61 protein-coding genes are annotated in these 56800 nt (G+C 51.1%); 37 read left to right on the plus strand and 24 right to left on the minus strand.

The window, feature by feature from the left end; genetic code table 11:
- Positions 1-698 precede the first annotated feature (698 nt).
- The 3 genes from DWB84_RS05165 to sppA are packed head-to-tail and all read left to right on the plus strand — an operon-like array spanning position 699 to position 3285.
- A complete protein-coding gene (locus DWB84_RS05165) occupies positions 699-1640 on the plus strand; it encodes an RluA family pseudouridine synthase (RefSeq protein WP_187408648.1) in 942 nt (313 codons plus the stop codon).
- 9 nt (positions 1641-1649) lie between these two features.
- The gene (locus tag DWB84_RS05170) at positions 1650-2279 is read left to right on the plus strand and encodes an HAD-IA family hydrolase (protein ID WP_187408649.1); all 630 of its coding nucleotides are present in this window, start codon (positions 1650-1652) and stop codon (positions 2277-2279) included.
- 22 nt (positions 2280-2301) lie between these two features.
- Positions 2302-3285: a signal peptide peptidase SppA gene (gene sppA, locus DWB84_RS05175; protein WP_187408650.1), complete on the plus strand. Its 984-nt coding sequence runs from the start codon at positions 2302-2304 to the stop codon at positions 3283-3285.
- Positions 3286-3302: 17 nt separating this feature from the next.
- On the opposite strand, the gene DWB84_RS05180 is transcribed toward sppA, so the two are convergent.
- Positions 3303-3887: a nucleoside triphosphate pyrophosphatase gene (locus DWB84_RS05180; protein WP_187408651.1), complete on the minus strand. Its 585-nt coding sequence runs from the start codon at positions 3885-3887 to the stop codon at positions 3303-3305.
- Positions 3888-4052: 165 nt separating this feature from the next.
- Between DWB84_RS05180 and DWB84_RS05185 the strand changes: the two genes are divergently transcribed.
- The 10 genes from DWB84_RS05185 (at position 4053) to tmk (ending at position 11998) form a co-directional block, all read left to right on the plus strand.
- Positions 4053-4514 carry a YceD family protein gene (locus DWB84_RS05185; protein WP_187408652.1) on the plus strand — a complete coding sequence of 154 codons (462 nt, stop codon included), beginning with the start codon at positions 4053-4055 and terminating at the stop codon, positions 4512-4514.
- A 42-nt stretch (positions 4515-4556) separates the two neighbouring features.
- Entirely contained in the window at positions 4557-4739 is a 183-nt protein-coding gene (rpmF, locus tag DWB84_RS05190) for a 50S ribosomal protein L32 (RefSeq protein ID WP_187408653.1), read from the plus strand.
- Between the two features lie 8 nt (positions 4740-4747).
- Positions 4748-5761 (plus strand): phosphate acyltransferase PlsX, encoded by a 1014-nt coding sequence (gene plsX / locus DWB84_RS05195; protein WP_187408654.1) that lies wholly within the window; start codon positions 4748-4750, stop codon positions 5759-5761.
- 2 nt (positions 5762-5763) lie between these two features.
- Positions 5764-6708, plus strand: coding sequence for an ACP S-malonyltransferase (gene fabD / locus DWB84_RS05200; protein ID WP_187408655.1), 945 nt, complete (start codon positions 5764-5766; stop codon positions 6706-6708).
- A gap of 17 nt (positions 6709-6725) precedes the next feature.
- Entirely contained in the window at positions 6726-7466 is a 741-nt protein-coding gene (gene fabG / locus DWB84_RS05205; RefSeq protein WP_187408656.1) for a 3-oxoacyl-ACP reductase FabG, read from the plus strand.
- Between the two features lie 294 nt (positions 7467-7760).
- Entirely contained in the window at positions 7761-8000 is a 240-nt protein-coding gene (gene acpP, locus DWB84_RS05210) for an acyl carrier protein (protein ID WP_187408657.1), read from the plus strand.
- 166 nt (positions 8001-8166) lie between these two features.
- Entirely contained in the window at positions 8167-9405 is a 1239-nt protein-coding gene (gene fabF / locus DWB84_RS05215; protein WP_187408658.1) for a beta-ketoacyl-ACP synthase II, read from the plus strand.
- 3 nt (positions 9406-9408) lie between these two features.
- On the plus strand, positions 9409-10269 hold the full coding sequence (pabC, locus tag DWB84_RS05220; protein ID WP_187408659.1) for an aminodeoxychorismate lyase: 861 nt from the start codon (positions 9409-9411) through the stop codon (positions 10267-10269).
- Positions 10270-10277: 8 nt separating this feature from the next.
- Positions 10278-11330, plus strand: coding sequence for an endolytic transglycosylase MltG (mltG, locus tag DWB84_RS05225; RefSeq protein WP_187408660.1), 1053 nt, complete (start codon positions 10278-10280; stop codon positions 11328-11330).
- The gene (gene tmk / locus DWB84_RS05230) at positions 11327-11998 is read left to right on the plus strand and encodes a dTMP kinase (RefSeq protein WP_187408661.1); all 672 of its coding nucleotides are present in this window, start codon (positions 11327-11329) and stop codon (positions 11996-11998) included. The genes mltG and tmk overlap by 4 nt, the downstream gene beginning before the upstream one ends.
- Here tmk and DWB84_RS05235 read toward each other — a convergent pair.
- Positions 11926-12582 carry an RluA family pseudouridine synthase gene (locus DWB84_RS05235; protein ID WP_370589671.1) on the minus strand — a complete coding sequence of 219 codons (657 nt, stop codon included), beginning with the start codon at positions 12580-12582 and terminating at the stop codon, positions 11926-11928. The genes tmk and DWB84_RS05235 overlap by 73 nt on opposite strands.
- 70 nt (positions 12583-12652) lie before the next feature.
- Between DWB84_RS05235 and DWB84_RS05240 the strand changes: the two genes are divergently transcribed.
- The 12 genes from DWB84_RS05240 to cysB all read left to right on the plus strand — a co-directional run bounded on the left by DWB84_RS05240 (position 12653) and on the right by cysB (position 23640).
- Positions 12653-13639, plus strand: coding sequence for a DNA polymerase III subunit delta' (locus DWB84_RS05240; protein WP_187408663.1), 987 nt, complete (start codon positions 12653-12655; stop codon positions 13637-13639).
- Between the two features lie 96 nt (positions 13640-13735).
- Positions 13736-14086 (plus strand): PilZ domain-containing protein, encoded by a 351-nt coding sequence (locus DWB84_RS05245; protein ID WP_187408664.1) that lies wholly within the window; start codon positions 13736-13738, stop codon positions 14084-14086.
- A gap of 2 nt (positions 14087-14088) precedes the next feature.
- Entirely contained in the window at positions 14089-14877 is a 789-nt protein-coding gene (locus DWB84_RS05250) for a TatD family hydrolase (protein WP_187408665.1), read from the plus strand.
- A 210-nt stretch (positions 14878-15087) separates the two neighbouring features.
- The gene (locus DWB84_RS05255) at positions 15088-15702 is read left to right on the plus strand and encodes a dUTP diphosphatase (RefSeq protein ID WP_187408666.1); all 615 of its coding nucleotides are present in this window, start codon (positions 15088-15090) and stop codon (positions 15700-15702) included.
- A 181-nt stretch (positions 15703-15883) separates the two neighbouring features.
- Positions 15884-16867 carry a malate dehydrogenase gene (locus DWB84_RS05260; protein ID WP_187408667.1) on the plus strand — a complete coding sequence of 328 codons (984 nt, stop codon included), beginning with the start codon at positions 15884-15886 and terminating at the stop codon, positions 16865-16867.
- A gap of 78 nt (positions 16868-16945) precedes the next feature.
- Positions 16946-17419, plus strand: coding sequence for a thioredoxin-dependent thiol peroxidase (gene bcp / locus DWB84_RS05265; protein ID WP_187408668.1), 474 nt, complete (start codon positions 16946-16948; stop codon positions 17417-17419).
- 390 nt (positions 17420-17809) lie between these two features.
- Positions 17810-18817: a helix-turn-helix domain-containing protein gene (locus DWB84_RS05270; RefSeq protein WP_370589672.1), complete on the plus strand. Its 1008-nt coding sequence runs from the start codon at positions 17810-17812 to the stop codon at positions 18815-18817.
- 136 nt (positions 18818-18953) lie between these two features.
- On the plus strand, positions 18954-19286 hold the full coding sequence (yajC, locus tag DWB84_RS05275; protein WP_187408669.1) for a preprotein translocase subunit YajC: 333 nt from the start codon (positions 18954-18956) through the stop codon (positions 19284-19286).
- Positions 19287-19433: 147 nt separating this feature from the next.
- Positions 19434-20789, plus strand: coding sequence for a sodium:alanine symporter family protein (locus DWB84_RS05280; protein WP_187408670.1), 1356 nt, complete (start codon positions 19434-19436; stop codon positions 20787-20789).
- A complete protein-coding gene (locus DWB84_RS05285; protein ID WP_187408671.1) occupies positions 20789-21700 on the plus strand; it encodes a 5'-nucleotidase in 912 nt (303 codons plus the stop codon). The genes DWB84_RS05280 and DWB84_RS05285 overlap by 1 nt, the downstream gene beginning before the upstream one ends.
- Positions 21701-21881: 181 nt before the next feature.
- The gene (locus DWB84_RS05290; RefSeq protein ID WP_187408672.1) at positions 21882-22412 is read left to right on the plus strand and encodes a universal stress protein; all 531 of its coding nucleotides are present in this window, start codon (positions 21882-21884) and stop codon (positions 22410-22412) included.
- Between the two features lie 253 nt (positions 22413-22665).
- Complete coding sequence (gene cysB, locus DWB84_RS05295) at positions 22666-23640, plus strand: HTH-type transcriptional regulator CysB (protein ID WP_187408673.1); 975 nt, start codon at positions 22666-22668, stop codon at positions 23638-23640.
- Positions 23641-23693: 53 nt separating this feature from the next.
- On the opposite strand, the gene DWB84_RS05300 is transcribed toward cysB, so the two are convergent.
- A complete protein-coding gene (locus tag DWB84_RS05300) occupies positions 23694-24029 on the minus strand; it encodes a hypothetical protein (RefSeq protein WP_187408674.1) in 336 nt (111 codons plus the stop codon).
- Positions 24030-24074: 45 nt separating this feature from the next.
- Positions 24075-24800: a phosphoadenylyl-sulfate reductase gene (locus tag DWB84_RS05305; protein ID WP_187408675.1), complete on the minus strand. Its 726-nt coding sequence runs from the start codon at positions 24798-24800 to the stop codon at positions 24075-24077.
- Positions 24801-25066: 266 nt separating this feature from the next.
- Here DWB84_RS05305 and thrH point away from each other — a divergent pair, with 266 nt between their 5' ends.
- Positions 25067-25684, plus strand: coding sequence for a bifunctional phosphoserine phosphatase/homoserine phosphotransferase ThrH (gene thrH, locus DWB84_RS05310; protein ID WP_187408676.1), 618 nt, complete (start codon positions 25067-25069; stop codon positions 25682-25684).
- 36 nt (positions 25685-25720) lie between these two features.
- Here thrH and pabB read toward each other — a convergent pair whose 3' ends face one another.
- Positions 25721-27037, minus strand: a complete 1317-nt coding sequence (pabB, locus tag DWB84_RS05315; protein ID WP_187408677.1) for an aminodeoxychorismate synthase component I — start codon at positions 27035-27037, stop codon at positions 25721-25723.
- A 107-nt stretch (positions 27038-27144) separates the two neighbouring features.
- Here pabB and DWB84_RS05320 point away from each other — a divergent pair, with 107 nt between their 5' ends.
- Positions 27145-27456 carry a Rieske 2Fe-2S domain-containing protein gene (locus tag DWB84_RS05320; protein WP_187408678.1) on the plus strand — a complete coding sequence of 104 codons (312 nt, stop codon included), beginning with the start codon at positions 27145-27147 and terminating at the stop codon, positions 27454-27456.
- A gap of 75 nt (positions 27457-27531) precedes the next feature.
- Here the strand turns inward: DWB84_RS05320 and DWB84_RS05325 are convergent, their stop codons facing one another.
- The 9 genes from DWB84_RS05325 to cspD form a co-directional block, all read right to left on the minus strand.
- Positions 27532-27957, minus strand: a complete 426-nt coding sequence (locus tag DWB84_RS05325) for a hypothetical protein (protein ID WP_187408679.1) — start codon at positions 27955-27957, stop codon at positions 27532-27534.
- A gap of 1 nt (position 27958) precedes the next feature.
- On the minus strand, positions 27959-28387 hold the full coding sequence (locus DWB84_RS05330) for a GNAT family N-acetyltransferase (protein ID WP_187408680.1): 429 nt from the start codon (positions 28385-28387) through the stop codon (positions 27959-27961).
- The gene (locus tag DWB84_RS05335; protein ID WP_187408681.1) at positions 28384-29490 is read right to left on the minus strand and encodes a cupin domain-containing protein; all 1107 of its coding nucleotides are present in this window, start codon (positions 29488-29490) and stop codon (positions 28384-28386) included. Before DWB84_RS05335 ends, DWB84_RS05330 begins: the two co-directional genes overlap by 4 nt.
- 16 nt (positions 29491-29506) lie before the next feature.
- Positions 29507-30889: an adenylosuccinate lyase gene (purB, locus tag DWB84_RS05340; protein ID WP_187408682.1), complete on the minus strand. Its 1383-nt coding sequence runs from the start codon at positions 30887-30889 to the stop codon at positions 29507-29509.
- Between the two features lie 92 nt (positions 30890-30981).
- Complete coding sequence (gene hflD / locus DWB84_RS05345) at positions 30982-31632, minus strand: high frequency lysogenization protein HflD (protein WP_187408683.1); 651 nt, start codon at positions 31630-31632, stop codon at positions 30982-30984.
- Positions 31633-31689: 57 nt separating this feature from the next.
- Positions 31690-32793, minus strand: coding sequence for a tRNA 2-thiouridine(34) synthase MnmA (gene mnmA / locus DWB84_RS05350; RefSeq protein WP_187408684.1), 1104 nt, complete (start codon positions 32791-32793; stop codon positions 31690-31692).
- 9 nt (positions 32794-32802) lie between these two features.
- Complete coding sequence (locus DWB84_RS05355) at positions 32803-33255, minus strand: NUDIX hydrolase (RefSeq protein ID WP_187408685.1); 453 nt, start codon at positions 33253-33255, stop codon at positions 32803-32805.
- Entirely contained in the window at positions 33252-33875 is a 624-nt protein-coding gene (locus DWB84_RS05360) for a pseudouridine synthase (protein ID WP_187408686.1), read from the minus strand. Before DWB84_RS05360 ends, DWB84_RS05355 begins: the two co-directional genes overlap by 4 nt.
- 144 nt (positions 33876-34019) lie before the next feature.
- Positions 34020-34307, minus strand: coding sequence for a cold shock domain-containing protein CspD (gene cspD / locus DWB84_RS05365; RefSeq protein WP_187408687.1), 288 nt, complete (start codon positions 34305-34307; stop codon positions 34020-34022).
- A gap of 219 nt (positions 34308-34526) precedes the next feature.
- Here cspD and clpS point away from each other — a divergent pair, with 219 nt between their 5' ends.
- The gene (clpS, locus tag DWB84_RS05370) at positions 34527-34922 is read left to right on the plus strand and encodes an ATP-dependent Clp protease adapter ClpS (RefSeq protein ID WP_187408688.1); all 396 of its coding nucleotides are present in this window, start codon (positions 34527-34529) and stop codon (positions 34920-34922) included.
- A gap of 24 nt (positions 34923-34946) precedes the next feature.
- A complete protein-coding gene (gene clpA, locus DWB84_RS05375; protein WP_187408689.1) occupies positions 34947-37217 on the plus strand; it encodes an ATP-dependent Clp protease ATP-binding subunit ClpA in 2271 nt (756 codons plus the stop codon).
- 70 nt (positions 37218-37287) lie between these two features.
- On the opposite strand, the gene infA is transcribed toward clpA, so the two are convergent.
- The 4 genes from infA to trxB all read right to left on the minus strand — a co-directional run bounded on the left by infA (position 37288) and on the right by trxB (position 40011).
- Complete coding sequence (infA, locus tag DWB84_RS05380) at positions 37288-37506, minus strand: translation initiation factor IF-1 (RefSeq protein ID WP_187408690.1); 219 nt, start codon at positions 37504-37506, stop codon at positions 37288-37290.
- Between the two features lie 131 nt (positions 37507-37637).
- Positions 37638-38342: an arginyltransferase gene (locus DWB84_RS05385; protein WP_187408691.1), complete on the minus strand. Its 705-nt coding sequence runs from the start codon at positions 38340-38342 to the stop codon at positions 37638-37640.
- The gene (gene aat, locus DWB84_RS05390) at positions 38323-39045 is read right to left on the minus strand and encodes a leucyl/phenylalanyl-tRNA--protein transferase (protein WP_255428840.1); all 723 of its coding nucleotides are present in this window, start codon (positions 39043-39045) and stop codon (positions 38323-38325) included. The genes DWB84_RS05385 and aat overlap by 20 nt, the downstream gene beginning before the upstream one ends.
- A 15-nt stretch (positions 39046-39060) precedes the next feature.
- Positions 39061-40011, minus strand: a complete 951-nt coding sequence (gene trxB, locus DWB84_RS05395; RefSeq protein WP_187408692.1) for a thioredoxin-disulfide reductase — start codon at positions 40009-40011, stop codon at positions 39061-39063.
- Between the two features lie 264 nt (positions 40012-40275).
- Here trxB and DWB84_RS05400 point away from each other — a divergent pair, with 264 nt between their 5' ends.
- The 6 genes from DWB84_RS05400 to cysG are packed head-to-tail and all read left to right on the plus strand — an operon-like array spanning position 40276 to position 47678.
- A complete protein-coding gene (locus DWB84_RS05400; protein WP_187408693.1) occupies positions 40276-42615 on the plus strand; it encodes a DNA translocase FtsK in 2340 nt (779 codons plus the stop codon).
- Positions 42616-42635: 20 nt separating this feature from the next.
- Positions 42636-43244, plus strand: a complete 609-nt coding sequence (lolA, locus tag DWB84_RS05405; RefSeq protein WP_187408694.1) for an outer membrane lipoprotein chaperone LolA — start codon at positions 42636-42638, stop codon at positions 43242-43244.
- Complete coding sequence (locus DWB84_RS05410) at positions 43237-44589, plus strand: replication-associated recombination protein A (RefSeq protein ID WP_187408695.1); 1353 nt, start codon at positions 43237-43239, stop codon at positions 44587-44589. Before lolA ends, DWB84_RS05410 begins: the two co-directional genes overlap by 8 nt.
- A complete protein-coding gene (crcB, locus tag DWB84_RS05415; protein ID WP_187408696.1) occupies positions 44586-44963 on the plus strand; it encodes a fluoride efflux transporter CrcB in 378 nt (125 codons plus the stop codon). Before DWB84_RS05410 ends, crcB begins: the two co-directional genes overlap by 4 nt.
- 18 nt (positions 44964-44981) lie before the next feature.
- Positions 44982-46262 (plus strand): serine--tRNA ligase, encoded by a 1281-nt coding sequence (gene serS / locus DWB84_RS05420; RefSeq protein ID WP_187408697.1) that lies wholly within the window; start codon positions 44982-44984, stop codon positions 46260-46262.
- Between the two features lie 3 nt (positions 46263-46265).
- A complete protein-coding gene (gene cysG / locus DWB84_RS05425; protein WP_187408698.1) occupies positions 46266-47678 on the plus strand; it encodes a siroheme synthase CysG in 1413 nt (470 codons plus the stop codon).
- Between the two features lie 326 nt (positions 47679-48004).
- Here the strand turns inward: cysG and DWB84_RS05430 are convergent, their stop codons facing one another.
- The 5 genes from DWB84_RS05430 to DWB84_RS05450 form a co-directional block, all read right to left on the minus strand.
- Positions 48005-49078, minus strand: a complete 1074-nt coding sequence (locus DWB84_RS05430) for a hybrid sensor histidine kinase/response regulator (protein ID WP_187408699.1) — start codon at positions 49076-49078, stop codon at positions 48005-48007.
- 15 nt (positions 49079-49093) lie between these two features.
- A complete protein-coding gene (locus DWB84_RS05435) occupies positions 49094-49513 on the minus strand; it encodes a response regulator (protein ID WP_187408700.1) in 420 nt (139 codons plus the stop codon).
- Positions 49514-49518: 5 nt separating this feature from the next.
- A complete protein-coding gene (locus DWB84_RS05440) occupies positions 49519-51372 on the minus strand; it encodes a PAS domain S-box protein (RefSeq protein WP_187408701.1) in 1854 nt (617 codons plus the stop codon).
- 1 nt (position 51373) lies between these two features.
- Complete coding sequence (locus tag DWB84_RS05445) at positions 51374-51931, minus strand: hypothetical protein (protein ID WP_187408702.1); 558 nt, start codon at positions 51929-51931, stop codon at positions 51374-51376.
- Between the two features lie 125 nt (positions 51932-52056).
- Positions 52057-52839 carry a PP2C family serine/threonine-protein phosphatase gene (locus tag DWB84_RS05450; protein ID WP_187408703.1) on the minus strand — a complete coding sequence of 261 codons (783 nt, stop codon included), beginning with the start codon at positions 52837-52839 and terminating at the stop codon, positions 52057-52059.
- Positions 52840-53061: 222 nt separating this feature from the next.
- Here DWB84_RS05450 and DWB84_RS05455 point away from each other — a divergent pair, with 222 nt between their 5' ends.
- Entirely contained in the window at positions 53062-54345 is a 1284-nt protein-coding gene (locus DWB84_RS05455) for a DUF5610 domain-containing protein (RefSeq protein WP_187408704.1), read from the plus strand.
- Positions 54346-54402: 57 nt separating this feature from the next.
- The gene (locus DWB84_RS05460) at positions 54403-54651 is read left to right on the plus strand and encodes a glutaredoxin family protein (RefSeq protein WP_187408705.1); all 249 of its coding nucleotides are present in this window, start codon (positions 54403-54405) and stop codon (positions 54649-54651) included.
- Positions 54652-54670: 19 nt separating this feature from the next.
- On the opposite strand, the gene DWB84_RS05465 is transcribed toward DWB84_RS05460, so the two are convergent.
- Complete coding sequence (locus DWB84_RS05465; RefSeq protein WP_187408706.1) at positions 54671-56605, minus strand: transglycosylase SLT domain-containing protein; 1935 nt, start codon at positions 56603-56605, stop codon at positions 54671-54673.
- Positions 56606-56800 lie beyond the last annotated feature (195 nt).

A 56800-nucleotide genomic window follows, 5' to 3' on the forward strand; every position in this document is an offset into this window, starting at 1 on the left:
GTGATACGCCTTAGAGCACGCACGCCAAACCGGCAGCGTCTTGGAAGCTGCAAAGTATGGGTGAGATATCAGCAAGCTAACGGCTCGCTGGATGAATCCTAGGGGATTCAAAAGGTGGCTTAAGGTCTGGTCTGCTGTCAGTCTTTTCAAACTATTGTCTTCAGTAGGCGGGAGATGCTGGCGTTACGCTGTGCGCAAGTCCTCGGTAGCGTTTCGTTGTGTTTGCAAGACGTAATCGACGAAATTTGCATTCACAAGTTGTGCCGGGCTTGGTTTTTATATTGCGGTGCTATTCGCGGAATCTAACCAATACAACTGTGATGATTGCCCAGGCTCAAGATCTGCTACTCAGATCTCCTTATTCTTCTTGATTTTCTCTTACAGGTGCGCCCTCTAAAGCGCTGATTTCGATCTTTGTTAGTTTTGTCCGGCCGGATTGCCAGACGCCTTCAACGTTCTTAAGTTGGCCTTTAACAGCGGCCATACGCAGGCTGGAAGTTTCCTCGGAGACGCTTCAGGTTTCGCCAGGTTATCTTGTGGCAGAAGCGGTGGAGTTCCAGGACCCACGTTTCTGGAATATAGCAGCTCCCTACTTGCGTTTCAATTTGAGATGCGCTGAAGAGAAGTCAAGACGGAAGTATTCTGCAGGCTTAATGGGCAAGAGCTGGTAAGATGCCGCTTTTTGTTTAGAGGTCACCATGTCGTCCCAGGTCCAACTGTTTACCGTAGAAGCTGATGAAGAAGGGCAGCGGTTGGACAACTATTTGCTGTCGCGCCTGAAAGGGATGCCCAAGTCCGCCTTGTACCGTGTCATTCGCAAAGGGGAAGTACGTGTCAACAAGGGCAGGGCTAAGCCGGACAGGCGTCTGCAGGCGGGCGATCTTATTCGTGTGCCGCCATTGAGGTTAAGTGAGCCGCGGGCAGTAGCAGCTCCGGGCCATTCGCTGGTGCAGTATCTGGAGCAGGCCATTCTCTACGATCAGGACGGATTGCTGATTATTAACAAGCCTGCCGGGCTGGCTGTGCATGGCGGCAGCGGAGTCAGCATTGGGTTGATTGAAGCGCTGCGGCAAATGCCCGGCAACCACGGTTTCCTCGAATTGATTCACCGCCTTGACCGGGAAACCTCCGGTTGCGTAATGGTCGCCAGAAAGCGCTCCGTGCTGAAGTATTTTCAGGAGGCGCTGCGCGAGCGGGAAGGAGTGAAAAAGTCCTATCTTGCCTTGGTTCAGGGGCGCTGGCCGAAAAACACACCAGTTGTCGACGTCCCGCTAAAGCGCTTTCTGCAGAACAATGGTGAACGCATTGTGCGGGTCAATGACGAGGGCAAACCTTCGCAGACGCGCTTCGATGTATTGGAAAGCTTCCCTCAGGCAACCTTGGTCAGAGCTTTTCCCATTACGGGGCGCACCCATCAAATTCGTGTGCACGCGCTTTACAAAGGTTGTCCGCTGGTGGGTGACGAAAAATACGGTGATACGCCGTTAAACGATCAATTCCGGGCGCTGGGTAGCCGCCGGTTGTTTCTACATGCGGAGCGGTTAGATGTTGTATTGCCGGACGGCAACTCACTATCGGTGGAAGCGCAGCTTCCAGACGAACTGCAAAACCTGCTACTAGAATTACGCAAATCCCCTTGAGTGTAATTTATGTTGTTTATCTTCGATTGGGACGGCACTTTGTGTGATTCCACGGGCAAGATTGTGCGTTGCATGCAGCTTGCTGCTCACAAGCTAGGTCTGCCAGATTTGCATGACGTGCAGGTCTTGGAAATTATCGGTTTAGGATTGCCAGAGGCGGTCAATCGATTGTTTCCAGGGATTTCCGCGGCGACGGCGGAAGCACTGAAGCAGGAGTATTCTGAGTTTTTCCTCGAAGATACCACTCCGATGCCGTTTTTTAATGGTGTTGAAGAAACCTTGCACCGATTGCGTGGCTCTGGCTATCAGCTGGCGATTGCAACTGGCAAAAGTCGCCGAGGGCTGAATCGAATTTTGGAAGACATGGGACTGCAAAACTTTTTTCACGCAAGTCGCTGCGCCGATGAGACCTGCTCCAAGCCGGATCCCAAAATGTTGCTGGAGTTGTTAACCGAATTCCGGCGACCCGCTGATCAGGCGGTGATGGTCGGTGATACCGAGTTTGATATGGAGATGGCGCGCCGCGCCGATATGCCGCGCGTTGCGGTAAGTTACGGCGCGCATGCGATTGACCGATTGCGCGCTTACGAGCCGCGACTCTGCATAGATTACTTCCCTGACATCATGAGCCTTTGTTGAATCGGAGCTTTAGGAGAACCACATGTGGAGCTCGAATAAAAAATCTCCAATTGATGCCAGTGATCCCAACAGGGATTGGCGCCTGCTAGAGGATCTGTTGCGAGATACGTTTAGTGAGCAGAAAAAAACTCGCCGCTGGGGCGTGGTGTTTAAGCTGCTGACCTTTGTGTACCTCTTTATTTTGCTGGCCATGTTTTTCTCGGCGCGATCCGGCACCGGTATGGCGGTCCCCTATGCCAAGCCACATGTTGCCGTTGTTCGACTGGAAGGTGTTATTGCTGCTGATAAAGAGGCGAGCGGTGGGCGAATCAATGAAGCATTGCGCAACGCTTTCAAAAGTGAACACTCCAAAGCTGTTGTTCTTGCCATCAATAGCCCGGGTGGCAGCCCTGTTCAGTCAGGTTATATCTATGACGAAATCCGCCGCTTGAGAACTCTTCACCCTGATAAAAAAGTGTATGCCGTGATCGCGGATATAGGCGCGTCTGGCGGATATTACGTGGCGTCTGCTGCCGACGAAATTTATGCCGATAAATCGAGTTTGGTTGGCTCAATTGGTGTGACGGCGTCTGGATTTGGATTTGTGGATGCCATGGAAAAACTCGGCATCGAGCGGCGCCATTTTACGTCGGGTGCACATAAAGCCTTTTTGGACCCGTTTTCTCCCGTCAAAGAAGATGAGCGACTTTTTTGGCAGGAAGTGTTGCACAACACTCATCAGCAATTTATTGCCGCAGTAAAAGCTGGGCGGGGTGATCGTTTGGAAATAACGGATGAAATTACTAGTGGTCTTATTTGGAATGGAGAGCAGGCTTTGTCTCTTGGTTTGATCGATGGTTTAGGTAGTGTGCGGTCTGTCGCACGAGAAATTGTCGGTCAGGAAGAATTACGGGATTACACCATCAAAAATTCGCCGCTGAAAATGTTGTTGGAAGATTTAGGGGTGTCGATTGGGCGCGGGTTGGCGATGGTTTTGAAAGAAGATTCTTTCTTGCGCCTGAATTAAGCGATAAGTGCTGAGTTTTAAAGGCTCAGCACATCCAATCCTTCGTCGTTCAGCATCTGCGTTAAAACAATCAGTGGTAATCCAATCAAAGCCGATGGATCTGTGCTTTGTATGGATTCAAACAGGGCAATGCCCAAGCTTTCGCATTTAAAACTGCCGGCGCAATAGAGAGGTTCTTCCTTCCTTATATATGCGCGAATTTGCGAGTCACTCAATTGGCGAAAGCGAACCTCTGTATCAATCACTTCAACACGTTGCGTTTGTCCGGAGATCAGGGCCGCCGCGGTCCAAAAGTGTACGGTTTTGCCAGAGCAGGCTGTCAGCTGCGCTATGGCGCGCTCCTCGGTCATGGGTTTACCGAGAAATGTGCCGTTGAGATCGGCTGTTTGATCAGAGCCGATCACCAGACTGTCCGGATGTTGGAGAAAAATCTTTTTTGCCTTGGCTAATGCCAAGCGACAAGCCAGCTCTTTCGCTGATTCTCCGGGAAGTGGCGTTTCGTCCACGTCGGGAGAGGCGGTCGTAAAAGTCAACCCCAGCTGCCGCAATTGTTGCTGTCGGTAAGCGGAACTGGAGGCAAGAACCAGAGATGGGGCAGGCATCGGTATTATTCCGGCACTAAAAACGCTAAAAAGACGAAAATTTATCAGGTTTTCTTTGACACTGACTAGGCAAGTCAATATGATTGCGCGCCTATGTCAGACGGCTCATCCAAAAGTATGCTTCCGCGTTATATCGACCCCCGTAGGTTTTGCCAGCAGGGCGTCGTGCTACGTGGCTTTGCTGCGACTGGAGAGATGCCCAGACTGACGGAACACAATGTAATTGTTGAAAGCGTTCAGGCCGAATTGGCTTTCGCTATCGACGAGCAGCGTGAAAGATCGGTCAAAGGTAAGTTGGCCGTCAAGACCCAGCTGCAATGTCAGCGTTGTCTGGAGTTGATGCCGGTAGATCTGGATTGTGATGTCAGTCTTGCTATCGTCCGCGACGAAGAAGGCTCGCGCAATCTGCCCGGAATCTACGATCCCTGGATTGTGGATGGCGAGGAGACGGATCTGTACGCGCTGATTGAAGAAGAGGTTTTGCTCAATCTTCCGTTTGTGGTCTATCACGAAGACCCCTGTGGCGAATCTGTTGGAAATCCCGACGCTTTCGCGGAAGAGGGTGAAACGAACAAACAAAATCCCTTTCAGGTGCTTAAACAGCTGAAAGATAAGACGAAAATTTAGGGTCGGGAAGTCCGTTCCCGATAATTTCCAGGAGAAATTGCCATGGCAGTTCAACAAGACCGTAAAACTCGTTCACGTCGCGGAATGCGCCGCTCGCACGACGCGCTGACTGCAAAAACCCTTTCTGTTGATTCCACCAGCGGCGAGAAGCATCTGCGTCATCACGTGACTCCCGATGGCTTTTATCGCGGTCGCAAAGTGATCGAGAGCAAAGACGAAGAGTAAGGTAGTCGTTGTCATCGCTGGTACATATCGCGATTGATGCTATGGGCGGGGATTCAGGTCCCCGCCTTTGTATTTCTGCAGCACTGAAATTTGCTGAGCTGAACCCTTCGGTCCAATTGACTTTGGTGGGTGATCGGCAGCAGCTCACGTCTATTCAATCCTCATTGCCTCACCAAATCCAGATTATTCCCGTGGATGAGCAGGTCAAAATGACTGACCGGCCCAGCAGCGCATTGCGCCACAAGCGCAACTCATCCATGGCGGTTGCCGTGCAAATGGTTGCCGATGGAAAAGCTCACGCCTGTGTCAGTGCGGGAAATACTGGCGCGTTGATGGCATTCGGACTTCACTTGGTCGGCACTATGCCCGGCATCGAACGGCCAGCCATCTGCAAAGCGGTGCCGACAAAAACTGGCTCTTGCTGGATTTTGGATCTGGGGGCCAATCTGGAGTGTCATGCGGAAAACCTACGTCAGTTTGCGGTGATGGGGGATGCTTTGGCGCGAGTGGCAGGCGTGACTGCGCCGCGCGTTGCCCTTTTGAACGTTGGAATCGAGGCGCAAAAAGGCAAAAGCCTGCAACAGGAAGCGGCACATCTCTTGGAGGGCCAGGACAATTTGAATTTCACCGGGTTTATTGAGGCCGGAGATATTTACCGTGGCGGCGCAGACGTTGTGGTCTGCGATGGATTTACCGGCAATGTCCTGCTCAAAGCCAGTGAAGGTGTCGCGGATTTGTTGCGCGACTCTCTCAAACAGGCTTTTGTCGGTCATTTGGGTTTTAAGCTGGCGGCGTGGTTTGCGCGCCCTGTATTGAAAAAATGGGCGGGTCGATACGATCCCGCGCGTTTGAATGGAGCGTCGTTATTGGGATTGAAGGGGATTGTTGTAAAAAGCCACGGAACGACAACAGAGGAAGGTTTCCTGGCGGCGTTAAACGTCGCCTATGAGCAAGCCTTGAATGGTATCGTCGACCGCATCGCGGCTGCGGTGGGTCGCAATAACAACACAGAAATGAGGTGATCATGGCAACCAATTCACAGCTGGCGTTTGTGTTTCCTGGACAGGGTTCACAGCAGATCGGCATGTTGGCGGACATAGTCGAAAAGTGGCCAGCCAGCTCAGCGACTTTTGCTGAGGCTAGTGATGCGCTCGGTTACGACTTGTGGAAGCTGATTCAAAGCGGTACGCAAGAAGAACTGAATTTAACGGAGAACTCACAGCCTGCGCTGCTCGCGTGCAGCGTGGCCATCTGGCGCATCTTTTGTGCGGAAACATCTGTGCGCCCTGCGCTTTTATCCGGCCACAGTCTCGGTGAGTGGTCCGCTCTCGTAGCTGGCGGAGTGCTCGACTTTCAAGACGCTATACGTTTGGTGCGCTTGCGCGGCCGCTACATGCAAGAGGCTGTTCCAGTTGGCGTTGGCTCCATGGCGGCCATTATTGGCCTTGCAGATGAAGAGATCGAACGTTGCTGTAATGAAGCTCAAGAGTCTCAGGTAGTTAGCGCGGTAAATTACAACTCGCCGGGTCAGGTCGTTATTGCGGGCCATGTGGACGCGGTCAATCGAGCTATCGAATTGTGCAAGGCTGCGGGCGCCAAGCGTGCCTTGCCATTGCCAGTCAGCGCGCCATTTCACACCAGTCTGATGCGTCCTGCGGCAGAGCGTCTGGCTTCTCATTTAGCGGAAACCACCTTTAATGCGCCTGCCATCCCGGTCGTACACAATGTAACGGCTAAAACCGAGCAGGATCCTGCCATTATTCGCAATCTCATGGTGGAGCAGATCTATTCGCCCGTTGGTTGGGTTGCCTGTGTCAACTCACTCAAAGCGAGTGGAGTTACCAGCGTAGTGGAGTGCGGTCCTGGAAAAGTTCTTTCCGGATTGGTGAAACGAATTGATAAAGAGCTTTCTACCGACTCTACGGACAGCGTCGACGCGTTGACTCAAGTCATCCAGAAGCTTTCATAACTCTTTGGAGCACAGATATGTCAGATAAAAAAATCGCTTTGGTAACAGGGGCGAGCAGGGGAATAGGTGCGGCAATTGCGTCGCGTTTAAGCAAGGCGGGTATGGTTGTCATAGGGACAGCCACTACAGAAAGTGGTGCCCAGCAGATCGATGAAAGACTGAAAGCCGAAGGCAATGCTGGACGTGGCATGGTCCTCAACGTGACCGATGCGGATTCAGTCAGTCAGCTTATCGAAACGGTAACCAAGGAATATGGCGTAATCACAGTGCTGGTGAATAACGCGGGTATTACTAAAGACAATTTGCTGATGCGCATGTCAGATGAAGAGTGGTTTGACGTGATCAACACCAACCTCAGCGCAGTTTACCGCCTGAGCAAAGCTTGTTTGCGCGGTATGCTGAAGGCGCGTTGGGGAAGAATCGTCAACATCAGCTCCATCGTTGGCGCCATGGGTAATGCCGGTCAAACCAACTATTCTGCGACCAAAGCCGGTGTTATGGGCTTTACCCGTTCGTTGGCAAAAGAAATCGGGTCTCGCAATATTACGGTCAATGCGGTGGCGCCTGGATTCATTGATACGGATATGACTCGCGCACTGCCGGAAGAGCAGCGCCAGGCTCTGGTTCAAGGGATCGCTTTGGCGCGTTTGGGGCAGCCGGATGAAATTGCCAGTGTTGTTGAGTTTTTGTGCAGCGATGGCGCCGCTTATATCACTGGGGAAACCATCCACGTAAACGGTGGATTGTACATGTCATGACCGGGGATTTCCCTGGTCAAAACGGCAGTAAACCTGTATTCGGGGTGTATTTAAGTATTTAATTTACTTAAAAAACCTGGTGCAAGTTACTGTTACGCTTGAAGTTTTATGTCATTGCCAAAGAATTTTCCGGCCATGGATTACAAGTCCAGAAAAATAGCGTTAAAATGCGCGCTTTAGTTGGACCCGTGACCTAGCTGAGCTGCGGGGCATGCAAGGCGGATACGATCTGCCAAGACTGCTAAATGACATACTGCTGATTTTAATAGAGGCTATTAGGAGCTAATAAACGTTATGAGCAGCATTGAAGAAAGAGTAAAAAAGATCGTTGCCGAGCAACTCGGTGTGAAAGAAGAGGAAGTTAAGAACGAAGCCTCTTTTGTCGAAGATCTGGGTGCAGACTCTTTGGATACTGTGGAACTGGTAATGGCTTTGGAAGAGGAATTTGAAACTGAAATTCCTGATGAAGAAGCAGAGAAGATTACTACTGTTCAATTGGCGATCGACTACATCAACGAGCACTTGGCGTCGTAGTTCGCGCGACATCTTAGTTCCTCAATAAAAGCCGTAACTATGAAAATAGTACGGCTTTTATTTTTCCCCTGAGTGAGCCTGATCTACTTGATGACAATTCGTCATCGTCGCCTGCTGAATTTGCTTCAGTATTCCTGTTGCGTCTGGTTAAGTTTGGAGGAGTAACGTGCGCCGAAACCGTGTGGTGGTGACTGGCATGGGCATGGTCAGTCCGTTAGGTCACAATGTTGCTGATACTTGGGCTGCTGTTCTCGCTGGAAAAAGTGGGGCTGCACCCATCGACACTTTCGATGCGTCCGCCTTCGCGACTCAGTTCAGTGCATCTGTGCGGAATTTTGATCTTTCTCCGTATCTGTCGGAAAAAGAGGCCCGCAAAGTCGACCCATTTATCCAATATGGAATGGCCGCCAGTATTCAAGCGATTGAAGATTCTGGTCTGGTCGTAACCCCCGAAAACGCCGAACGTATCGGTTGTGTCATAGGTTCAGGGATCGGTGGTTTGGGTTCCATCGAAGAAACCTCTATTACGATCAAAGAGCGCGGTCCGCGCAGGGTTTCACCATTTTTTGTTCCCGGCTCCATCATTAATATGATCGCGGGCAACCTGTCCATTCGATATGGGTTCAAAGGAACCAATATTGCGGTTACTACTGCATGTACAACCGGAACTCATTCTATTGGCTTGGCAGCGCGTGAAATCATGTTCGGATATGCGGATGTGATGATTTGCGGTGGTTCAGAAATGGCGACAACACCAGTTGGTATCGGCGGTTTCGCAGCGGCGCGTGCGCTTTCCACGCGCAATGACGAGCCCACCAAAGCCAGCCGTCCCTGGGATCGCGATAGAGACGGTTTTGTGCTCGGAGATGGTGCCGGTGTACTCGTCTTGGAAGAGTACGAACACGCAGTTGCACGCGGCGCCAAGATCTATGCGGAAGTTGTTGGATTTGGCACCAGTGCTGATGCGTACCATATGACTTCGCCGCCGGACAATGGGGAAGGTGCTGCGCGTTCGATGCTCAATGCATTAAAGGATGCGGGCTTATCTCCGACTGATGTCCAGCATATCAACGCGCACGGCACCTCGACTCCAGCCGGAGATTTGGCTGAGTGTAGAGCGGTGAAATCCGTATTTGGCGAGCACGCCTATAACTTGACGGTAAGTTCCACCAAATCCATGACAGGCCATTTGTTGGGAGCTGCGGGCGCGATCGAGTCCATTTTTGCGGTGCTTGCTATCCGAGATCAGGTGGCTCCGCCGACCATCAACCTGGACAATCCTGATGAAGGGTGCGACTTGAACTTTGTCGCTCATAAGCCCCAGAAACAGGCAATCAACGTCGCTCTTAACAACTCATTTGGATTTGGCGGAACCAACGGCACTCTCGTTTTTCGCAAAGTCTGAACTATGACGGGCCAAATTCAGCAGCTGACAATGGTTAATGGTGAATTCACCGACCTGGTGTCAGTAAAAGATCGCGGTTTGGCCTATGGGGACGGGGTATTTGAAACCATGCGTATCAGCTGGGGGCAAATACCCTTACTCCAATATCATCTGGAAAGGCTTGAGCTGGGGTGTCAGCGGTTGAACATCCCGTATGCTTCAGACTTCGTGCGCGACTCTCTCAAGCGTTTTTTGAACGCAAAACCCGCAGAAGACCATGCCTCTCTTAAATTGGTGATGACCCGTGGTATCGGTGGCCAGGGGTACTATCCGCCAGAGGGTGGCATTACCCAGCCGACATTGATTCTCCAGTCTTCTTCTTTCTCAACCCAAGATCCTCTTGCTGAACGTGGCATCATCTTGCACAGATGTTCTTTCGCGATTTCCGGCAATACTTATCTGGCGGGGATTAAACACCTCAATCGTTTGGAATATGTGTTGGCAGCGCGGGAAGTTCCGAATACCCCGGAAACCCAGGGTTTACTGCTGGATGACACGGGGCATGTGGTCGAATCTGTGCATCACAATATCTTTGTGGTGCGTGACGGCACCTTGATCACTCCACAGCTTGAGCGGGTAGGGGTTAAAGGTGTGATGCGACGCTTCATTCTCGATGACCTGGCGCCGAAATTAGGGCTGTGTGTGGTTGAGGAAAATTTGACCGCTGATTCTCTCAAGCAGGCGGCTGAAATTTTCGTCTGCAACAGCCTTCGTGGCATTTGGCCGGTGCGCGAGTTTGAAGAAACAAGCTGGCAGGTGCCAAGTCCGGTGACGCAGCGTTTACAAGATATGGTTCAAACCCTATGGATTAAGGCCAGCGCCTAGACGAGCCTATGAAGATCAGTAAAGGAAGAGTATTGATATCGGTTGTGCTTTGGTTGCTGTTAATGGCAGGGCTGGGCACTTTGTTTATGTGGCAATGGCTGCATCGAGAGCATCCCATCCCGGATGAGCACCGTTATCTTCAGGTTGCCAAAGGGGAAAGCCTGCACAGCGTCGCGCGGCGACTGCATCAGCAGGGATTACTGCGCTGGCCGATGGTATGGCGGCTTTATAGCCGGTTTGTACAACCGGGCTCCATTAAGGTCGGAGAATATCAACTGGCGGAGAAAGAGTCGCCGATCACAATTCTTGCACTTCTTCAGTCGGGCTCCGTGATCACCTATAACGTCACTTTGGTGGAGGGGAAAACCTTCGCCGAATGGGTCGATTTGCTGTCCTTGCAGCCTAAACTTCAAGCCTCTTTAGCTTCCAAACCTGTGGAAGAACAGTTGGTGCTGCTGGGGTTGGACATTGAGCACCCGGAAGGTTGGTTTTTCCCAGACACTTACAAATTTGTCGCTGGCGACACCGATATTTCCATTTTGCGTCGCGCCCATGCGCGTATGCGGGAATTGCTGAACACTGAATGGCCGCTGCGCCAGCCGGACTTGCCTTATGAATCGCCATACGAAGCGCTGATCATGGCCTCCATTATCGAAAAAGAAACAGGCTTGCGATCCGAGCGCGGTGAAATTGCCGGGGTGTTTATCAGAAGGCTTCGACTCGGCATGCGCTTGCAGACAGATCCGACGGTGATTTATGGATTGGGGCAAGAATTCAAGGGTAACCTCACACGCAAACACTTGGCGCAGCTAACCCCTTACAACACTTACCAAATCAAAGGCTTGCCCCCGACGCCCATTGCCATGCCTGGGGCGGAGGCAGTACATGCCGCGCTTCATCCCGAGCCTGGAACGACTTTATATTTTGTTGCAAAAGGGGATGGCTCCCATCACTTTTCGACCACTCTTGCGGAGCATAATGAAGCGGTTTCCCGCTATCAGCGCAAACGCATCGAAAACTATAGGTCCGCTCCCGGACCGCAAAAAGGCGCAGAACCATGACGTCAGGCGTTCGTCCCGGGCTTTTCCTTACGGTAGAAGGTGTTGAGGGGGTCGGCAAGACCACCAACATGATGTTTATTCGCGAGTGGCTGGAAGCGGTAGGCGTGCCCTTGTTGTGTACTCGGGAGCCCGGCGGAACTCCGCTTGCCGAAGAGCTAAGAGGACTTTTGCTGGCAAATCGGCAGGAGCCGGTCGACCCTCATGCTGAGCTATTGATGATTTTTGCTGCGCGGGCGCAGCACCTCAATCGTGTCATTTTGCCTGCGCTGGCATCTGGTACGTGGGTCCTGTGCGACCGGTTTACTGATGCAACCTACGCCTATCAAGGTGGCGGGCGGAAGTTGCCTGTGGCTGTCATTGAGCAGCTGGAAAACATAGTGCAGCAAGGTCGCCATCCGGATAGAACGTTGCTGCTCGATCTTGATGTGGAAACCGGATTGGCAAGGGCGCGCAACCGTGGCGGGCTGGATCGCTTTGAGCAAGAACAACGATCTTTTTTTGAAGACGTTCGCCGTGCCTATCAGCAGCGGGTTAAAGCAGACCCTGAGCGCTTTATCGTGATAGACGCCAGTCGTTCTCTGGATGAAGTGCAAAGTCAGATTGCGGCGGAGCTGACCAAATTGCTCGCGGATTTCAAATCCGCAAATGAAAATGGAGCGGGACAATAAATCGACAGTTTCTTGCCGGTTATGGGGTGATTGAGCTCCAGTAATTCCGCGTGCAGCATCAGGCGCTCTTCCTGGGTGTCCGGGTCGTAAAGAGCGTCGCCGAGGATAGGGTGGCCCAACGCCAGGCAGTGCACGCGCAGTTGGTGAGATCTGCCGGTGATGGGAATCAGATGCAGCAAACTGGCAAATGGCCGCCTCTCTACTACACGGAAAATCGTGTGGGCCGGCTTGCCAATGTGCCAATCGACTTTTTGTTTTGGGCGATTGGGCCAGTCGCAAATCATGGGGAGAGAAATTTCGCCCGAGTTGGATTGGACCTCGTGCTTTACCAATGCGGCATATCGCTTATGAATTTGGCGTCGCTCAAATTGGTGCCCGAGGTTCTTTTGGCTGGCATGGCTGAGCGGAAATAACACTATACCGGACGTCGCCATATCCAGACGGTGTACGATTCGAGCATTGGGGTAGAGGGTTCGAACCTGATCAAAAAGATTCTCGTCCGAGCATAACCCTGGTACGCACAGGAGATTTGCCGGCTTGGCAACGGCGACCAGATGTTCATCGGTATATAAAACTTGCAGCACTGGCAAACTCGGACTGTGAATGCTGGGCGCGCCATTCTACGCTAGATCAGTGATTTAACGGAGTCGCTTTATGTCTTTGGTGGGCTTGCTGCCTCAGCCTCCATACCCATGGTTTTCATCCATATGGGATGGTTTCGCGCGTCAGGTGGAGCAGGACAGGCTGCCGCACGCGCTGCTGCTGGTTGGTCAAAGTGGCACCGGAGCTTTGGATCTTGCCCGAGCTATGGCGCAATACTTGTTGTGCTCGGCGCCGCAGCTCGGCCGCTCATGCGGGCAGTGTCGTTCGTGCAATATGTTGCGGGCGGAAAGCCATCCGGATCTTCATTGGGTGCTGCCGGAAGAGGGCAGTCAGTCCATTAAAATCGCCCAAATCCGGGAAATGACAGACTTTATCTTCAATACGGCGCAGCAAGGCGGTCGCAAGCTGGTCATTCTATCTCCCGCTGAAGCCATGAATGCCAACGCTGCCAATGCGCTTTTGAAGAGTTTGGAGGAGCCGAGCGGTAACTGTGTGTTTCTGTTGGTATCCGAGCAACCGGCGTTTTTGATGGCCACCATTCGCAGCCGCTGCGCCCGGGTTCAGATTCATACCCCCAATTTCCAGGAAGCCTTGCAATGGCTGGAGCGCAACCGGGTTGCAAATGCCGAGCAGCTCCTGGTATCGGCAGGCGGGCGACCGCTGCGGGTGATGGAGTGGTTGGCCAGCGATGTGTGGGGGCAGAAGGATCAATTGCGCCAGGAGCTGCTCAAGCTGCTGCATGGTGAAGCTAATTTTTTGGATGTGGCCAAAAATATTATGGCGTACGGACCTGTCTGGGCATTGGAACAGATACAGCAGTGGCTGGTCGATTCTGTTAAGAAGGGGTTCTCGGACGGGGTTGTGGCTGATCCACTGGTGAATGACCTGGGTCGGGTGACCAAGGCAAGTCTGGTGCGGTGTTATGATCTGATAACCGCAAAAAAGCGCCTGCTGCTGAGCAGTGCCAACCCTAATCCGCAGTTGCTTTTGGAGGAAATCATGATGGAAATAAAGGATCTTCAGCGGAAAAGCAGCTAGATTGAAAAGTGGCAGATTGGAGCAATCACCATCTGTAGCTTTCTTTTAAGTTTGAAAGTGCGTAAATTTTGACGTCACATTTTTAGAGGTTCACCTATGGCCGGACTCGGTGGTCCACGCAATGGTATCTTGTCCCTGACGATTCGAGACAAAGCAGTGCTCTACGCTGCTTACATGCCGTTTATTCAAAATGGCGGTCTCTTTATCCCGACTAACAAGTCTTACAACCTGGGCGATGAAGTCTTTATGTTGCTCAACTTGATGGACGAGCCGGAAAAAATCCCGGTCGCAGGAAAAGTTGTCTGGATTACTCCCCGAGGAGCCCAGGGTAACCGCGCTGCCGGTATCGGCGTGCAGTTCAGTGGTGAAGATGACTCCGCCTCCAAGAAAATCGAAACCTATCTGGCCGGTTCGCTCGACTCGGACCGCCCGACTCATACGATGTAGCCATGCTTGTTGACTCTCACTGCCATCTGGATCGTCTCAACCTGGAACAATGCGGCGGTTCTCTTGCAGCTGCGTTAGACGGAGCAAGGGCGGATGGCATATCCCATATGCTGTGTGTCTGTATCAGCGCCGAAAACCGTCAAGCGGTGCTGGATATCGCACGCGGTAATCATGGGGTCTGGGCATCAGCGGGTGTACACCCGTCGGATGTCGGTGACGAAGTTGTTTCGGTGGAGACATTGCTAAGCTGGTGCGACCATCCCAAGGTTGTTGCTTTGGGCGAAACCGGCTTGGACTATCACTACACGGTGGAGAGAGTTAAAGAGCAGAAGGAAAGTTTTATCAATCACCTTACTGCCGGCGCAGCGCTCGACCTTCCCATTATCGTGCATACCCGGGAAGCTCGCGAGGACACTATAGAGCTTATTCGGGCTCACGGCAGTACGGAATCAGCGGGTGTGCTCCACTGTTTTACCGAGTCTTGGGAAATGGCGAAGCAAGCGCTGGATCTCAATTACTACATTTCCATCTCCGGCATAGTGACGTTCCGCAATGCGGATGAGCTGCGGCAAGTAGCCAAAAAAGTGCCGGCAGACCGTCTTCTGGTTGAGACCGATTCCCCGTATTTGGCTCCTGTGCCCTATAGAGGCAAATCCAATCAGCCGCGTTATGTGCGTGCTGTGGCGGAATTTGTAGCTGAACTCCGTGGTGTTACTTTGGAAGAATTAGCCGGGCAAACGACCGATAATTTCTTCCGCTTATTCAAGAGAGCTCAACGGCTTCCTCAGTAATGCCTGCTCACCAGTAGTCCGGCAATCACATGGCGGGCTATTTACTAGAAGCGGGTTTTCGTTAGTGAAATAGCGATTCTTTTTTACCTTCGCATCAACTGAAGGTGTTACTTCAATATTGAGGATGTTTGCATAAGCGCACCTTGGTTAACCCAAGGTGCAGTTGTAAATCCTTGACATGGCATCCAGCGCAACGATTAGCGAGGACAGATGAAACATAAATTACTAACCATGCTGCAAATGCAGGATGAAATGAATACCAGGGTTCATCCAGTGTGGCGTGAGCAGGGGTACGAGTGGTATCGAGCAATCTGGGTGGAATGTGCCGAACTGATGGACCATTACGGTTGGAAATGGTGGAAAAAACAATCGCCAGATCGCGACCAGGTGGTGCTTGAGTTGATCGATATATGGCATTTCGGCTTAAGCGATCTGCTGAAGGATGGTACGCCTGCGGAAGCCATCGCCGAGCAATTGCAGCAGGCTCTGAGTGACACGTCAGATTCAGGCACGGATTTTCGTCTGTTGGTAGAAGCTTTTGCGCAGCAAACCCTTGTTACGCGCCGTTTTGATCCGGTCTCGTTCCATAAACTTTTGTTGTCCATGGATATCTCAGTAGAGAACCTGTACCGGTCCTACGTAGGGAAAAACGTGCTCAACTTTTTCCGCCAGGACAAAGGCTACAAAGAGGGGAGTTACGTCAAAGTCTGGAACGGGCAGGAGGATAACGTTCATCTGGTGGAGATTCTCGACAGCCTGGACAGCAACAGCCCAAGCTACCGTGACGACGTTTATGTCGCGCTTCTGCAGCGGTATCCGGTGTAACGGTTGTCAGCCGGTAATGACATTTTCATGCAGTACTCTATAATGGCGCCGCGTTTGAACCCACGGCCTGGTCAACCGACTTGTGTCCCTGTCTCATACGAGCAGGCTGCCAGCTAACCTTGTCAGCGGCTGGCCTGACCATTCCTGCTGACACCACCCTATTGCCTAACGGAGATCTATCGTGAAAGCACCCGTTCGAGTTGCCGTTACCGGCGCAGCCGGTCAAATCAGTTATTCCTTGTTATTCCGCATAGCTTCCGGTGAGATGTTGGGTAAAGATCAGCCGGTAATTCTTCAGTTGCTCGAAATTACCCCTGCATTGAACGCTCTGAAAGGCGTGGCAATGGAGTTGGACGATTGTGCTTTCCCTTTACTGCAAGGCATCGTTTGTACCGATGACCCCTCCGTTGCCTTCAAGGATGTGGAATACGCTCTCTTGGTCGGTGCGCGTCCGCGCGGACCAGGCATGGAGCGAAAAGACCTGTTGGAAGCCAACGCCGCGATCTTCTCTGTTCAAGGCAAGGCACTCAATGATCATGCCGCTCGCAACGTAAAAGTTCTGGTTGTCGGCAACCCCGCCAACACCAACGCCTTGATTGCTCAGCGCAATGCGCCAGATCTCGATCCACGTCAATTTACTGCCATGACCCGTTTGGATCATAACCGCGCAGTAACCCAGCTGGCTCAAAAGCTTTCCATCAGCATCGATCAAGTCACCAAAATGACTATCTGGGGTAACCACTCTTCAACTCAATACCCGGATCTGTTCCATGCTCAGGTCAATGGTGGTGTTGCCATCGAGCGCGTTGAGCGCGAGTGGTACGAAAAAGAATTTATCCCGACAGTTCAGCAGCGCGGCGCCGCTATTATCGCCGCCCGAGGTGCTTCCAGCGCTGCATCTGCAGCGAATGCGGCAATTTGCCATATGCGCGATTGGGCATTGGGCACTCCAGATGGCGATTGGGTCAGCATGGGTGTATACAGCGATGGCAGTTACGGAATTGAAGAAGGCCTGATTTACTCATTCCCCTGCGTTTGCAAAAACGGCAACTGGCAGATCGTTCAAGGTCTCGACATCGACGCTTTCTCACGAGCCAAAATGGATGCAACTGCTCAGGAGCTGAAAGAAGAGCGCGATGCAGTTAAATCATTGCTACCAGCTTAATTTAAATTTCGTTTGAATTTCGTAAAAGCCGCTTCATGTAGATGAAGCGGCTTTTTTATTGTTTTTTGGAGATGAACTATGGCGAGAGTTAAGCAGGGTGCAAAAGCACCGAATTTTTCTCTGCATAATCAAAATGGTGATCTGGTGAGTTTAAAAGACTTCGTCGGAAAATATTTAATTCTTTATTTTTATCCCAAAGCGCTCACACCAGGATGCACGGCGCAGGCGTGTGGTATGCGCGATATCCAGAAAGAGCTGCAATCATTGAATGCGGCGGCGGTGGGAATAAGTCCAGATCCAGTGAAAAAACTGCAGAAATTTAAAGAAAAACACGAGTTAAATTTCGATTTGCTGGCCGACGAGGATCATTCTGTGGCTGAGTCATATGGCGTGTGGGAGCTGAAAAAATTTATGGGGAAGGAGTATATGGGCGTTGTGCGCACCACATTTGTTATCGACCCGACAGGAAAAATTGTGGGCATCCCTGAGCGTTTTACTACATCGACGCATCATCAGGTGGTTCTGGACTGGCTGAAGTCACATATCAAGTAGAGTCCGGTACGGGTTAATTGGATGAGCTTATGTGGCCACTTTCCCGATCTTATTAACGAGAGTATTCAAACGGTCGCATGAACACAGTTGTTTAAAAATGCGACAGAATTCGCTAAGCTTCCTTCAGATTGTTTAGCGCGCTTGCAATTGCACTTTGTTGCTCTTGCTACTTTGTTAATTTTAATGGAGTAACGTGCTAAGCGAAGCGGGAGGTTAGTGCGGAATAACTAATGGCGCTGAAAGCCGCTCAATGGCGTAAAGTGGACTGGTTCTGAATGCGAATCACTATTAGTTTAGCTGCCCTGGAAATGTAGTTTCCTGACCTCAAAAATCCTGCTTCATTTAGATGATTAATAAATAAAAAAAGCCCGCTTAATACTCGAAGAGAAGGTGACGATTTTGAAGCTCAATATCAGCAGCAAGGCCCCTTTGGACTATCCTCGGATAGATGTTCAATTCAAGCCCGAAGTCACGTCGTTCAGTGAGAGAATCAAGCACCTATATAAGGTACTTGCGGGAACCCCATACTACAGCGCCGATCGTTCTGGGATTTCCCGGTTGCTGGATGCGGGTTGTCAAATTTTTGGTTTTGAGCACGCGCTTTTGTTACGGCGCTTGTCTCAGCAGGTCGCGGAAGTAGTCGCGACTAGTGAATCTGATGATGATGAAGATCCTTTTTACATGGGGCAGCATATCCATGTGGAAAATACGCCGTCGGAACAAATCTTTTCGGATGGTGCTTCACATCACTATAAAAACGTTCCCTCCATCGCGGCCTATTCGGCAGCCTTTTCGTATAATGGCGTGGACGTCAACGCCTATATCGGTACGCTAGTATCGTCATCATCTACGGAGCCGATGGTAGTGTGTTTCTTTTCGTCGACTCCTAAAGAGGCTGATTTCAGCGCCGAAGATATAGAAACTATAGAACTCTTGGCAGAAGGAGTGGCCTGTATGATTGATCTACAGAAAGCACAAGCCCAACGTAAGCTGACAGACCAGGCCATGTTTGCCATGGGGTCTGTCAAAACGTTGGATGAGTATCTTCAACAAGCCAAACTCCCTGAGGTTTACGGGGTTCCGGCGCGAGTTGTTGAAGTCCTGCAGCGACGAATTGGCCGTGCTCAGTTAGGTATCGGTCATGTGGCGGAAGAGTTGAATCTATCCAAGCGAACTCTACAGCGGCGGCTGCAGCAGCAAGATATCAGCTTTGCAGAATTGCGCGATCAGGTACGTTTCCATTACTCCATCGATTATCTGATCAAACAGCATTTGAGCATTGATAGTATTTCTGCCTCTCTCGATTTCTCTGATCGAACCAGCTTTACCAATGCATTCAAGCGCTGGACTGGACTGTCCCCCAGTACATTCCGCAAGCTGTTCCGCGATTACGTCTAGTTCTGACTCTGTCTGAGCGAGGATCATTCTCCTCGCTCTATTCATTTCCTCTGTTTCTCTCGTTGCTCGAGTTATTGAAACTCGGTACAGTTGCAGCCCATCTTTTTTGTCCCTTTCGATGAATCAAGAGGTCATCATGTCGTTTTTTGTCGCCGAAGCCGTTGCCCAAACGCAAAGTGCTCCACCTCCTCAAAGTGGTTTGTTCCAGATCGTCATGCTCGTCGGGCTTTTTGCCCTGATGTATTTCATGTTGATTCGCCCTCAGCGCAAGCGCCAGAAGGAACATCAGCAGCTGATTTCTGCTTTGGCAAAAGGTGATGAGGTTGTTCTGACCAGCGGAATGTTGGGCAAGGTCACCGACGTGGGTGAGGTTTACATCACTGTGGATGTGGGGAATGAAGTAAAACTGAAGTTCCAGAAAGTTGCAGTCCACGCTGTGTTGCCGAAGGGCACGATCAAGTCCATTTAAGATAAGTCATCAAAGCCCCTGCGAGGGGCTTTTTTGTATCTGTTGCATCAATATCTTTCCTGCAAAACGCCAGACGTGTAATGTCTGGTTTTCTACCATCCGCTACGTCAATTCAATCAACTTCCGCAGGATATTCGGGAGACTCTTTTGGAATCGCTAATTCTTTCTATCAATGCGCTGCTTTGGGGAAAAGTTCTTTGGATTTTGATCATTGCAGTAGGTGCGTTTTTAACCTTTAGACTTGGATTTCTCCCGCTGCTCAAAATTGGCTACGCATTTCGCCAATTGTGGCGCACCCGCAAAACCCAAGAGATTGCAGGAATCAGCCCGTTTGGCACTTTAATGGTGGCTCTGTCTGCAACAGTAGGGACTGGAAATATTGCTGGTGTGGCGACTGCTATTGGACTTGGCGGGCCGGGAGCACTGTTTTGGATGTGGTTTAGCGCTCTTTTAGGCATGGCGACCAAATATTCGGAATCGGTTTGCGCTGTGCATTTCCGTGAAAAAAATCTTCACGGAAAGTATGTGGGTGGGCCCATGTACTACATCAAAAATGGCATGGGCAAAAAATGGTTGTGGCTTGCTGTTTTATTCGCGGTTTTTGGCTCCCTTGCAGGGTTTGGCATTGGTAATACGGTGCAAGCCAATTCTGTGGCAGCTTCTGTAGAGCGGGCTTTCGGTGTTGAGAGAAATTGGACGGCCTTGGTCATGACAATTGTTATTGGCATTGTCTTGATCGGTGGATTGCGGGGTATTGCACGAGCGGCAACGGCGCTGGTTCCCTTTATGTCCGTTGTCTATGTGATTGCAGGTTTTATTGTTATAGCTGCGAATGTTTCCGAAATACCTTCCGCCCTTGCCATGGTTGTGGAGTCCGCATTTACCGGAACTGCAGCTACTGGAGGATTTGCCGGAGCCACAGTGGCATTGGCGATTGAAAAGGGGATAGCGCGAGGCGTTTTTTCCAATGAGGCCGGTTTAGGTAGCGCGCCAATTGCGCACGCTGCTGCAGAATCCAATAGTCCGGTGGAGCAGGGGTGCGTAGCAATGCTGGGTACATTTATCGACACTTTGATCATATGTACGATCACGGGATTTTCGATCATTTTGACCGGTGTTTGGGATGGGGACTTCCAAGGGACTGCTATGTCTCAAGCTGCTTTTTCCGCTGTACTGCCGTTCGGAGATCAAATAGTGGCTCTCAGTTTGTCGCTTTTTGCATTCACGACTATTCTCGGATGGAGTTATTACGGTGAGCGCTGCGCGGAGTTTCTGTTGGGCGAAAAAATCGTGTTTTGGTATCGCTGTGTTTGGGTGGCTGCCGTGCCAATTGGTGTGCTGATGAGTCTGGAGCTGGTGTGGAGTATTGCTGACATACTGAATGGTTTAATGGCCATACCCAACGTCATCGCGCTTTTTGCTCTCAGTGGGTTGGTCGTGAAACTTACTCGTGAGCACTTTAAAGCCGATACGAATACAGCTGTTTCTCGGGAGTCGAATTAATGCCCAAAGGTTTCGGCAGCAAACTGGTCATCGCAATTTCGTCGCGTGCCTTGTTTGATTTGAGTGATAGTCACGCGGTTTTCCAGTCTGAAGGGCTGGATGCTTACGCGCGTTATCAAATTGAGCACGAAGATGACGTGCTGCCACCGGGGGATGCATTCCCTATGGTGAAGAAATTATTGGCAATCAACGATATGCTCGGCGGCGATCCCAGGGTTGAAGTGATTCTCTTGTCGCGTAACAGTGCTGACACCGGGCTTCGAGTCTTTAATTCCATCAACCATTACGGCTTAAAAATCACTCGAGCTGCGTTTTGTGGCGGTGAAAGCCCATATCGCTACATTGAACCTTTCAATTGCCATCTTTTTCTCTCCACTGATGCGGAAGACGTTTGTCAGGCCCTGGAAAGGGGAGTGGCAGCGGCAACTTTGCTTACATCCAAAAAGGCTGAGCAGGAAACCAATCAGCTGCGTTTTGCTTTTGACGGAGATGCCGTTCTATTTTCAGATGAGGCAGAACGGGTCTTTAAAAGCCAAGGATTGGAGGAGTTCGCCAGACACGAAAAAGAGTCGGCTCACACGCCTTTGAGTGGCGGGCCATTTAAGTCCTTTTTGGCAGCGCTACAGGGGCTGCAAAAGGAATTTGGTCGCGAAGAGTGTCCAATTCGGACTGCTCTGGTAACTGCTCGTTCCGCTCCGGCCCACGAACGAGTGATCCGCACCCTGCGCGCCTGGGATATTCGCCTTGATGAATCCTTGTTTCTGGGTGGCCTCGACAAAGGCGCGTTTCTCAAAGCATACGGCGCAGATGTGTTTTTTGATGATCAGCCGTTTCACTGCTTATCCGCCAAAGAACATGTCGCCACCGGGCATGTTCCTCATGGAATTGCCAACCAAGTTAAGGCCGGGTAAAGCTAAAAACTACCATCCTTTGTAAGTCTCGCTTATAAGCGCGTCGCTCGTCGGGATCGACCGGTAAAGGTCATGCATTTGCGGCGGTCGCTGCTAGTCTTTGAAGAGATGTTGGCGTGAAAGATATCACAAAACGCCAGCCTACCTTTTATACAGCTCCAGATGAGAAGTAGGGGCATTAATGATCAAAACCATATTGTTTGCGACAGATCTCGGGGCATTTACCGCCCATAGTTTGTTGCATGTTGAAGCCATCGCCCGCCGATTTGATGCCAAGGTCCACATAATTCATGCGGTTCAGCCGATTGGAGAATTTGCCGCTGCGGTTGTGCGCAGCCATTGTTCGGATCAGGTGAAGAGGGAAGTATTGAAAACTCCGCATATCACAGGGCTTATGGAAGCGATGAGGGAGCAAATTTTTGAAGTTCTTGCGCGCGAACCTTTTAATGAGTCGGGCCTGCTGAACTATATCCGTGACATAGTGGTGTCCCCAGGGCAGCCGGCAGCCGTCATTTTGCAGGAGGCCGACAGGATTCATGCAGATCTGATTATTATCGGAAGTCATTCCACCGAAGCTTTAGATGATCGCCTTCTCGGGTCCGTCGCGACCAAAGTGCTGCAGTTGGCGAGGGTGCCTGTATTGATGGTGCCCATGATGAGCCAAATGGTCGGCACTTATTGCGAACGTCATCAACCTATCTATCGAGCTTAACGCTCCTTTAATTCTTAGTCCCACTCTACGAAATACGCTCCATTGCGCGACGGACCGCAACATATGGTTGTATTTTTTTATGATTTTTTGTGGGGCAAGCCGTTTTGTGAGTGCTAAATTTATTCTAAGTTGGTAAATCATTAGCTGTCCGGCTATGCTTCAATTGAATACATGTCGGTAGTTTTTAGAATCTTACGACTTATTCCACGAGTGTTGTCTTTCTGTCCCTGACCTGCCGCCATTTGGAGGGCATATGAAACTGCAGCAGTTGCGTTACATTTGGGAAGTTGCCCATCACGATCTCAACGTGTCGGCCACCGCCCAAAGCTTGTACACGTCTCAGCCTGGTATCAGCAAACAGATTCGCCTGCTAGAGGATGAGCTCGGCGTTGAAATTTTCTCTCGTAGCGGTAAACACCTGACGCGGATTACGCCTGCGGGTGAAGCCATTCTGCGTACGGCGGGAGAAATTCTCCGCAAAGTAGAAAGTATCAAACAAGTTGCGCAGGAGTTCAGTAATGAACGCAAAGGCAGCTTGTCGATTGCGACCACACATACCCAGGCGCGTTATGCGTTGCCGCGCGTGATTGGTGATTTCATTAAGCGCTATCCGGATGTTTCGCTTCATATGCATCAGGGTACTCCGATGCAGATCTCGGAGATGGCGGCAGATGGCACTGTGGATTTTGCTATAGCAACTGAAGCTATGGAGTTGTTCAGCGATTTGATCATGCTGCCATGCTATCGCTGGAATCGTTGTGTGTTAGTGCCGAAGAACCACCCGCTGACGCAGGTGTCGCAGCTGACTATAGAGGATATCGCTAAGTTTCCGATTGTCACTTATGTATTTGGTTTTACCGGTCGCTCAAAACTGGATGAAGCATTTTTGGAACGCGGTTTGGCTCCGAAAGTGGTATTTACCGCTGCTGATGCGGACGTTATTAAAACCTACGTCAAATTAGGACTGGGTATCGGAATTGTCGCAAAGATGGCTTTTCAGCCGGAAGAAGACAGCGATCTGGTAGCTTTGGATGCGAGTCATTTATTCCGCTCCAGCACCACCAAGATCGGTTTCCGTCGTGGTACTTTCTTGCGTGGATTTATGTATGAGTTTATTGAAGAATTCGCGCCGCATCTGACCAAAGATGTGATCAACGAAGCCTTCAAACGCCACTCAAAAATGGAATTGGATGAGTTGTTTGCCGACGTGGAATTGCCAGTTTATTGAGCTGGCAATTTGTCTAATTGCGCTGAGGCGTCGACGAAGGATTGGTTGACGCCTTACAGAAAATCCAAATCTGAATTGTTCTGCATAATTTCCTTCAGCTCGTCTTTCTCATTCGTTTGCTGTTCCAGAACTTCTTTGACGAATTTCAGGTAAACCGTATAGACCTGCGGTTCACCTTTTCCTGTATCCACAACGAAAAACGGCGCTCGGTCGACATTGAATTTTTTGGCGATGGCCATTCCAGGTGATTGAGGATCGCGTTCGTCAGCAACCAATACTTCATCGATGCGCGCCATTTGTCCTGAGGATTCGAGTTTCTCTATGACGTCGGCACATTTTTTACAGGGCGATCCGTCGGACAGGATTTTTTTGACGAACGTGATTTTCATGTTTCCTCCGCTATCACCTGCTAGCTCATTCAGCTGTTCGCGGGCTTATTCACCTTTGATATTGCTGGCGTGTAAGCCGCATTCTTTTTTCGTTGCTTCTTCCCACCACCAGCGTCCTTCCCGTTCGTGCTGGCCTGGGCCGACGGGACGTGTGCAGGGTTCGCAACCGATGGAGATAAAGCCGCGCTCATGCAATGGGTTATAGGGAACCTCGTAAGCGCGAATGTAGTTCCAAACCTGCTCCAAGGTCCAATTGGCCAGCGGGTTGAACTTCGTCAGCTTCTCACCGGGGCGAGCGAAAACTTTGTCGTCTTGTATGACGGGAATATTGGCCCGGGTTCCCGGGCTTTGATCCTTGCGCTGTCCGGTGACCCAGGCGTCCAGGGTTAAAAGTTTCTTTTTCAGGGGCCCGATTTTGCGGATCGCGCAGCATTCCTGGTGGTTATCTTCATAAAAGCTAAAGAGACCTTTCTGCGAGACGAGTTCCCTGACGGCATCAGCATCCGGGAACATGATGTCGATCTGAATTCCGTAATGCTTTCGCACTTTCTCGATGAATTGATAGGTTTCCGCATGTAAGCGACCTGTGTCGAGACAGAATACTCCGACATCGGGACGAATCCGGATGGCCATATCCACCAGGACGACATCCTCTGCACCGCTGAACGAGAGGGCAATCTTGTCAAACTCCCCCAGAGCAAACTGCAAAATCTGCTGCGGTGTTTGGTTCTGCAGGTGATTGTCGAGATCAATGACGTTCAAAGTATTCATATTCGGGTGCCTCTTTCGGGGTTGCGAAGGATACCAGACAGGGTCCAGCTTGAGAAATATTGCCCGGTTGTAGCCTTATAACCCTTACGTTCAACCCCGTATCGATTTTCGCTGCGGTTTGCCGGAATGGCGTTGCATCCCACGGGTGAAATCGGTAGATTTGCCGCCGTCCTAGGCTTGGAGGTTCCGTTCCTTTAAGCTGCACACTTTGCCAAACCTGGCTTCTGCGAAGCCAAAACACCCGCTAATTGACCCAGGAGCCATCTGTGGAAATCGCATGTCTCGACCTCGAAGGGGTTCTCGTCCCTGAAATCTGGATTAAGTTTTCTGAAAAAACTGGTATTCCAGAACTACGCGCTACGACGCGTGACATTCCAGACTACGACGAGTTGATGAAAATGCGGCTCGGCATTCTGGCCAAACATGGCCTCGGCCTCAAAGAGATCCAGGAAGTGATCGCGACTCTCCGCCCCCTCGATGGCGCGGCAGAGTTCCTGAATTGGCTGCGCGCCCGCTTCCAGGTGGTTATCCTGTCTGACACCTTCTATGAGTTTGCTGGCCCGCTGATGGCTCAGCTCGGCTATCCGACCCTGTTGTGCCACAAGTTGACGGTCGACGAAAAAGGTATGGTGACGAACTATAACCTGCGTCAGGCCAATCCGAAGCGCCAAGCGGTCTGTGCCTTCAAAACCCTCTATTACCGCACTATCGCAGTAGGTGATTCCTACAACGACACCACCATGTTGGCAGAAGCGGATGTGGGGATTCTGTTCCATGCGCCGGACAATGTGATCGCGCAATTCCCGCAATTCCCTGCAGTGCATACCTACGAGGATCTCAAGCAGGAATTTATCAAAGCCAGCGTGCGCAATATTTCTCTCTAAGAGAAACATTCCCCTTTAAGAGAAACTCCGCAGGTGTCAGGCCGCCGGTTCGGCGGCCTTGTTGTTCATGGCGCGCAGAAACGAGCCGATTTTATGCAGGCTCTCCTCGTATTCCTGATTCGGATCGGAATCGACCACAATTCCACCTCCCGCCCAGGCGTAAAGATTCCCCCCACTTTCTACCAGCGTCCTGATGGCAATATTGAAATCGGTTCGCCTGTTTACGCTGAAATAACCTATAGCGCCGCAGTACACACTGCGAGCTTGCCCCTCCAGTTCCTCGATAATTTCCATCGACCGTTTTTTCGGGGCGCCGGTAATGGAGCCGCCGGGAAAGCAGGACAAAATAAAATCCGGATGAGAAATTTCCGTTTTTAATTCGCCGCTGATAGTGCTAACCAAATGGTGCACATTGGCAAAGCTTTGTACTTCAAATAATTCCGGTACCTTGACGCTGTGAGGCGTGCAATTGCGGCTGAAATCGTTGCGCAGCAAATCGACGATCATCAGATTTTCGGCGCGATTTTTTTCGCTCTGCTGCAGAAGTGTTTTGTTGTTTTCATCTGCTGTTTTATCGGGTCCTCTAGGCGCAGTTCCTTTAATCGGCTGAGTGAGCGCATGGCGCCCGTCGATTTGAATAAAACGCTCCGGTGAGACGCTTAAAACAGAACCTTGCTTCAGTGCGATATAAGCTGCAAATGGACTGGGAACCGCTTGGCGCAGCGTTAAATAGGCGCCTATAGCAGAACCGGTCATTCGTGTGCTGAATCTCTGTGTGTAATTAACCTGATAGCAATCGCCAGCCAATAAATAGTCGCGGGTTTTTTGCAAATTCTGCAGGTAATGTTGGCGGCTTTCGTCCGGTGTAAATGGCTCACAGCAAAAGCTCAGATCGAGATTAATTTCACTCGCCAGTGCTTGTTGCACGGAATGACGCGTTTCCTCGGAGCATGTGTCGAGAAAAACAAGCTGAGCTTGTTCAGTCGCGTGGTCAATGACAAGTGCCCAGTCATACCAGCCGAACCACGCGGGCGGTAAGGGATCGGATTTGGTTGAGGAGATATTGAAGCTTTTATGTCTGTAGCTGTAACCGAAATAACCAATCCATCCACCGCAGAATGGCAGATCTGCTTCAGCGTTTGCCTGCTTGTCCAGTTCTGCGTTTAACACCTGCCGCATAACGTCTTCGTCGCCGCCTTCGAGAACAATGCGGGGCAGGGCGCTCATGACGTCATAGCGCCCGAGCGGCGAACCCGGTTTGCCGCTGTCCAGCCAGACGCAGTGGGGGAGGGGGCTCAGGCGGAGAAATGGCGACTGGGGATTGGCTGGGTAAGGAATTGGGAGCCGGTGCACCGACGACCTCTCGAGGCATATGGGCGGGTGGCTATTGTAGAGATTGAGCTGGCTTCGATCCATCACATAGACTTGGCGGGTTGCATCAACGGATCGAGGTATGAGGTATGGCGTTCTACAGTGCGGCAAATCTGGTGGAACTGTACGATGGTTTCTGCCGGCCTTTTGTGGCCAATGGCCGGCGCTTGCTCCTGCTGCAGGATGGCGGTGAGACCTATGTCGTGGAGAACCGCTGCCCCCATATGGACGCCCCACTGGCAAATGGTCGGATTGTCGATGGCGCTATTGTCTGCCGTGCCCACGGTATTGGATTTGATCTGCGTTCGGGGCGCGCGAGGGGACCTCTGGCGGATACACTCGATTGTTTGCGTTTTTATCCCGTTGCTTATGAGGGCAACAAAATAGGTGTCGATCTGTAGACGTCTACTAAAGAGATAAGCGAGACAAATTCGAGTCGACCTTGCTGCCGTAGGTCCAGAGGTGTTCAAACTCCCCTAACAATTGGCGCGACTCTGCTCTGGCGCCATGTCGCGCATAGCCCCCAGGTTTGGCTCATCGAGAAAGTGCACCAGATGGGTGGCGTCAACGCAGAAAAATCCCATTTGTGTTTCCGGGTTGTCTTCCAGGCATGTGCGGAGTTGGATATGGGACGGCAGTCTTTGCGCGAGCACCACCAATGGATGGTCCCGGCCATAGAGTTGCCGAGGATCGCGCACCAGAATACGAACCTTGGTTTGCGGCCCTCGCCTGGCCAAGGCGGAAAGCAGGGAGACAAACTCGTCATCGCCGTAAAGCACAGGTACAAGTTGCTGGCTAAAGATATCGATCGTACGGATTGCCTGTTCGGCAAAACTGCGCATAACCGGCAGGATATCGGAAGGGTGATGGAGTGGATATACGCCCGGTTCTTCCGCTGTCATATCAGTCCGCCAAGTCTTTTACCATTCGAATATGAAGAATACCTGCATCCCAAAAGGGCTGCCCTTCTTTTTCGAACCCAAAACGCTGGTAAAAGTCGCAAGCGCTGATTTGTGCATCGAGATACACACCGGCAAAGCGTTTTTGTTGCGCCAGCTTTAGGACGGCAGTCATCAATTCGGAGCCGACCCCTTGGCGGCGATAGGGCTGGCGCACGGCCATGCGGGTGATCTTGCCGCTGGGGAGGAAACGAACGGTTCCAATGGCTGTATTAGTTGATTGCTCCAGCGCGAGAAAATGAGTCGCCTGCTCATCATATTGGTCCCATTCTTCCGACTCTGGAACCTTTTGCTCTTCGATAAAAACTTCTCTTCTGATTGCGGCAAGTACGTCTTTCTTGTCGGTCCATGAAACCTGTTCGACGTGAATCACTGCAAATAACCCTCATCAATAAAGTGGTCGATAAGAGCATCTTCTTCGGCGGTGGTCGGAGAAGCTGGCGCGCCGGAGCAGATGGCCTCTGCTAAGCGAAGAGAACACGTGTGCTGTTCGCCGTTGATATAGAGAACCGCAGTTGTTGCGTTTACTTGGCGGTAGGCTGCACGAGTTCCCGGACTCAGGGTCAGGTTGGATTCCTCAACCTCGTATTGCAGGGACTCGCGCCGCGGTTGGGTCATAAAGCGGCCGAACCAATCAAAGATCCGCTCGTCGTCCGCCAGCATTTCCTGTAGCAAAGATTTGATGGCGCCTAGGTCGGCTTGCGTGATCAAACCTGGGTTTGCCGCAGGTTCGCGACCTGGATCGGAGAAGCGCTGATCTTCCGTCAGAGTTGATGCTATTTCCTGGCTGCAGTCCAACAGAATTTCCGCATGACTGGGCGCGCGGAAACCAACGGAATAGGTGACGCATTCTCCTTGCGCAATGCCCCAGTGAGCGACTCTTGGCGGCAGGTAGAGAATATCTCCTGGCTCCACAACCCATTCTTCGGTGGTGTCGAATTCCGTCAGGATTTTGCACGGTGTATCGGTGCGTAACGAGCTGTTGGAATCACAAGTCTGACCGATTTTCCACAAACGCTTGCCGCTCGCCTGCAATAAAAACACGTCGTAATAATCGAAGTGCGGGCCAACGCCGCCCTGATCGACGGCGTAACTCACCATCAGATCGTCGACCCGCCAGTTGGGAATAAAGCGGAATCGGCGCAGTAAGGCATCCAGATCCGGATGTAGTTGATTGACTGCTTGTACCAGCAGGGTCCAATGTTTGGCGGGTAGGGAGGCAAACACATCTTCTTCGAAGGGACCGTGGCGCATCTTCCAGGCGCTCTGCAACGGTTGTTTCGCCTTGGGCTTTTCCACGATCAGACGGCTTTCTACGCCTTCTTCGAGCGCGTAGCCGCCGAGTTCGTCGGGATCGATCTGCGGTATGTCTGGCAACCCCTGACGAATCAACAGGGGCTTTTGTTGCCAGTAATCGCGTAAAAAATCCGCGATGGAAAGGTCACCGAGATGGGGCAAAATCCGGTCATTACTCATCGCGGCGCCTTCTCGGTTAGTCGACAAAAGAGCTGATATTTAACGCTTGTTCTTTGGCGTTGCCGGTATAGGTTGCGGGTGTCAGCTCCAACAGTTGCTGCTTGGCTTCAGCCGGCAGGTCGAGCGTCGCGATAAAGTCGCGGATCAGCTCTCGGGTAATGGCCTGACCGCGAGTCAGAGCTTTCAATTTTTCGTAAGGCTCTGGTATACCGAAGCGGCGCATAACGGTCTGGATGGGTTCTGCCAGTACTTCCCACGCGTCGTCCAGGTCGGCAGCAAGCGTGGCGTGATTGGTTTGCAGCTTGCTGATGCCTTTCAATACGGCGCTGTAGGCGATCAGGGCATAACCAAAACCAACGCCCATATTGCGCAGCACAGTGGAGTCCGTCAGATCCCGCTGCCAACGAGAAATGGGCAGCTTGCTGGCAAGATGGTTGAGTACAGCATTGGCAAGGCCGAGGTTACCTTCAGAGTTCTCAAAGTCGATCGGGTTGACTTTGTGAGGCATAGTCGAAGAACCGACTTCGCCCGCGATGGTTTTCTGCTTGAAGTAACCGAGGGAAATGTAGCCCCAGACATCCCGGTTGAAGTCGATCAGGATGGTGTGGAAGCGGGCAAAGGCATCGAACAGCTCCGCGATATAGTCGTGCGGTTCGATTTGGGTGGTGTAAGGGTTCCAGGTCAGCCCCAGACTGGCGACAAACTTCTGCGCGTGAGCTTGCCAATCAACTTTGGGATAGGCGCTGAGGTGCGCATTGTAGTTACCGACGGCGCCGTTGATTTTGCCGAGTATTTCGACTTTTTCGATCTGCTGGATCTGGCGCTGCAGACGCGCAGCCACGTTGGCCATTTCTTTCCCAACTGTGGTCGGGGATGCAGTTTGTCCGTGAGTGCGGGACAGCATGGGAACATCAGCATTGTCGATGGCGAGCTGTTTGATGGCGCGAGTAATAGCGCGCAATTCCGGCAGCAGGATTTGATCTCGTCCCTGCTTGAGCATCAAGCCGTGAGACAGATTGTTGATGTCCTCAGAGGTGCAGGCAAAGTGTACAAACTCCAGGACTTTGGCCAGCTCCGGATGGTCCTTGATTTTCTCCTTGATGAAGTACTCCACCGCTTTTACGTCGTGATTGGTGGTGGCTTCAATGCGTTTGATCTCCTGGGCATCGGCCTCGCTGAACTGGGCAACCAGTTGATCAAGTCTGGCGCGAGCTGAATCGCTGAGGGGCGGTACTTCCTCAATCCCGTCGTTTTCTGAAAGCGCCTGCAGCCAGCGCACTTCCACTTCGACGCGCGCACGGATCAAACCGTATTCACTAAATACTGCACGTAGAGCGGCGGTTCTGGCGGCGTAGCGGCCATCAATTGGAGATACTGCGGTGAGGGATGAAAGGTTCATGTCTGCCCCGTATGGATCGTCAATGGGATTGCCCGGCAAAGACGGCGCCGGGCTGGACAAAAAGCGCGCATGATACGCCAATAAAGGAAGAATTAGGAGTTGGAAATCTCCAATCGCGCCCGTTTCGCTTCTTCCAACAACTGCTCGGCAGTCTTGATGAGCTGGCCGCGTTGAAAGAGGAAATGCCAGCGCGTACCTCCCAACTGGCGCCACAAAATGGCGGCCCGTATGGCGCACAGCAACAAAACGCGAACCTGATTGGCGATACGGCTTTGTTGCAGATATTGATATTCGCCAACCACCTGGATCCGAAACGGAAAGGTGCTGATGGTTTCGGTGTAAATTGACGCGATATTGGCGATAACGTTTTCGTGAGTGATGCCAAAGTGCTGCATTTGATGGCGGCACTGATCCAGGCGCTCAGCAATTTGATTCAACATGGCACGGTTGCGCAGCAGGCGCTTCTGCAAATGCACAACGCCGAGGCAATAGCTGATGAGAGCTGTTTGCTGAGGCCCTTTGTTGCGTTGCAGAAGGTCAATCAAGACTTCATAACCGCGCAACAAATTAGTCGCGTTACCAAAAACCGCCTCGGTGGTCGGGGGATTTTGTGCAAACAGACTTTGTACTGCTGTTTTGAAATCTTCGCTATCGAGATATCCCGTTTTTGCAAGTTTGTCCACTAAGTCGACAGCCTGGGTAATCCCAGCGAGTGCGATGACCAAATTGCGCCACTTATCCAAGGTTACTGCTTCCTGTTGTTGTGATGGTTAAATACTTTGTAATGACTAAAAATTAATCTAATTGAATGCTCGTTCTATGACACCGCCTCCCAGGCAAATATCACCGTCGTACAAAACGACGGATTGCCCCGGAGTAATGGCACGCTGTGCGGAATCGAAAGTCATTTGAATTTGAGAATCCTGTACTTCGACCTCACAAGGCTGATCGGCTTGTCGGTAACGTACCTTTGCATAACAGCGGAACTTGTTTGCCGGAGGTGCGCCATTGATCCAATGCGTTTGTGTGGCGGTCAGATTTTTCTTAAACAGAAGAGGGTGGTCGGATCCCTGAACCACAATCAGCTCATTATCTTTAAGGTTTTTTTCAGCGACATACCAAGGCTCTTCTTTTTGCCCTGCCACGCCCCCTATACCCAAACCTTGCCGTTGACCAATGGTGTGATACATCAGGCCCAAGTGCTCACCAAGGGTTTTCCCTTCAGGGGTTTTTATCAAACCTGGCTGTGCAGGCAGATACTGTTGCAGGAAGTCTCGGAACCGTCGTTCGCCGATAAAACAAATGCCTGTGCTGTCTTTTTTGTTGTGAGTGACAAGTCCGTGCTTCTCTGCCAGTTCCCGCACCTTGGGTTTTTCCAAATTGCCTATTGGGAAGATAGTTTTGGCAAATTCGGCTTCGCCGACTGCATGCAGGAAGTAGGTCTGATCTTTATTTTCATCAAAACCTTTTTGTAAATAAGTGCGACCATCGCGCAGCAATGTTCGAGCGTAGTGACCAGTGGCAATTTTGTGCGCGCCGAGCATTTGTGCGTATTCGAGGAAAACTTTGAATTTAATTTCGCGGTTACACAGAATATCCGGGTTCGGGGTTCGTCCCGCTTTGTATTCGCTTAAAAAGTATTCAAAAACATTATCCCAATATTCCGCAGCAAAATTTGCAGTGTGCAATTTGATGCCGAGTGTGTCGCACACTTTTTGCGCGTCTTCTAGGTCGCGTTTAGCCGTGCAATACTCCGTGCCGTCATCCTCGTCCCAATTTTTCATAAACAACCCTTCCACCTCATAACCTTGTTGCAGGAGGAGAAGAGCTGAAACGGAAGAATCCACGCCGCCGGACATGCCGACGATCACGCGAGTTTGATGCGGTTGGATGGAATCTGTCATGAATTAAACTCAACTATGGATATTAAATTGCGCTAGCAATGCCAGCGGATAGCGCACGCCACTGCGGTATCTCTCGATATCGGAGAGCACTAGAGGGCTGCGCAATTCATTTTTGCGGGCATGAATTTCGTCATAGGCCAGCCAGACTGCTTCGATAATTTCCTTGTCGAGTTTTGCTCCTTCAATTTTTTCGATTGGTGTCGCAGCGAATGTTGTGCGCAAATAAGTTATGCCGTTAGGCGCGTTGTACAAATTAAGAGCAAGCACATTCTGGATGTCGACTTTCCAGCCCGTTTCTTCGATGGTTTCGCGTATGGCGGCTTCAATCAAAGTTTCGTTCGGGTCTACATGCCCGGCAGGTTGGTTGTAAACAATACCAACGTCGGTTTGTTCATGAACCAGCAAAAAACGTCCATTTTTTTCCACAACTGTTGCAACAGTTACATGCGGTGTCCAAATCATCTGTCGACTCTCCGGTTTTTGTCGTTGCGGTTTTTATTGAGATTTTGAATTTTGAGATTTTGCGGTAAGTGAACGGATTCAATCCTGAATTCACCGGGCTGCAACGCGCCCAGCTTCCAAGGCCCTATTTGGGTGCGGATAAGTCTTAAAGTTGGAAAGCCGACCGCAGCGGTCATTCTTCGCACCTGGCGATTTCTACCTTCAGTGATAGTGAGTTCGAGCCAACTGGTTGGTATGGACTCTCTGTACCGTACTGGTGGATTGCGCGGCCAAAAAATGGGCTCGGGAATTGCGCGGGCGATTGCCGGAGCTGTCATACCATCGTTGAGCTCAACACCTGCTCGCAGTCTTGCCAATGCATCTTCTGACAAAACCCCTTCAACTTGTACGGTATAAGTTTTTGGCATTTTGTTCCGTGGATTGCAAATTCTGTCCTGCAGAGCACCATTATCGGTTAACAGCAGCAAGCCTTCAGAATCAAAATCCAGGCGACCCGCTGGATAATGGCGCTGCAAATTCGGAGCGGAGAGATAGTCGCTTAAAGTCTGCCGATTGCCAGATTTATCAGTAAATTGGCTCAGAACGTTGAAGGGCTTGTTGAACAGCACAAGTTGCGGCATTGATGGCCAGCTCAAAAAGCCGCCATGTTACCTCATTAAAGGTGCGGGAAAAACACTGCAAAAGTAGTACCGCTGGGATGTTAATAACGGCCTTCGGTCGGATAGGCCAAGGCCGTTTTTTCGATATTTTAAGGTGCCGGGCTGTTATGCGTCAGCCAATTCTGCGGTTGCAGGTTGTGCATTTGCATTTGCCGACGGAGGAGAGGTCTTATCTTGTTGTTTATCTTGGGAAATAACCCTGATGTGAGTGGCATGCATGCCTTTCTGTCCTTGAATAATTTCAAACGTTACCGCTTGTCCTGCTTTTAAGGTTTTATATCCATCCATTTCTATGGATGAATAATGTGCGAAAAGATCTTCTCCGCCACCTTCAGGTAAAATGAAACCAAAACCTTTTGCGTTATTGAACCATTTGACAGTACCAGTAGGCATGACTCGTTCCTTTTGTTGATGCTGTCCCCTTAAACCTCTCCCATTTTGGGGAATTTATTCTTATTTAAATGGTCTCATCCCAACGACCTGAGCACTTTGTAATCAACGCCATTCAGGTTGTCAAGTTTTTCTGCAAATGTCGGTCACATTTTGACGTTATTCAGTACAAGGTGCGTTAAGATATGCCGCTCCGATCACCCACAGTCGTCTCCTAATCCCATGGGTAACATTGAAAATCTTCAACTACCATTAGTTAAAGCGCAGTTGATTCGCGCAAGCATGGATGGCGCAGAAGATGATGATAGGGACGGTGGTCTGGCCATTCAGACGGAGCGGCCGAAGTTAAAACGACCATCGATGTACAAAGTTGTCATGCTTAACGACGATTACACGCCAATGGAATTTGTCGTCGAAACATTGGAAATGTTTTTTGGCATGGATCGTGAAAAGGCCGTGAGGGTCATGCTTACCGTGCATAATCAAGGGAAAGCGACCTGCGGGATTTATTCTCGCGATGTAGCCGAAACGAAAGCAGCCCAGGTCAATCAATACGCTCGTGACAATGAGCACCCCCTGTTGTGTGAGATTGAAGCTGTCGAGGGGGACGAATCGTAGCGAGTCAATTCAGGTGAAAAGGCGATGTTGAGTAAAGAGTTAGAAATTACCCTTAATCTGGCCTTTAAAGGCGCACGTTCCAAGCGTCACGAATTTATGACGGTGGAGCATCTTTTACTGGCTCTTATCGACAATGAATCAGCCGCCAATGTGCTACGCGCATGTGGCGCAAACCTGAATGTGTTACGTCAGGAACTGGTGGAATTTGTTGATTCCACAACTCCTCTTATTCCCGAAACTGACAATGAGCGCGAAACTCAGCCCACGCTCGGCTTTCAGCGTGTGCTGCAGCGAGCGGTATTCCACGTCCAATCTTCTGGAAAATCTGAAGTCACTGGCGCAAACGTTCTGGTTGCCATTTTTAGTGAGCAGGAGAGCCAGGCGGTTTACTACCTGAAACAGCAGAGTGTCGCGCGCATTGATGTGGTGAATTACATCACGCACGGTATTACCAAGGTCTCCGGTGAAACCGATCATGGTTCTGAAGCTGGACACGAGCAATCTGACGACGAAGCAGTATCCACTTCCACAGAAGCGGGTGCAGGAAATCCTCTGGATGCCTACGCAACCAATCTGAACGAAATGGCATTGCAGGGCCGTATAGATCCGCTCGTTGGACGGGATTACGAAGTTGAGCGAGTGGTCCAAGTGCTCGCCCGCCGCCGTAAAAACAACCCGCTCCTGGTGGGTGAAAGCGGGGTAGGTAAAACCGCGATTGCTGAAGGTTTGGCCAAGAAGATTGTCGACCGTGAAGTTCCTGAGATCCTGGCAGACAGCGTCGTTTACTCGCTTGATCTCGGCTCGCTGCTGGCAGGCACCAAATATCGCGGTGATTTCGAAAAGCGCTTTAAAGGCTTGCTTGCTGAATTGAAGAAGCGTAAGCGTGCAATTCTGTTTATCGACGAAATCCATACAATCATCGGCGCAGGTGCCGCATCTGGTGGTGTTATGGATGCGTCCAATCTCCTGAAACCTCTGTTGACCACCGGAGAGCTGCGCTGCATAGGTTCCACTACATTCCAAGAATATCGCGGTATTTTTGATAAAGATCGCGCCTTATCTCGTCGTTTCCAAAAAATCGACGTCAATGAGCCGTCAGTTGAGGACACCTACAAGATTCTCAAAGGCCTTAAGTCTCGCTTTGAGCGCCACCACAACCTCAAGTATACCGACGCTGCGCTGAAAGCAGCTGCCGAGCTTTCCGCTAAGTACATTCATGAGCGTTTTATGCCGGATAAGGCCATTGACGTGATCGACGAGGCTGGCGCTTATCAGCAGCTGCAACCTGCCAGCAAGCGCAAGCGCCAGATCGGTGTTAAGGATGTTGAGGAAATTGTGGCCAAAATTGCTCGAATTCCGGCGAAAACAGTGTCTTCTTCGGACAAAGATCAATTGGCCAAATTGGAAGACACGCTGCGCATGACGGTGTTTGGTCAGGAAGAGGCCATTCAGGCTATTGGCTCTGCCATCAAGTTGTCTCGTGCAGGCCTGTCCAATCATGAGAAGCCGATCGGTTCCTTCTTATTCGCTGGTCCGACTGGGGTGGGTAAAACCGAACTCTGCCGTCAACTTGCCAAGGCAATGGGTATCGAGCTAATCCGCTTCGATATGTCTGAATATATGGAGCGCCATACTGTTTCCCGCTTGATTGGTGCGCCTCCCGGATATGTTGGTTTCGATCAAGGTGGGTTGTTGACCGAAGCTGTTACCAAACATCCACACAGTGTTGTTTTATTGGATGAGATCGAGAAAGCGCATCCAGACGTGTTTAACCTGCTGTTGCAGGTGATGGATCATGGCAAGCTAACCGATAACAATGGTCGCGTAGCCGATTTTCGCAACGTGGTGTTGATTATGACCACCAACGCAGGTGCTGAAGCTTCAAGTCGTGCGTCGATTGGCTTTACTAAGCAAGATCATTCGACCGATGCTATGGAAGTGATCAAGAAGACCTTCTCGCCGGAGTTCCGCAACAGGCTGGACAGCATTATCCAGTTTGGTTCGCTCAGCATGGATGTCATTAAGACTGTGGTTGATAAGTTCCTGATGGAACTGCAATCGCAGTTGGACGACAAAAAAGTCACTTTGGAGGTTACTCCGGAAGCGCGCGATTGGCTGGCTGTCAGCGGTTACGACGTGAAAATGGGTGCGCGTCCTATGGCTCGTATCATTCAAGAGAAGATCAAGAAGCCTTTGGCTGAGATGGTATTGTTCGGCTCTCTGAGTGAGAAGGGTGGAGTTGTTAAGATCGATGCCAAGGGTAACGAACTGACCCTGGAGGTTGTGGAGTCTTAAGAGGTCTACAGCTTTGAATACCTGACGCCGTCCCGGAAACGGGGCGGCGTTTTTATTTCCGGCGCTTGTATTATCTGGCGCGGTAAGTGATACGCCCTTTGGTTAAGTCGTATGGAGTCATTTCGACTTTAACCTTGTCTCCAGTCAAAATCCTGATGTAGTTCTTTCGCATTTTTCCTGATATGTGTGCGGTCACGACATGGCCATTTTCCAGCTTGACCCGAAAAGTCGTGTTTGGAAGCGTATCGATTACCTCTCCTTCCATTTCAAAATTGTCTTCTTTCGCCATTCGGCTCTTTCCTCAGGTTACGCGCTTAGGGTTGGATTATGGAGGCATCGCGCTGGCCCCCAAAACGAAGGCGGCAATTTTGCCTGAAATATCGGCAGGTTCCAAGGGATAAGGCGGGATTTTCTATCCGGCTAGTCGAAGGTTAACCAGGTGTTGTTGATATAGGCCTGCAGAGGGCGATACTGGTTTTTGTAGCGCATCTTCTCGCACTCTTTGATCCAGTAGCCAAGATAGACGTAAGGTAAGCCCAGCGATCTGGCCAGGTCGATCTGGCGCATCACCGCCAAAACCCCCAAGCTTCGAGATTCTTCATCCGGGTCGAAGAAGGTGTAAATGGCTGACAATCCCTGATCCAGACGATCTGAAACAGCCACTGCAATCAAGCGACCACTCAGGCGGAATTCCAGATAGCGGGTCACACCCCATTCCGAACTCAAGAAGTCGTCATACTGCTCTCGGGATGGAGGGAACATATCGCCGTCGGAGTGCCGCAGGCAAATGTAGCGCTCGTATAACGCATAGTGTTCGTCCGTTTTGATCGACGACACTATATTCATGGAGACATCTTGATTGCGCTTTTCGCAGCGCTTCTGGGAGCGATTGGGACGGAAAATGTCGACCGGAATGCGCACCGGGATACAGGCTTGGCAATTGCGGCAGTTGGGTCGATAGACGTGAGAACCGCTGCGCCTAAAGCCGAAATCGGAGAGCTCACTGTAGATCCTGCCGTTCATGTTCAGGAGCGGATCGACAAAAATAGTCGTCGCCGAGCGGTTTTTCAGATAACTGCACGGGTGCTCGTGAGTCGCGTAAAGCTTAATCGAGGATATGTCCATCGTCTGAGATTAGTTTTTTTTCGGCAGCCTGCCAAACGGATTGCATTTGCACAATAGTACCCTGATCGCAGCCTTGCAAAAGCACTTCTTCGAACATATCGCGGCTGATGCAGGTGGCACCCAGGGTAAATAAATGACTGCTCGCGACCTGGGCGTCGAACAACAGGAAATCGTTGTTTACCAGAAAACGGGCCAAATGCAGTAATGCCATTTTGGAGCCGTTGGTTTCCCGGCTGAACATGGATTCACCGAAAAACACGCGTCCCAAAGCCACTCCATACAAGCCTCCGACCAAGTCGTTGCCCTGCCAAACTTCCACTGAATGGGCGTAGCCCAGATTATGCAACCTGTTATAGGCCTCCAGCATCTCTGGCGTGATCCATGTACCGGACGAATTTGCGCGTTCCTGACTGCATGCCTCAATGACGGAGCGGAAGTTGCGGTCGATGCTCACTTGCCAAGTGCTCCGCCTGATAAATTTGCGCATGGAGCGCGAGCAATGCACTTGCTCAGGATAGAACACAGTGCGCGGGTCAGGCGTCCACCACAGGATGGGCTGGCCGGGGTTGAACCAGGGGAATATGCCGAGCTGATAGGCTGTCAGGAGCCTTTGGGGGGACAAATCCCCGCCAAATGCCAACAGCCCATTGGGCTCGTCCAATGCGAGGGAGGAGGGAGGGAACTCCAGAGAGTTCCTCTCCAATTGGAACAATCCCACTTATTTCAGATTGTCGAGGTAACGTTCGGCGTCCAGTGCGGCCATACAGCCCGACCCTGCAGATGTAATCGCTTGACGATAGATATGGTCTGCCACGTCACCTGCAGCAAATACGCCGGGCACGCTGGTAGCGGTTGCATTACCGGCAAGGCCGCTTTTGACGACTATATAGCCGTTATGCATTTCGAGCTGGCCAGCGAAAATATCGGTGTTGGGCTTGTGGCCGATAGCGATGAAAATGCCCGCGACATCGATATTGCGCTCGCTGCCATCTACTGTGCTGCGCAGTCTGGCACCGGTAACCCCTGAATCATTTCCTAGAACTTCTTCCAGAGTGTGATTCCAGAGAATCTGAACCTTGCCTTCCTCGACGCGTGCCATCAGACGATCTTGCAGAATCTTCTCGGATTTCAGTGAGTCGCGACGGTGAATCAGGGTGACCTGGCTGGCGATGTTGGCCAGATACAGGGCTTCTTCAACAGCTGTATTGCCGCCGCCGACGACGGCGACCTTTTGATCGCGATAGAAGAAACCGTCGCAGGTCGCACAGGCGCTGACGCCGCGGCCTTGGAAAGCTTGTTCGGAGTCCAGTCCCAAATACTGAGCGGAGGCGCCAGTAGCGATAATCAGCGCGTCGCAGGTGTATTGATCAGACCCGGTCAGACGGAAGGGGCGTGAATTCAGATCAACTTCATGAATGTGGTCGAACACGATTTGCGTATCGAAACGCTCAGCGTGTTGCTGCATTTGTACCATGAGGTCAGGACCTTGCAAGTGGGCATCTCCGCCTGGCCAGTTTTCCACTTCTGTTGTGGTGGTCAGTTGACCGCCTTGTTGCATACCGGTAATCACCACGGGCTTCAGGTTGGCGCGAGCGGCATAGATGGCGGCGGTATAACCGGCCGGGCCGGAACCTAAAATAATGAGGCGGTGGTGCTGGACGTTGCTCATACGAAAATCTCACACGGATGATTAGAACGGCGCTACATCTTACGGGTTCATCTATACCTCAGCAATGTGAAAGCCATCACCCGGGTATTATGCGCCAAGATAAAAGGTAGATTAATCTTTGCTACGGGTGAAATTTCGCGGGCCAACCCGCTACAATGCGCGGCGGGTCAGTTCAGCGGCCATTCAATCCGCTGATTTTTTAATTACACTCAATTGGCCACTTCGCGGCATCGATCAACTGCTCTCTTGCAACGGGACAGAATCTTGAAGTCACAGACAAAAACCGCATCCGGTGCCACAGGCAGCAATGCAGACACTTCCAGCTTATTCAGTCGGATCCTGCGCGAAGGCGTTTTGATCCTGACGCTAGCCGCCTGTGCATATTTAGGCCTCACCCTAATCACCTACGATCCCCACGACCCGGGCTGGTTTCAAACGGGTACGAGCCAGGCGGTTGCCAATGCCGGTGGGCCGGCAGGTGCCTGGTTGGCGGACGTTTTCTTCTCCGTGTTCGGCTTAATGGCCTTTTTATTCCCCTTGATGCTCGCATATCAGGCGTGGTGCGTTTTGCGTGACAAACGCAACCTGCGCGATCCCTTGCTGCTCGCCGTGCGCTTTGTTGGACTCTGCCTGATTATGGTGGCAGGAACGGGGCTGGCGGCTCAGTACCTGAGCGGTTCAGAAGGAACTCTGCCATTTTCCTCTGGCGGGATACTTGGGCTTGGTATTGCTGAAGCTGCGGATAGTACATTTGGCCTTGTCGGCAGCAGTTTGCTGTTGCTTGCCAGTTTTCTATTTGGTTTGACAATTTTTGTGGATTTGTCCTGGATCGCGTTAATGGAGTTCACCGGGCGCAGTGTTTTAAGCCTGGGAGCTTTTATCAAGCACCGATTCACCACCTGGAGCAGAAATCGCAAAGAACGCAAGGAAGTTGCCGAAGTCGTGCAGAAGCGGCGTGAGTCGATCAAAGAACACACCAAAAAGCTGGAGCAGCGGGTCCCCCCGACAATTACTGCCCTCCCAAAACCGCCGGCGCCGAGTCCGCGCGTGCAGAAGGAAAAGCAGCAATCCCTGTTTGATATGCCTGTTACCGGGTCGCTGCCACCAATCAGCTTACTCGACGCGCCCAACAAGACCGGCAGCAAGGGGTATTCCGCCGAATCATTGGAGGCTATGTCGCGACTGCTGGAGTTGAAGCTCAAGGATTTCGGCATCATTGCAGAAGTGACGGAAGTATTGCCTGGGCCAGTGGTAACACGTTTCGAAATCCAACCCGCTCCCGGGGTTAAAGTCAGCCGTATTACCAATCTTGCGAAAGACCTTGCCCGTTCGCTTGCGGTCATCAGTGTGCGGGTGGTTGAGGTTATCGAAGGCAAATCCGTGGTAGGCATCGAAATCCCCAACCAGGAGCGGGAGATGGTGCGTCTGTCGGAAGTCATTTCTTCCGCAGCCTACGACAAGTCCCGTTCGCCGCTGACATTGGCGCTTGGGCATGATATCTCCGGTCAGCCGGTAGTGGCGGATTTGGCCAAGATGCCTCACTTGCTGGTTGCAGGTACCACAGGTTCAGGTAAGTCTGTCGGCGTTAACGCCATGCTGCTGAGCGTTCTGTACAAGGCAACACCGGAAGATGTCCGGCTGTTATTGGTGGACCCCAAGATGCTGGAGCTGTCGGTGTATGAGGGCATTCCGCATCTGCTGGCGCCGGTTATTACGGATATGAAAGATGCGGCCACCGGCCTGCGCTGGTGTGTGGGTGAGATGGAGCGCCGGTACAAGTTGATGGCAGCCCTTGGTGTGCGAAACTTGGCGGGCTACAACAAGAAAGTGGGCGATGCAAACAAGGCCGGAACTCCTATTGCGGATCCGCTCTGGCGCAAGGATGAATCCGGCATTGGCGAAGAGCAGGCGCCAAATCTCGAAACCTTGCCCTTTATTGTTGTGGTGATCGACGAATTTGCCGACATGATGATGATCGTCGGCAAAAAGGTGGAGCAGCTTATCGCCCGGATCGCGCAAAAAGCGCGGGCGGCGGGTATCCATATGATTCTGGCTACCCAGCGACCTTCGGTAGACGTTATTACCGGCTTGATCAAAGCCAATATTCCCACGCGTATTGCCTTCCAGGTTTCCTCGAAAATCGACTCCCGTACCATTCTCGACCAGGGTGGTGCCGAGCAATTGTTGGGGCATGGGGACATGTTGTATCTGCCTCCGGGCACCAGCCTGCCGGTGCGTGTTCACGGTGCTTTCGTAGACGATCACGAGGTTCACAATGTGGTTGCCGATTGGAAGCGACGTGGGACGCCGAATTATCTGGAAGAGATTTTCAGCGAGGCCACGGAAACCACCTATATTCCCGGATTCTCAGAAGAAGGCAGCGGTGGTGGAGAGGGCGACAGCGAGTCCGACCCGCTGTATGACGAAGCCGTGGCGTTTGTCACTGAGTCGCGCAAAGCGAGCATTTCTGCCGTGCAGAGAAAGCTGCGCATAGGCTACAACCGTGCAGCGCGCTTGATTGAGCAAATGGAGGCTTCCGGTGTCGTTTCAGAGATGAGTTCGAACGGTAACCGCGAAGTTTTGGCGCCACCGCCGCCTCGTTAATTGACCATGAGGAGTTTCACTTGAGGTTTCTAGCTGCTTTTTTGTGTTTTATTCCCGCCCTTGCACTGGCGGATGCTGCCCAGGATTTAAAGGCGCGCCTGGACGAAATTCATTCGCTCAAAGGCCGTTTCAATCAGTTGTTAAGCGATAAAAATGGCAAACCACTGCAATCCACTCGCGGTGAATTCGCTGTTAAACGGCCGGGCTATTTTCTCTGGCAAAGTGAAGCTCCCTATGAGCAGACTGTAATAGGCACGCCAGAGAAAGTCTGGGTATACGATCCGGATTTAGAGCAGGTCACCATACGCAAGGCGCAAAATGAGGCCGACGGCAATCCTGCGCGCCTGCTCAGTGGCGATTTGAGTGAAATCCGTTCCACTTACGAGGTTTCCCTGCAAACTGCTGATGGAGCCAGCCGTTTTCAGTTGGTGCCGAAAGATGCGAATAGTCCGTACCGCCATGTCGAGTTTGAATTTAAAGGCAGTCAGCTGGCCGGTTTGGATTTCAAAGACAAGCTGGACCAACAGACGCAAATCAAATTTGAACAGGTTCAGCCCAATGCCGACATTCCCTCGTCCGTCTTCGTTTTCAACCCTCCGCCAGGGACGGATGTAATCGTCGATGAATGAAGATTTATTTGAGTCCGCTGCGGTTGATCACCAGCCGTTGGCGGCTCGTTTGCGCCCGCAGAATCTCGACGAATACGTAGGGCAGGAACACATTCTGGGTCCGGGCAAACCCTTGCGCAAGTCCCTGGAGCGCGGACAGCTTCACTCTATGATCCTGTGGGGGCCGCCAGGGGTCGGCAAGACGTCGTTGGCGCAGCTGATCACGCGTCATATGGACGCGGCATTTATTCCGCTTTCCGCAGTATTTTCCGGTGTTAAAGATATTCGCGCAGCGGTTTCCAGTGCGCAGGTGGAGCGCCAGAGAAGCGGGCGCAAAACCGTTCTGTTTGTCGATGAGGTTCACCGTTTCAACAAAGCGCAGCAAGACGCATTTTTGCCGTACGTGGAAGATGGCACGGTGGTATTTGTTGGGGCCACCACGGAAAACCCGTCGTTTGAAGTCAATAATGCGCTTTTGTCGCGCACCCGCGTTTATATCCTCAAAAGTTTAACCAACGAGCATTTGCAGGAAGTTTTACGGCGCGGCTTGGAAACCCCTGTCAGGGGCTTGGGCGAACGGCAATTGCAGATTGACGATGAAGCGAGAGTGATGCTGCTGCATGCGGCAGATGGCGATGCTCGCCGGTTGCTCAATCTGCTGGAAATTGCTGCCGATCTCTTGGACGACGGCGAAACTATCACGCGCGATACTTTGGCGATGGTATTGGCTTCAGATGTGCGCCGTTTTGATAAAGGCGGCGATCTGTTTTACGAACAGATTTCAGCGCTGCATAAATCGGTACGTGGCTCAGATCCTGACGCGGCACTTTACTGGTTGGCCAGAATGCTGGATGGCGGATGCGATCCGCTGTATATCGCCCGTCGAGTCGTGCGCATGGCGAGCGAGGATATAGGCAACGCCGATCCACGCGCTTTGCAAATTGCCCTCAATGCCTGGGATGTGCAGGAACGTCTCGGTAGCCCTGAGGGTGAATTGACCATCGCTCAAGCCGTGGTGTATCTGGCGTCCGCCGCCAAGTCCAACGCTGTGTATAATGCGTTCAAATTGGCTCGTGCGGACGTGCAGTCGTTGCCAAGCTTTGACGTGCCTATGCATTTGCGCAACGCACCCACGCAATTGATGAAAAACATGGATTACGGCAAAGGCTATAGATACGCGCATGATGAAGAAAATGCGTTTGCCGCCGGGGAACGATATTTTCCGGATGAAATGCCGAGTCGGATTTATTACGAGCCAGTTCCGCGGGGGCTCGAAGTGCAGATTGGCGAAAAGCTCAAGCATTTGCGCGAGCTGAATCAGCGCGCGACAGCAAGCGCAGTGTCATCGAAGAGCAAATCGTCATGACGTGGCTTGCGGTTGCAATTGGCGGTGCCATAGGCGCGATGGCCCGGTACGGATTATTGCTGTCCTTATCGCACCGCCCCGACCGTTTTCCGGTGGCGACATTTCTCGCCAATCTCTGCGGCTGCTTTTTGATGGGAGTGCTGTACGTGCTGATCGTGCAAAGAGGTGTTATTCCCACCAGTTGGAGGCCCTTTTTGACGGTTGGTTTTCTTGGTGCTTTTACAACGTTTTCGACATTTTCGTTGGAAGCTTTATTGCTCTGGCAAAACCAGCAACCGCTGATTGCGGTTCTTTATGTGACAACCAGTGTGGTGGGTTGCCTTGTGGCTGTATGGCTTGGGTACACCGCAATGCATTTTTATTTTTCACAATAACAACCTTATCGGACTTTTATGTTAGATCCCAAATTCATTCGCAATCACCTCGAAGAAGCCGCTGCAATTCTTGCCAAGCGTGGAGTGACGCTGGATGTGGAAAAAATCAGCGCCGTTGAGGAAAGACGCAAAAAAATCCAAACGCACTGCGAGAATTTGCAACAAGAGAGTAAAACCCGGGCCAAAAATATTGGCGCGATCAAAGCTAAAGGCGGAGATATAGAACCACTGCTGAAAGAAGTTGGCGACCTGAAGCAGCAGTTGACCCAAGCAGAAGCGGATTTGGCAGCGGTTCAGCAAGAGTGGGAAAGCCTGCTCAGTTCCATTCCAAACTTCCCTGCAGATGAAGTGCCCGTCGGCAAAGATGAAAACGACAACGTGGAAATTCGCCGCTGGGGTACACCGCGCACGTTTGATTTTCCCATTAAAGATCACGTTGATCTCGGAGCTGATCTGGCGCAATTGGATTTTGAAGTGGCCGGGAAAATTACCGGTTCACGTTTTGCGGTGATGAAAAGTTCACTCGCACGCCTGCACCGCGCGTTGATTCAATTTATGCTCGATACCCACACATCTGAGCATGGTTATCAGGAAGTCTATGTGCCTTATATGGTCAACAAGGATTCCTTGTTTGGCACCGGACAGCTGCCTAAATTCGAAGAAGATCTTTTCAAATTGCAGGATGAGCGCGAATTTTATCTGATTCCTACGGCAGAAGTGCCGGTCACCAATTTGCTGCGCGATGAAATCGTCGACGAAAAAGTGCTGCCGTTGAAATTTACCTGTCACACCCCGTGTTTCCGCTCCGAAGCGGGCAGTTATGGGCGCGACACGCGCGGCATGATTCGCCAGCATCAGTTTGAAAAAGTTGAGTTGGTGCAATTTGTTCGCCCGGAAGATTCTGAGCAGGCACTGGAAACTTTGACCTCTCATGCAGAGACTATTTTGCAGAAATTGGGATTGCCATATCGCACCGTGGTTTTGTGCACCGGCGATATGGGATTCTCTTCTGCAAAAACCTACGACATTGAAGTCTGGTTGCCGTCGCAAAACAAATATCGGGAAATTTCCTCTTGCAGTAATTTCCGCGATTTCCAGGCGCGCCGCATGAAAGCCCGTTATCGCAGCGCAGCAACTGGCAAGCCCGAACTTCTCCATACCTTAAATGGATCGGGTCTGGCGGTCGGACGTACATTGTTGGCGATTATGGAAAATTACCAGCAAGCCGATGGCAGCATCGAAATTCCTGCCGTCTTACGCCCCTATATGGGCAATTTGGAAGTCATTCGCCGAGCTTAAGTTGTGGACTATTTGCCTCTGTTTTTTGATTTGCGTGGAAAGACTGTTTTACTCGTCGGTGGAGGAGTGGTCGCTCTGCGCAAAGCTCGTTTGCTGCAAAAAGCCGGGGCAAAAATCCGCGCGGTTGCGCCGGAAATAGCCGTCGATTTGGCAGAGTTGGTTAAGGAAGGTGCAGGTGAGATTATTCGCGAAAATTATTCCTCCGTGCATCTGAATGATGTAGTGCTGGTCATATCTGCAACGGATGATGCACAGGTTAATAACCAGGTGGCGGAAGATTGCCATTCTCGACGTTTACCGGTGAATGTTGTCGACAATCCCGAGTTGTGCAGCGTCATTATGCCGGCCATTGTGGATCGCAGCCCTTTGGTGATTGGCATCAGTAGCGGCGGTGAAGCGCCGGTTTTGGCGCGTATGGTGCGGGCTAAATTGGAGAGCCTGATTCCGGCCGCCTACGGTGGACTTGCTCAACTGGCCAGCCGCTTGCGTGATCGCGTCAAACGCCATTTTACCGATGGCGACGCCCGGCGCCGATTTTGGGAAAGTGCTTTAAGCGGACCTGCGGCAGAACTCGCTTTAGCAGGAGACCTCCGCGCCGCGGAAGCCGAGGTGGTACGTCAATTGGACCATCCACAGGGTAAGCGGGGAGAGGTTTATTTGGTGGGCGCAGGTCCTGGCGATCCGGATCTACTGACCTTCAAAGCGCTGCGCCTGATGCAGCAGGCCGAAGTAGTGCTCTACGACCGCTTGGTGTCAGAACCTATTTTGGACTTGGTCCGCCGCGATGCAGAGCGAATTTACGTCGGAAAAAAACGCGCTGATCACGCCCTCGAGCAGACCAAAATCAACCAACTACTGGTGGATTTGGCGCTGCAAGGAAAGCGGGTTTTACGTCTTAAAGGTGGCGATCCCTTTATTTTTGGCCGCGGTGGGGAAGAGATTGAGCTGCTGGCGCAAAATCAGATTCCTTTCCAGGTTGTTCCTGGTATTACCGCTGCGTCTGGCTGTGCCTGTTATGCGGGAATACCCTTGACTCACCGGGATTACGCGCAATCCGTGCGGTTCGTGACAGGGCATCTGAAGGACGACAGCTGTAATCTGTCCTGGAATGAGTTGATTGGCGACGATCAGACCCTGGTGTTTTATATGGGGCTCGCCAGCTTGGGCGAAATTTCCCGCCAGTTGATCTCTCATGGTAAAAGCCCGTCTACACCTGCCGCGTTGGTGGAGCAGGGCACCACGCGCCGGCAGCGGGTCCACGTGCAAACCTTGGAGTCCTTGCCGGATTACATCGCCCATAACGATGTACATGCGCCAACTTTGTTGATCGTCGGCGGTGTTGTTTCACTCCACGACAAGCTGAAATGGTATGAGCCCAGGGAGACGGCCGCAGCGCGTTTTAAAGTTGGCTGGTAATAGGCCGATATATAAGTTAAAGGCCTTAAAGAAATGGCATGGTTATGGTCAAGATCTTTCACCCCAATCCAATAATGCCTGCGCCTGTTGCTCGTCCGCGGGACCGCACCAATGATGTGGCGTCATCCGCCCCTACCCATGAACAAAAACAGGAAGTGGCGGCGACTGCCCCCTTTGTCGAACGCCGCAAATCCCGTTCAGACCGACGCGAGAAGAGGGCCTCCAGAGGCCCGTTTGATATGCGCAGCGGCCGCGACCGGCGAAAAAATTCCGGGCCCTATCCCTCAATCGAGATAGATGTTTAGTTAGGAGCGAGCCAGTTGAGTTCAGGGTTTGGGGAACTGCAGGATAACCCGCGTTCCTTCGCCGACCTTGGATTTGACCTGAATACGTCCGCGGTGTGATTTCACCACTCTCTTTACGATTGCCAATCCCAGTCCCGATCCGGGATATAAATCCTTGCTGTGCAGCCTTTCAAAAGGCGTAAAGATACTGCCGAGTTTGTCCGCAGGTATGCCTATTCCGTTATCCTCGACAACAATAGTGATATTGTCATCATTCGTTTCTGCCGAGACCTTGATATAAGGTCGTTCGCTTTGGTTGTACTTTATTGCGTTACTGAGCAAGTTCGAAAATAACAATTGAAGTTGGGAGAGATTGCCTTTGATTTCCGGCAGACTTTCCACTTCGATAATACCGTTTTTGCGCGCTACTGTTTCTCCGAGCATGTCGGCTGCGTTTCTCGCCGCCAAAGTCACAGGTACGGCGGAATAAGTGTCTGACAGCGAATCGATGGAAAGAAAATCCTGTAAATCCTCGATAAGGCGTTGAATGCCTTCAATTTTGGTTGAAATTTTGTCGAGATATTCAAACGGCAGGGAGGTTTCTTGTGGATACTTTTTCTGGGTTTCACGTTTAAAAATCTGCGCAAAACCGGAAACTTGCCACAAGCTGCTTCTGAAATCGTGCGTGAGACTGTAACAAAACGCTTTGTAATCTTCGTTTTTTTCCAATAAAGACTGAGTCAGTTTTTTTCGTTCAACAGCGTAATGGCAGGCGCGCACCAATTGCGAGGGTGTCAGTTCGTCTTTCGGTAGAAAATCCTGAATACCTTCTTTCACCAGTCGGTTTGCCAGCTCGTCGTCATGCAGCGATGTGAGCACAATAATTGGTGGCGCATCTTCGAGATTTTTGATTATGTCTACGGTATTTTCGATAGGTGAATCGGGTAATTTCAAATCGCACAAAAATACATCGACATGCTGATGATTGATGTGATGAATGGCGTCATTTAGAGACGTGTAAGATTGGATTTTGCAGTCGTTGCCAAAACTGCTTTTCAATATGTCTACGATCAGTTCCAGGTGATCCTGGTTGTCTTCTGCAATCAAAATATGCATCTGGAATCCTCAGAATCAGTAAACGTTTTTCGGTAGAGCAGATTTGAGCCGCCGATCGAGAAGGGGGAGGATCAGCTCTTCAAACACCGATGCCTGTAGGGGTTTGGAGAGATACATTTCCGCTCCGGACTTCAGGCAGATACGCATTTCTGATTCATTTGTTGATGTGCTCAACATAACAACGGGTATATGTTTAAGGGCGGCATCCTGCTTGATCGCGATAAGCGTTTCTATGCCATTCATACGCGGCATTTTTAAATCCATTAAGACAACACTTGGCAATGTGGCTGATGTTCTGAGGTAATGCAAAGCATCCTCACCATTTTTTTGAATGTCGATCGCAATTTCTGACGAACAATCCTGAATGGTGGCTTCTAACAGCTCTGCATGGTCAGGATTGTCTTCAACGATCAAAATCAGCCGGTGCTCGTCCATAACGCTCACTTCATATCGGGAAATAAAATGGTGAAAGTGGTGCCGTGTCCGACAGCGGACTCCACGGATAAGCGGCCCGAGTGTTTTTCTATGATGGTTTTGACGATAGAAAGTCCAACGCCACTGCCTTCTCCAGCTTCCGGGTTGAGACGTTCAAAAACGTTGAATATACGCTCCTGGTGTTGTTCGGCTATGCCGATGCCGTTATCGCAGATGCGCACTCCGGAATGGCCTGGTTCGTAGGCAGCGAAAATTTTTACTACTGGTGCCACATCCGGTTTGCTGTATTTAAGGGCGTTGGAAATAATATTTTGCAAGCATTGAAACAGCAGACTCTCTTGCGCATAGATGCGAGGCAGAGCGCCGTCGATCTCGATTTGTGCGTTTTTCTTTTTGATATCACCTTCAAGAGAATCCAGTACGTTGCGTAAAGTCGCGTTGGTGTCTACCCAGGTTTTCGCCAAATCGCGCTTGATGATTCTGGATAAATGCAATAGATCCTGTAGCAAGGATTCCATGGATCGCACATTGGCTATAATGCGGTCAAGCTTGTGAATATGGTTTTCCTTCTGGGCAAAATCAGCGGCGGATTTTAGTCGGTTGGCAAATCCGGCAATGGTGACCAGCGGCGCTTTGAGGTCGTGGGAAACGGCATAGATAAATTGTTCCATTTCCTGATTTTTTCGTCGCAACTCCACATTGAGATTCTTTAACGCGCGCTGCTGTTGCAAGCGTTCGCTGATATCAACAATTGAACTGATGATATAAGTTTCCTTATCCACGGTGATTGGCGTTAGCCCAACTTCAATAGGAAATAGTTCGCCATCCTTGCGTTGACCTTGCAAATCGTTGGATTCGTAACCCATTTTACGTCTGTCCGGGGCTTCCAGATAGTTTTGCACATATAGATTGTGGAGTGGCCGCAGGCTTGCAGGTACCAGTTGATGTATCGGTTTGCCAAATAATTCTTCTCGCGAATAACCAAACATGGCTTCCGCTTCACTATTGATCAATACAATATTTCCCTGGCTATTAATCATGATCATGGCGTTGGGTGCCGCTTCGACCGCCAGGCGAAAACGCTCTTCTTCGAGTTTGGTGTCGGACACATCTTTGGCGATAACGGAAAAGCCGATGATTTCCTGGTTCTCCGAGTGAATGGGCGAAATAGTGAGTGACAGATCGATTCGCTGCTTTTTCTTTTCGACATTGATATCAATGGTGCTGCCGGAGTTTTGTTCTGCGGTCGTCGCCAACAAAGCTTTTAATTTTGGCGCAACCGGCGGCGGGAAGAGGTTAAGAAACAATTTTCCTTCACAATTCTCACCAAAAATCCGGATTGCCGCTTCGTTTGCTGTCGTAATAAAACCGGCCATATTGAGGGAAAAAATGGCGTCTTCCGCGCTGTTGATAATCGCAGCGAGGCGAGCGTTGATTTCAGATGTGCGAGCCGCCTGTTTTTTCTCGTGGATAATGTCTTCCAGCATGTTGTCGATGGTTTTATGCGTGGCTCGCAAGGTGGCGGCTTGGTTGTTGAGCCGGATATTGGCCCTGCGAATCTCGCTGAAGGTTTTATAGTGCTGAAGGGTAAATGGGATGGAAAAGAGCATTAGCAATATGCAAATCAACAGGGTGCTGTACATCATCCAATCCGATATGGCGGATTGAGTTCGGTTGATCAGCAATACAGGATCCGATGAAGCAAAATTGGATGCATCTTGAAGAGAGCTTTCGGCTTGTAATTGTGCGCTCAAAGTGTCGAGGTTGGTAATAATTTTCGAAAGCGTCGTGCCTGTAATCGCAAAGAGCGCGAAAAGCAAGAGAACTCCCGCGATATAACAATAATAACGGCTAGGCATACTAGTCTTCATGGATCCGGTAGCGAGGTGAAAGACCTTGCTTTGCAAGTTCTTGGTTAATTTCTTTTTTTAACTGAACAATGCGTTCTTCTCGGCCGAGCGATGCTTCGTAAAGAGAGTTCATTTGGTTGAGTCGCGCCTCCAACTCACGTTGGGCTTCTTCCATTTCCTGATATTTTTTTTGAAAACTGGGGTTTTTCAGAAGCTCGGGCAATTTGGATAAAAATACCAGCGCTGTAACTATGGAAATGGACGCGGTTATGGCTTTTGCCCAGCCAATCAGTCGATAAGATGGCTCCCATATGGTGTAAATCTCTACCGCATGAGACAGGCCGGAGAAAAAAATAAACGCCATAAAGAGGTAAATAAGATCTGGGTCAGGAAATTTGTATTGACTGCGTGTGGCGAAAAGATAGAGCGCTATTGGAAGCAAAATAAACGCAACGACCATGACCAGGTTTGCGCTGATCAAGAGCCAAAAGATATCAGGAGACCAGGAAAAACATTGCCCAAATGGCAAAAACGACGTTTCCGTCGTCGTTGAGGTTAATTCGCTCATTGTGCTCTCCGTACGATGGAGGGCTGGCGGATGCCGGCTATTTGTTATTTCGTTAACGAATCGATTGTAGCCGAAAAATAACCTTTGTGATGGATAAGGTGAATGTGTTCAGAAAATTTGCGCAGTTATTTGTTGGTGCGCAACCACGGCGTTATTGACTTCAAGCGATCTATAAAACTTGTCGCTGTCGGCGGGCCGATGATGATAACGGAAACATTGTCTTTGCCTCCGTTTGCCAGCGCTGCGCTTATTAGAGCTTCAACGGCGGCGTCTGGATCTTTTGAGTCGTGCAAAATGTCGCAGATTTGCTGGTCGCTGACGGTGTCGCTCAGGCCGTCGCTGCACAGAACAATCCAGTCGTTCTTGTGCCAGATGCCTTCGACGACATCGACTCTTGGCTGTGCAACTTCATTCGAACCGAGACATTGGGTGATGATGTTTTTATCGGGGTGATCGTTGATTTCTTCGGCGGAAATGATACCTGACTGATATAGCATCTGGACGTAGGAGTGATCGATCGTCAGTTGCTGGAGGGTGTAACCGTCTTTATCGCGAGCCGTCCAGAGGTAAGCTCGGCTATCTCCTACCCAGGCGATTTGATATTGATTGCCTAATGAGCGCAGGGCGACGACGGTTGATCCCATGCCATATTTGCCCGTGCCATCCTGGGCCGCTTCCAATACGGCGTGATGGGCGTCGGTAATGGCGTCCACAAGCGACTTACCTTGGCGAATGGCCTCGCCAACCACTTGTACAGTAATGGCACTTGCCACTTCACCAGCGGCATGGCCGCCCATGCCATCGGCTACCAGCCACAAGCCAGATTGGGGGTCACTTAGGATTGCATCTTCATTATTGTCGCGTAGCAATCCTACATCAGTGGCTTGGCTGAAGTTTTTATCCGGCATAAATGCCCTTTACTATCCGTTAAACAACCGCTTTTAGCCTAACCGAAAAAGTTCTAGGTGTCGCGGCGAGAGTGGTGGAACGTGACGTTCCTTTGGTCGCGCGCCAGTTTGATATAAAGTCACCTGCAAGACAATCCTGCTTCCTGTCTTACCGTTTGTCCGTCTTCTTTAAAGAAAGCCTGGCTGGCGCCGATAACTCGATACCGGTTATTGGAGGTCATCATGGTTTCATCTGTCGGCTCTTATCAAACGCTGCAAATTTTGTCGGGCAAATCTGCGGCGAAACCCTCCCAGTGTCCGCCTAAAATGGCTGATAACACAGTTGCGACACCAAAGCAGAGTACGGACGGAACCACACAAGTTGATATTCGCGGCCAATCCGTCACCTATGGCAATTCGCGCACTGAGGGTGTTGAAGCCTATAAAGCCGTGGGTAATGCAAAGGAATCCGCCAATCCTTTTGCCTCGACAATCCTGCGTTTTATCGACGCACAGCTTCAGCGCGACGTCGCCAACGGCGCAACTCCTGAGGAGCTTGCAAGCCGCCTGCAGGCTGGCCTGAAGGGTTTTGAAGAAGGCTATGGGCAAGCTTACGAACAATTGGCTGCCGCAGGTTTTCTTAATGATTCGGTAAAAGCCGAAATCGAGCAGACACGCAGCCAAGTGCTAGCCGGTATACAAGAATTGGCCGATAAGCTGGGTGTTGAAATTGATCTGCCGAAAATGGACAAGCCGAGCAACCAGCAGCCAGTTTTGACGAGTCCTATTCAAGGGGAATCCGCCGCTGCGCCACAGCCGGTTGCGAACCCTGGCAAGGCGATCCTATCGGCGATTCTGCGGGACGTTCAGATCATCGAGCATTACCAAAAAGCCACTAAAGCCGACGCAACCTATGCCAATCCTGCCAAAGCACGTCCGGGCGTTCAGTCGACTTCCTTGGCTTATGGCGTAAAGGAAAGTAGGGATTTCTCCTTGAGGCTGCGTACAGCGGATGGCGATGCGGTCACCATCCGCCTCTCCAGCGATAAAGCCGGTACATCTGCTGTGAATTCTGACGGGCAGGGCAGAAGCATCAGCCTGTCAGGCAGTCAGAAATCCTCTTTTCAGTTCTCGGTAGAAGGGGAGTTGGATGAAGGCGAAATGCAAGCTCTGGCGGATCTGCTCGACCAAGTGGGCAGCATTTCTGAGCAGTTTTTTTCCGGAGATCTGGAATCTGCTTTTCGTCTGGCCAGTGAACTGGCATTCGATAAAAGCGAAATTGCCTCTTTCGATATCCGCTGGAATATGAGCCGCACAGAAGTGGCAGGGGAGTCCGTCGAATACACCGGGCATCCTGTGTATCCGGCTGACCGCTTTGTTGCAGATGTCTTGCGCGCGGCCGACTTCGCTGAGCGCCTCAACCAGCCGCGCAACCTGGTGGTCGATCTTCTCGATTGGGTTGCGCAAAACACTCAACAAGACGGGCGTAATGCCCTGCTTGCACCGGCGGCTTTGTCCGTCCTTTGAGTGGACGCGGGCTGCCGCCCTTGGTTAAATGCGCGCCTTTAACGAGGTGCGCGCGATATGCCTTCAATCCTTCTCTTCTCTACCCTCGGCTGCCATCTGTGTGAACAAGCAGAGGATGTGTTGCACGAGGTTCAGCAAAGCCATCCAGATCTGAATTGGCAGGTGATCGAGATCGCCGACTCCGACGATTTGATGGAGCGCTACGGAATCCGCATTCCGGTTTTACGCGACCCTATATCCGGCAAGGAGTTGGGCTGGCCCTTCGATGCGAGTAGCGTAATGAGTTGGTTGGGCGAGATAGGTTAAGCCGTCCTTGGCTACTGGATTAGAGGTATCGAGTGGCCTCTGCTTCTGAGAGAAAGGAGGTGGGTTTGCCCAGACGGTAGCCGTAAATCACAGAGAAGCACAGGACGTTTTGCACATACTGCCGCGTTTCTTTAAACGGAATGGTTTCAATCCAGACGTCCACTGGCTTTTCTTTTCCTTGTGGGCTCAGCCAGCGGTTTACCCTGTGCGGACCTGCGTTGTATGCCGCCGCGGCCAAAATCCGGTTGCCGTTGAATTCTCCCATCAAATAATTCAAATAGTGTCCGCCCAGACGCACATTGTGCTCAACCTCAAGCAAGTCATTGACCCCTGAATGCTTAATGCCAGATTTTTGCGCGGTGAATTGCGCTGTTTTGGGCATTATCTGCATCAAGCCCATGGCTCCGACGCGCGAGCGTGCACTTGCGTCAAAGGCACTCTCTTGGCGGGCGATGGCGTAAATGAACGTCGGTTCCAGCTGAGTATCTTTGGCGACCTTGGTGACTTCCTCTTGATAGGCCAAAGGAAAGCGCACGGTAAGCTCATTCCAGAGGTTGCCATTGATCATGGTTTGGATGCCGGTGGCATACCAGCCCCAATCCTGCGCCAGCTGTCCGGCGGCTATAAGTTGTTTTTCATCCATGTTTCTGGAAGCGTGCAGCCATTCGGCGCGGGCTTCCTGGATATTGCCCATCAACCACAATTCATAGGATCGCTGCATGCCTGGTTGTTCGGCGACTTCCTGCAACAATTGCGGATCGGTGGAACTGGATTCATCCACCAAGGAATAGGTTTGTTTTAGTTTGTCGGCTGACATAAAGCCGTAAAAACTGCGGTTTTTGGCGATTTCCTGATAAATCTCCTCAGCGGAAGGGAATCCGGCTAAGGATTGCTCCAGGGCTTCCTGAGCACGCGCGGCCCAATAACGCCAACGCTCGTTCTGGCGACCTTTTTCGTCGAGTAGAGCCAGAGCTTCAGCAAATTTGGCCCAGTCGCCTTCCGCTAGAACTTCGCGCAGCAGTTCATCCACTACTTCTTCCTGCCGCAGAGTGTGCGAATAGCTGAGCAATTCCTGCGCTTTGTCTTTATGGCCAGTGCGGATCAAGCGCTTCACGATGGTGAGCTTGGTGTCTTCCATCAGATCATCCGGGAACAATTGCTGGGCTTCGTACAGTTGCCAGTTGGTCAGGGCAACCGTCGGCAGATCGCGAGACAGCCTTTTGATGCCGTAGGCGATAATGTGCTGAGTGGGAAGGTCCTGATCCTTGAAGCGCTGTCTTTGGGTGATCAGTTTGGGATTTTGGTGGACCTGCAGATACAGCGTCGCTTTGGGTTTCAAGGTGGTGAGCTTATTGGAGAGGTACTGAGCGAAGCGAACCTCTCCGCGATTCATAGCTTTGTTGAAACGGCTCCAAACAAGCTCTTGCGACAAAAGGCCGGCTTTTTGCCATTCCGTGAATACAGGGTCACAAGCGTCGGGTTGAGATTTACCGACATCCCACAAAGGTGCTACTTCGTCCAATGCGCTTTTGTCGCCTGTTTTGATGCGCGCAGTCAGCGAGTGGCAGTGCAGTTCCAAAGAGTCATTGGTGCCGTGATCGTAATAGCGGACGTATTCCGCCCACTTATTTCGCACCGCAAGAACCTGCAACAGGTTTGTACGCAAGCGGCCGGCGAGAAAAGAATCCGCATATTTTTCGAGGAATTGATCGATATCCGCCAAGGGCAAATCGTTCAGACGGCCACGCAATTCGGCAAATTCCAAATATTGGCGCAATGGATAATTACCCAATTGGCCCAAATGCTCTTTGAATCGCTTGGAATCTTTTTGGGCGAGAGCGGCTTTGGCCTTTTGATAGTGATAGCGATGGCTCGCCAGTTCTGCATCACCTTTATTCGGCAGAGGTTGCGCCGATATGGGTGAAATGAGTGCGACCGCGAGGCTTGTGGCCAAGATCAGCCTGCGAGCTACGGTAATAGCTGACATACGAAGCGAAACTCAAAAGGGTTAGGATTTACAGGCGAGTAAGCTTAATAACTTAACAAACAACTTTAAGCTTGTCTCTCAAGTCAATGAACCTCACTCATCAAGTCTTGCCGAGTTCTGGCGAATTTGCCACTGAAAAAATCGTCATATTGTTGAATATTC

Source organism: Saccharophagus sp. K07 (genome assembly GCF_014336955.1).
Lineage (GTDB): Bacteria > Pseudomonadota > Gammaproteobacteria > Pseudomonadales > Cellvibrionaceae > UBA5868.

Bases quoted from the DNA above. Each gene is read 5' to 3' on its own strand.
- DWB84_RS05165 (WP_187408648.1), top strand. From the start codon at position 699: ATGTCGTCCCAGGTCCAACTGTTTACCGTAGAAGCTGATGAAGAAGGG.
- DWB84_RS05170 (WP_187408649.1), top strand. From the start codon at position 1,650: ATGTTGTTTATCTTCGATTGGGACGGCACTTTGTGTGATTCCACGGGC.
- sppA (WP_187408650.1), top strand. From the start codon at position 2,302: ATGTGGAGCTCGAATAAAAAATCTCCAATTGATGCCAGTGATCCCAAC.
- DWB84_RS05180 (WP_187408651.1), bottom strand. From the start codon at position 3,887: ATGCCTGCCCCATCTCTGGTTCTTGCCTCCAGTTCCGCTTACCGACAG.
- rpmF (WP_187408653.1), top strand. From the start codon at position 4,557: ATGGCAGTTCAACAAGACCGTAAAACTCGTTCACGTCGCGGAATGCGC.
- fabD (WP_187408655.1), top strand. From the start codon at position 5,764: ATGGCAACCAATTCACAGCTGGCGTTTGTGTTTCCTGGACAGGGTTCA.
- fabG (WP_187408656.1), top strand. From the start codon at position 6,726: ATGTCAGATAAAAAAATCGCTTTGGTAACAGGGGCGAGCAGGGGAATA.
- acpP (WP_187408657.1), top strand. From the start codon at position 7,761: ATGAGCAGCATTGAAGAAAGAGTAAAAAAGATCGTTGCCGAGCAACTC.
- pabC (WP_187408659.1), top strand. From the start codon at position 9,409: ATGACGGGCCAAATTCAGCAGCTGACAATGGTTAATGGTGAATTCACC.
- mltG (WP_187408660.1), top strand. From the start codon at position 10,278: ATGAAGATCAGTAAAGGAAGAGTATTGATATCGGTTGTGCTTTGGTTG.
- tmk (WP_187408661.1), top strand. From the start codon at position 11,327: ATGACGTCAGGCGTTCGTCCCGGGCTTTTCCTTACGGTAGAAGGTGTT.
- DWB84_RS05240 (WP_187408663.1), top strand. From the start codon at position 12,653: ATGTCTTTGGTGGGCTTGCTGCCTCAGCCTCCATACCCATGGTTTTCA.
- DWB84_RS05245 (WP_187408664.1), top strand. From the start codon at position 13,736: ATGGCCGGACTCGGTGGTCCACGCAATGGTATCTTGTCCCTGACGATT.
- DWB84_RS05250 (WP_187408665.1), top strand. From the start codon at position 14,089: ATGCTTGTTGACTCTCACTGCCATCTGGATCGTCTCAACCTGGAACAA.
- DWB84_RS05255 (WP_187408666.1), top strand. From the start codon at position 15,088: ATGAAACATAAATTACTAACCATGCTGCAAATGCAGGATGAAATGAAT.
- bcp (WP_187408668.1), top strand. From the start codon at position 16,946: ATGGCGAGAGTTAAGCAGGGTGCAAAAGCACCGAATTTTTCTCTGCAT.
- yajC (WP_187408669.1), top strand. From the start codon at position 18,954: ATGTCGTTTTTTGTCGCCGAAGCCGTTGCCCAAACGCAAAGTGCTCCA.
- DWB84_RS05285 (WP_187408671.1), top strand. From the start codon at position 20,789: ATGCCCAAAGGTTTCGGCAGCAAACTGGTCATCGCAATTTCGTCGCGT.
- DWB84_RS05290 (WP_187408672.1), top strand. From the start codon at position 21,882: ATGATCAAAACCATATTGTTTGCGACAGATCTCGGGGCATTTACCGCC.
- cysB (WP_187408673.1), top strand. From the start codon at position 22,666: ATGAAACTGCAGCAGTTGCGTTACATTTGGGAAGTTGCCCATCACGAT.
- DWB84_RS05300 (WP_187408674.1), bottom strand. From the start codon at position 24,029: ATGAAAATCACGTTCGTCAAAAAAATCCTGTCCGACGGATCGCCCTGT.
- DWB84_RS05305 (WP_187408675.1), bottom strand. From the start codon at position 24,800: ATGAATACTTTGAACGTCATTGATCTCGACAATCACCTGCAGAACCAA.
- DWB84_RS05320 (WP_187408678.1), top strand. From the start codon at position 27,145: ATGGCGTTCTACAGTGCGGCAAATCTGGTGGAACTGTACGATGGTTTC.
- DWB84_RS05325 (WP_187408679.1), bottom strand. From the start codon at position 27,957: ATGACAGCGGAAGAACCGGGCGTATATCCACTCCATCACCCTTCCGAT.
- DWB84_RS05335 (WP_187408681.1), bottom strand. From the start codon at position 29,490: ATGAGTAATGACCGGATTTTGCCCCATCTCGGTGACCTTTCCATCGCG.
- purB (WP_187408682.1), bottom strand. From the start codon at position 30,889: ATGAACCTTTCATCCCTCACCGCAGTATCTCCAATTGATGGCCGCTAC.
- mnmA (WP_187408684.1), bottom strand. From the start codon at position 32,793: ATGACAGATTCCATCCAACCGCATCAAACTCGCGTGATCGTCGGCATG.
- DWB84_RS05355 (WP_187408685.1), bottom strand. From the start codon at position 33,255: ATGATTTGGACACCGCATGTAACTGTTGCAACAGTTGTGGAAAAAAAT.
- DWB84_RS05360 (WP_187408686.1), bottom strand. From the start codon at position 33,875: ATGCCGCAACTTGTGCTGTTCAACAAGCCCTTCAACGTTCTGAGCCAA.
- cspD (WP_187408687.1), bottom strand. From the start codon at position 34,307: ATGCCTACTGGTACTGTCAAATGGTTCAATAACGCAAAAGGTTTTGGT.
- clpS (WP_187408688.1), top strand. From the start codon at position 34,527: ATGGGTAACATTGAAAATCTTCAACTACCATTAGTTAAAGCGCAGTTG.
- clpA (WP_187408689.1), top strand. From the start codon at position 34,947: ATGTTGAGTAAAGAGTTAGAAATTACCCTTAATCTGGCCTTTAAAGGC.
- infA (WP_187408690.1), bottom strand. From the start codon at position 37,506: ATGGCGAAAGAAGACAATTTTGAAATGGAAGGAGAGGTAATCGATACG.
- DWB84_RS05385 (WP_187408691.1), bottom strand. From the start codon at position 38,342: ATGGACATATCCTCGATTAAGCTTTACGCGACTCACGAGCACCCGTGC.
- trxB (WP_187408692.1), bottom strand. From the start codon at position 40,011: ATGAGCAACGTCCAGCACCACCGCCTCATTATTTTAGGTTCCGGCCCG.
- DWB84_RS05410 (WP_187408695.1), top strand. From the start codon at position 43,237: ATGAATGAAGATTTATTTGAGTCCGCTGCGGTTGATCACCAGCCGTTG.
- crcB (WP_187408696.1), top strand. From the start codon at position 44,586: ATGACGTGGCTTGCGGTTGCAATTGGCGGTGCCATAGGCGCGATGGCC.
- serS (WP_187408697.1), top strand. From the start codon at position 44,982: ATGTTAGATCCCAAATTCATTCGCAATCACCTCGAAGAAGCCGCTGCA.
- DWB84_RS05430 (WP_187408699.1), bottom strand. From the start codon at position 49,078: ATGCATATTTTGATTGCAGAAGACAACCAGGATCACCTGGAACTGATC.
- DWB84_RS05435 (WP_187408700.1), bottom strand. From the start codon at position 49,513: ATGGACGAGCACCGGCTGATTTTGATCGTTGAAGACAATCCTGACCAT.
- DWB84_RS05440 (WP_187408701.1), bottom strand. From the start codon at position 51,372: ATGCCTAGCCGTTATTATTGTTATATCGCGGGAGTTCTCTTGCTTTTC.
- DWB84_RS05445 (WP_187408702.1), bottom strand. From the start codon at position 51,931: ATGAGCGAATTAACCTCAACGACGACGGAAACGTCGTTTTTGCCATTT.
- DWB84_RS05450 (WP_187408703.1), bottom strand. From the start codon at position 52,839: ATGCCGGATAAAAACTTCAGCCAAGCCACTGATGTAGGATTGCTACGC.
- DWB84_RS05455 (WP_187408704.1), top strand. From the start codon at position 53,062: ATGGTTTCATCTGTCGGCTCTTATCAAACGCTGCAAATTTTGTCGGGC.
- DWB84_RS05460 (WP_187408705.1), top strand. From the start codon at position 54,403: ATGCCTTCAATCCTTCTCTTCTCTACCCTCGGCTGCCATCTGTGTGAA.